53 protein-coding genes, 3 tRNA genes and 1 other RNA gene (2 of these 57 cut by a window edge) are annotated in these 56,398 nt (G+C 68.0%); 42 read left to right on the top strand and 15 right to left on the bottom strand.

Translation table 11 applies throughout. The annotated features are described in order from the left end of the window. The 11 genes in view from A9A59_RS09765 to A9A59_RS09715 are tightly spaced (at most 37 nt apart) and all read left to right on the top strand, a layout consistent with a single transcriptional unit that may run on beyond the window. Positions 1-1,118, top strand: partial view of an isochorismate synthase gene (locus A9A59_RS09765; RefSeq protein WP_165772643.1) — the 3' portion only. 79 nt of this gene lie to the left of the window's left edge; the window shows 1,118 of its 1,197 coding nt (coding positions 80-1,197); its start codon lies off the left edge, out of view; it ends in the stop codon at positions 1,116-1,118. Continuing rightward, positions 1,115-2,833, top strand: coding sequence for a 2-succinyl-5-enolpyruvyl-6-hydroxy-3-cyclohexene-1-carboxylic-acid synthase (gene menD / locus A9A59_RS09760; protein WP_165772642.1), 1,719 nt, complete (start codon positions 1,115-1,117; stop codon positions 2,831-2,833). The genes A9A59_RS09765 and menD overlap by 4 nt, the downstream gene beginning before the upstream one ends. Continuing rightward, the gene (gene menH, locus A9A59_RS09755; protein ID WP_278286863.1) at positions 2,830-3,669 is read left to right on the top strand and encodes a 2-succinyl-6-hydroxy-2,4-cyclohexadiene-1-carboxylate synthase; all 840 of its coding nucleotides are present in this window, start codon (positions 2,830-2,832) and stop codon (positions 3,667-3,669) included. The genes menD and menH overlap by 4 nt, the downstream gene beginning before the upstream one ends. Continuing rightward, a complete protein-coding gene (gene menB, locus A9A59_RS09750; protein WP_098504087.1) occupies positions 3,666-4,496 on the top strand; it encodes a 1,4-dihydroxy-2-naphthoyl-CoA synthase in 831 nt (276 codons plus the stop codon). Before menH ends, menB begins: the two co-directional genes overlap by 4 nt. Next, a complete protein-coding gene (locus A9A59_RS09745) occupies positions 4,493-5,593 on the top strand; it encodes a mandelate racemase/muconate lactonizing enzyme family protein (protein WP_098504086.1) in 1,101 nt (366 codons plus the stop codon). The genes menB and A9A59_RS09745 overlap by 4 nt, the downstream gene beginning before the upstream one ends. Continuing rightward, positions 5,590-7,059: an o-succinylbenzoate--CoA ligase gene (gene menE / locus A9A59_RS09740; RefSeq protein WP_098504085.1), complete on the top strand. Its 1,470-nt coding sequence runs from the start codon at positions 5,590-5,592 to the stop codon at positions 7,057-7,059. Before A9A59_RS09745 ends, menE begins: the two co-directional genes overlap by 4 nt. Positions 7,060-7,093: 34 nt before the next feature. Beyond that, a complete protein-coding gene (locus A9A59_RS09735) occupies positions 7,094-8,029 on the top strand; it encodes a TIGR03560 family F420-dependent LLM class oxidoreductase (RefSeq protein WP_098504084.1) in 936 nt (311 codons plus the stop codon). Between the two features lie 37 nt (positions 8,030-8,066). After that, positions 8,067-9,221, top strand: a complete 1,155-nt coding sequence (locus A9A59_RS09730; RefSeq protein ID WP_098504083.1) for a 1-deoxy-D-xylulose-5-phosphate reductoisomerase — start codon at positions 8,067-8,069, stop codon at positions 9,219-9,221. After that, positions 9,218-10,405: a M50 family metallopeptidase gene (locus A9A59_RS09725; protein WP_098504082.1), complete on the top strand. Its 1,188-nt coding sequence runs from the start codon at positions 9,218-9,220 to the stop codon at positions 10,403-10,405. Before A9A59_RS09730 ends, A9A59_RS09725 begins: the two co-directional genes overlap by 4 nt. Then, positions 10,405-10,713 (top strand): hypothetical protein, encoded by a 309-nt coding sequence (locus A9A59_RS09720; protein WP_098504081.1) that lies wholly within the window; start codon positions 10,405-10,407, stop codon positions 10,711-10,713. Before A9A59_RS09725 ends, A9A59_RS09720 begins: the two co-directional genes overlap by 1 nt. Further along, positions 10,710-11,630, top strand: coding sequence for a sugar phosphate isomerase/epimerase family protein (locus tag A9A59_RS09715; RefSeq protein WP_098504080.1), 921 nt, complete (start codon positions 10,710-10,712; stop codon positions 11,628-11,630). The genes A9A59_RS09720 and A9A59_RS09715 overlap by 4 nt, the downstream gene beginning before the upstream one ends. On the opposite strand, the gene nadC is transcribed toward A9A59_RS09715, so the two are convergent. Next, positions 11,627-12,481, bottom strand: coding sequence for a carboxylating nicotinate-nucleotide diphosphorylase (nadC, locus tag A9A59_RS09710; RefSeq protein WP_278286862.1), 855 nt, complete (start codon positions 12,479-12,481; stop codon positions 11,627-11,629). The two genes, A9A59_RS09715 and nadC, sit on opposite strands and share 4 nt — an antisense overlap. After that, entirely contained in the window at positions 12,474-14,018 is a 1,545-nt protein-coding gene (locus tag A9A59_RS09705) for an L-aspartate oxidase (protein WP_098504078.1), read from the bottom strand. Before A9A59_RS09705 ends, nadC begins: the two co-directional genes overlap by 8 nt. Positions 14,019-14,138: 120 nt before the next feature. Between A9A59_RS09705 and A9A59_RS09700 the strand changes: the two genes are divergently transcribed. The 9 genes from A9A59_RS09700 (at position 14,139) to A9A59_RS09660 (ending at position 22,241) form a co-directional block, all read left to right on the top strand. Beyond that, positions 14,139-15,689 carry an acetyl-CoA carboxylase biotin carboxylase subunit gene (locus A9A59_RS09700; RefSeq protein ID WP_098504077.1) on the top strand — a complete coding sequence of 517 codons (1,551 nt, stop codon included), beginning with the start codon at positions 14,139-14,141 and terminating at the stop codon, positions 15,687-15,689. Next, a complete protein-coding gene (locus tag A9A59_RS09695) occupies positions 15,671-16,189 on the top strand; it encodes an acyl-CoA carboxylase biotin carboxyl carrier protein subunit (protein ID WP_098504076.1) in 519 nt (172 codons plus the stop codon). Before A9A59_RS09700 ends, A9A59_RS09695 begins: the two co-directional genes overlap by 19 nt. A 53-nt stretch (positions 16,190-16,242) precedes the next feature. After that, an RNA gene (gene ffs / locus A9A59_RS09690) (signal recognition particle sRNA large type) lies at positions 16,243-16,505 on the top strand. A 66-nt stretch (positions 16,506-16,571) separates the two neighbouring features. After that, positions 16,572-18,038, top strand: a complete 1,467-nt coding sequence (locus A9A59_RS09685) for a ubiquitin-like domain-containing protein (RefSeq protein WP_165772641.1) — start codon at positions 16,572-16,574, stop codon at positions 18,036-18,038. A 28-nt stretch (positions 18,039-18,066) separates the two neighbouring features. Continuing rightward, the gene (gene rsmA, locus A9A59_RS09680) at positions 18,067-18,900 is read left to right on the top strand and encodes a 16S rRNA (adenine(1518)-N(6)/adenine(1519)-N(6))-dimethyltransferase RsmA (protein WP_165772640.1); all 834 of its coding nucleotides are present in this window, start codon (positions 18,067-18,069) and stop codon (positions 18,898-18,900) included. Beyond that, on the top strand, positions 18,893-19,762 hold the full coding sequence (locus A9A59_RS09675; RefSeq protein WP_165772639.1) for a 4-(cytidine 5'-diphospho)-2-C-methyl-D-erythritol kinase: 870 nt from the start codon (positions 18,893-18,895) through the stop codon (positions 19,760-19,762). The genes rsmA and A9A59_RS09675 overlap by 8 nt, the downstream gene beginning before the upstream one ends. Next, positions 19,759-20,178 carry a hypothetical protein gene (locus A9A59_RS09670; protein WP_098504072.1) on the top strand — a complete coding sequence of 140 codons (420 nt, stop codon included), beginning with the start codon at positions 19,759-19,761 and terminating at the stop codon, positions 20,176-20,178. The genes A9A59_RS09675 and A9A59_RS09670 overlap by 4 nt, the downstream gene beginning before the upstream one ends. Positions 20,179-20,249: 71 nt before the next feature. Continuing rightward, entirely contained in the window at positions 20,250-20,942 is a 693-nt protein-coding gene (locus A9A59_RS09665; protein WP_098504071.1) for a CehA/McbA family metallohydrolase, read from the top strand. Positions 20,943-21,020: 78 nt separating this feature from the next. Next, a complete protein-coding gene (locus tag A9A59_RS09660; RefSeq protein WP_098504070.1) occupies positions 21,021-22,241 on the top strand; it encodes a sodium:proton exchanger in 1,221 nt (406 codons plus the stop codon). A 60-nt stretch (positions 22,242-22,301) separates the two neighbouring features. On the opposite strand, the gene A9A59_RS09655 is transcribed toward A9A59_RS09660, so the two are convergent. The 3 genes from A9A59_RS09655 to A9A59_RS09645 all read right to left on the bottom strand — a co-directional run bounded on the left by A9A59_RS09655 (position 22,302) and on the right by A9A59_RS09645 (position 22,601). Further along, positions 22,302-22,377, bottom strand: a tRNA-Arg gene (locus tag A9A59_RS09655). Positions 22,378-22,387: 10 nt separating this feature from the next. After that, positions 22,388-22,474: transfer RNA gene (locus A9A59_RS09650), tRNA-Leu, on the bottom strand. Between the two features lie 50 nt (positions 22,475-22,524). After that, a tRNA-Val gene (locus A9A59_RS09645) sits at positions 22,525-22,601 on the bottom strand. 93 nt (positions 22,602-22,694) lie between these two features. Between A9A59_RS09645 and A9A59_RS09640 the strand changes: the two genes are divergently transcribed. Then, positions 22,695-24,086 (top strand): class II fumarate hydratase, encoded by a 1,392-nt coding sequence (locus tag A9A59_RS09640; protein ID WP_098504069.1) that lies wholly within the window; start codon positions 22,695-22,697, stop codon positions 24,084-24,086. A gap of 58 nt (positions 24,087-24,144) precedes the next feature. Here A9A59_RS09640 and A9A59_RS09635 read toward each other — a convergent pair whose 3' ends face one another. Continuing rightward, positions 24,145-25,431, bottom strand: a complete 1,287-nt coding sequence (locus tag A9A59_RS09635) for a DUF1015 domain-containing protein (RefSeq protein WP_165772638.1) — start codon at positions 25,429-25,431, stop codon at positions 24,145-24,147. 70 nt (positions 25,432-25,501) lie between these two features. Here A9A59_RS09635 and A9A59_RS09630 point away from each other — a divergent pair, with 70 nt between their 5' ends. After that, the gene (locus A9A59_RS09630) at positions 25,502-25,831 is read left to right on the top strand and encodes an HIT domain-containing protein (protein WP_165772637.1); all 330 of its coding nucleotides are present in this window, start codon (positions 25,502-25,504) and stop codon (positions 25,829-25,831) included. On the opposite strand, the gene rph is transcribed toward A9A59_RS09630, so the two are convergent. Together rph and A9A59_RS09620 are read right to left on the bottom strand one after the other, a co-directional pair. Then, on the bottom strand, positions 25,819-26,553 hold the full coding sequence (rph, locus tag A9A59_RS09625) for a ribonuclease PH (protein ID WP_098504067.1): 735 nt from the start codon (positions 26,551-26,553) through the stop codon (positions 25,819-25,821). The genes A9A59_RS09630 and rph overlap by 13 nt on opposite strands. Before the next feature lie 65 nt (positions 26,554-26,618). Next, positions 26,619-28,943, bottom strand: coding sequence for a DNA internalization-related competence protein ComEC/Rec2 (locus A9A59_RS09620; RefSeq protein WP_098504066.1), 2,325 nt, complete (start codon positions 28,941-28,943; stop codon positions 26,619-26,621). Positions 28,944-29,064: 121 nt separating this feature from the next. Between A9A59_RS09620 and A9A59_RS09615 the strand changes: the two genes are divergently transcribed. Beyond that, positions 29,065-30,258: a thiolase C-terminal domain-containing protein gene (locus tag A9A59_RS09615; protein WP_098504065.1), complete on the top strand. Its 1,194-nt coding sequence runs from the start codon at positions 29,065-29,067 to the stop codon at positions 30,256-30,258. Positions 30,259-30,260: 2 nt separating this feature from the next. Next, on the top strand, positions 30,261-30,671 hold the full coding sequence (locus A9A59_RS09610) for a Zn-ribbon domain-containing OB-fold protein (RefSeq protein ID WP_098504064.1): 411 nt from the start codon (positions 30,261-30,263) through the stop codon (positions 30,669-30,671). A 12-nt stretch (positions 30,672-30,683) separates the two neighbouring features. Here A9A59_RS09610 and A9A59_RS09605 read toward each other — a convergent pair whose 3' ends face one another. Then, positions 30,684-31,418 (bottom strand): LabA-like NYN domain-containing protein, encoded by a 735-nt coding sequence (locus A9A59_RS09605; RefSeq protein ID WP_278286861.1) that lies wholly within the window; start codon positions 31,416-31,418, stop codon positions 30,684-30,686. A gap of 400 nt (positions 31,419-31,818) precedes the next feature. Continuing rightward, positions 31,819-32,886, bottom strand: a complete 1,068-nt coding sequence (locus tag A9A59_RS09600; protein ID WP_098504063.1) for an Mrp/NBP35 family ATP-binding protein — start codon at positions 32,884-32,886, stop codon at positions 31,819-31,821. A 219-nt stretch (positions 32,887-33,105) separates the two neighbouring features. On the opposite strand from A9A59_RS09600, the gene A9A59_RS09595 reads away from it, so the two are divergent. From A9A59_RS09595 to A9A59_RS09520, 16 genes are all read left to right on the top strand, one after another. Beyond that, on the top strand, positions 33,106-33,324 hold the full coding sequence (locus A9A59_RS09595; protein WP_098504062.1) for a hypothetical protein: 219 nt from the start codon (positions 33,106-33,108) through the stop codon (positions 33,322-33,324). Between the two features lie 78 nt (positions 33,325-33,402). Further along, positions 33,403-34,353, top strand: a complete 951-nt coding sequence (locus tag A9A59_RS09590; RefSeq protein ID WP_098504061.1) for a dihydroorotate dehydrogenase — start codon at positions 33,403-33,405, stop codon at positions 34,351-34,353. 11 nt (positions 34,354-34,364) lie between these two features. Continuing rightward, on the top strand, positions 34,365-35,375 hold the full coding sequence (locus A9A59_RS09585) for a zinc-dependent alcohol dehydrogenase family protein (RefSeq protein ID WP_278286860.1): 1,011 nt from the start codon (positions 34,365-34,367) through the stop codon (positions 35,373-35,375). Between the two features lie 10 nt (positions 35,376-35,385). Then, positions 35,386-36,417: an N-acetyl-gamma-glutamyl-phosphate reductase gene (argC, locus tag A9A59_RS09580; protein WP_098504059.1), complete on the top strand. Its 1,032-nt coding sequence runs from the start codon at positions 35,386-35,388 to the stop codon at positions 36,415-36,417. Then, on the top strand, positions 36,417-37,613 hold the full coding sequence (gene argJ / locus A9A59_RS09575) for a bifunctional glutamate N-acetyltransferase/amino-acid acetyltransferase ArgJ (protein ID WP_098504058.1): 1,197 nt from the start codon (positions 36,417-36,419) through the stop codon (positions 37,611-37,613). The genes argC and argJ overlap by 1 nt, the downstream gene beginning before the upstream one ends. Continuing rightward, positions 37,610-38,377 carry an acetylglutamate kinase gene (gene argB, locus A9A59_RS09570; RefSeq protein ID WP_098504057.1) on the top strand — a complete coding sequence of 256 codons (768 nt, stop codon included), beginning with the start codon at positions 37,610-37,612 and terminating at the stop codon, positions 38,375-38,377. The genes argJ and argB overlap by 4 nt, the downstream gene beginning before the upstream one ends. Positions 38,378-38,435: 58 nt before the next feature. Then, positions 38,436-40,541, top strand: coding sequence for a polyphosphate kinase 1 (gene ppk1, locus A9A59_RS09565; RefSeq protein WP_098504056.1), 2,106 nt, complete (start codon positions 38,436-38,438; stop codon positions 40,539-40,541). Between the two features lie 54 nt (positions 40,542-40,595). Further along, the gene (locus tag A9A59_RS09560; protein ID WP_098504055.1) at positions 40,596-41,798 is read left to right on the top strand and encodes an acetylornithine transaminase; all 1,203 of its coding nucleotides are present in this window, start codon (positions 40,596-40,598) and stop codon (positions 41,796-41,798) included. A gap of 20 nt (positions 41,799-41,818) precedes the next feature. Next, positions 41,819-42,175 (top strand): SdpI family protein, encoded by a 357-nt coding sequence (locus tag A9A59_RS09555; protein ID WP_165772636.1) that lies wholly within the window; start codon positions 41,819-41,821, stop codon positions 42,173-42,175. 69 nt (positions 42,176-42,244) lie between these two features. Further along, the gene (locus A9A59_RS09550; protein WP_098504053.1) at positions 42,245-43,483 is read left to right on the top strand and encodes an argininosuccinate synthase; all 1,239 of its coding nucleotides are present in this window, start codon (positions 42,245-42,247) and stop codon (positions 43,481-43,483) included. 19 nt (positions 43,484-43,502) lie between these two features. Continuing rightward, entirely contained in the window at positions 43,503-43,853 is a 351-nt protein-coding gene (locus A9A59_RS09545) for a hypothetical protein (protein WP_098504052.1), read from the top strand. A 1-nt stretch (position 43,854) separates the two neighbouring features. Beyond that, the gene (locus A9A59_RS09540) at positions 43,855-45,486 is read left to right on the top strand and encodes an alpha-amylase family glycosyl hydrolase (protein ID WP_098504051.1); all 1,632 of its coding nucleotides are present in this window, start codon (positions 43,855-43,857) and stop codon (positions 45,484-45,486) included. A 36-nt stretch (positions 45,487-45,522) separates the two neighbouring features. After that, entirely contained in the window at positions 45,523-46,092 is a 570-nt protein-coding gene (locus A9A59_RS09535; protein WP_133117584.1) for a hydrolase, read from the top strand. Next, on the top strand, positions 46,089-46,580 hold the full coding sequence (locus A9A59_RS09530; RefSeq protein ID WP_098504049.1) for an MgtC/SapB family protein: 492 nt from the start codon (positions 46,089-46,091) through the stop codon (positions 46,578-46,580). The genes A9A59_RS09535 and A9A59_RS09530 overlap by 4 nt, the downstream gene beginning before the upstream one ends. 122 nt (positions 46,581-46,702) lie before the next feature. Then, positions 46,703-49,147: a leucine--tRNA ligase gene (gene leuS / locus A9A59_RS09525; RefSeq protein ID WP_098504048.1), complete on the top strand. Its 2,445-nt coding sequence runs from the start codon at positions 46,703-46,705 to the stop codon at positions 49,145-49,147. A gap of 138 nt (positions 49,148-49,285) precedes the next feature. Next, a complete protein-coding gene (locus tag A9A59_RS09520; protein ID WP_098504047.1) occupies positions 49,286-49,939 on the top strand; it encodes a bactofilin family protein in 654 nt (217 codons plus the stop codon). A gap of 465 nt (positions 49,940-50,404) precedes the next feature. Here A9A59_RS09520 and A9A59_RS09515 read toward each other — a convergent pair whose 3' ends face one another. The 5 genes from A9A59_RS09515 to A9A59_RS09495 are packed head-to-tail and all read right to left on the bottom strand — an operon-like array spanning position 50,405 to position 54,931. Continuing rightward, positions 50,405-50,941, bottom strand: a complete 537-nt coding sequence (locus A9A59_RS09515; protein WP_098504046.1) for a hypothetical protein — start codon at positions 50,939-50,941, stop codon at positions 50,405-50,407. Between the two features lie 2 nt (positions 50,942-50,943). Next, positions 50,944-51,426, bottom strand: a complete 483-nt coding sequence (coaD, locus tag A9A59_RS09510; protein ID WP_098504045.1) for a pantetheine-phosphate adenylyltransferase — start codon at positions 51,424-51,426, stop codon at positions 50,944-50,946. After that, complete coding sequence (gene rsmD, locus A9A59_RS09505) at positions 51,423-51,983, bottom strand: 16S rRNA (guanine(966)-N(2))-methyltransferase RsmD (protein ID WP_098504044.1); 561 nt, start codon at positions 51,981-51,983, stop codon at positions 51,423-51,425. Before rsmD ends, coaD begins: the two co-directional genes overlap by 4 nt. Then, positions 51,983-53,686 (bottom strand): glycosyl hydrolase family 18 protein, encoded by a 1,704-nt coding sequence (locus A9A59_RS09500; protein WP_098504043.1) that lies wholly within the window; start codon positions 53,684-53,686, stop codon positions 51,983-51,985. The genes rsmD and A9A59_RS09500 overlap by 1 nt, the downstream gene beginning before the upstream one ends. 33 nt (positions 53,687-53,719) lie before the next feature. After that, entirely contained in the window at positions 53,720-54,931 is a 1,212-nt protein-coding gene (locus A9A59_RS09495) for a S1C family serine protease (protein ID WP_165772635.1), read from the bottom strand. Positions 54,932-55,050: 119 nt separating this feature from the next. On the opposite strand from A9A59_RS09495, the gene greA reads away from it, so the two are divergent. Continuing rightward, the gene (gene greA / locus A9A59_RS09490) at positions 55,051-55,518 is read left to right on the top strand and encodes a transcription elongation factor GreA (RefSeq protein ID WP_098504041.1); all 468 of its coding nucleotides are present in this window, start codon (positions 55,051-55,053) and stop codon (positions 55,516-55,518) included. Positions 55,519-55,604: 86 nt separating this feature from the next. Next, positions 55,605-56,398, top strand: the 5' portion of a protein-coding gene (gene lysS, locus A9A59_RS09485; protein WP_098504858.1) for a lysine--tRNA ligase. 664 nt of this gene lie beyond the right edge of the window; the window shows 794 of its 1,458 coding nt (coding positions 1-794); it begins with the start codon at positions 55,605-55,607; the stop codon falls past the right edge of the window.

Here is a 56,398-nt window from a genome sequence, read left to right as displayed (position 1 = left end):
TGCAGGTCTTCGGACTCGGAACTGCGACGCGCAGGGTTGGCGCCCGTGGCGAAGGGCTCCGCGAGGCGCGGGCCGCCATCGAAGAGCTCCTCGTCGGCCTCCGGGAGAGTCCCGCCGGGGCGCTTGCCCCCATGGCCTTCCTCGCCGCCAGCTTCGACCCCGGCAACCCCCTCCGCGACCCGGCCTGGGATGCCTTCGGTGGATGGCAGATCCTCCTTCCCGCGATCACCATCGTCCGCCGGGGCCACCAGTGGTCCGGCGTTGCCTGCGCGGGAGACTTTCCCGCCGGGCTCATCGATGAGGCAGCTCCGCTCGAGGAGCAGACCTGGGCGCATCTCGGTTCCGCTATTGCTGAGGCGGTCGCGGAGATCCGCGCCGGGCGTTACCAGAAGGTCGTCCTCGCGGGCTCTCGCGTCATCCCGGTCGGCCACACCGCCCCGGCCGACATCATCGCGCGGCTGGTCGCTGCCTTTCCCACGACCTGCATCTTCAGCATCCGGGTGGGCGGGTGGACCTGGCTTGGCGCGAGTCCGGAGCCGCTGGCTGAGGTGCAGCATGGGCGCCTCTCGGTCGTGTCGCTCGCCGGTTCCCGTCGCCGCGGCCGCGACTCGGCCGAGGACGCGGCGCTCGAAGCTGAACTCCTCGCGAGCGAAAAGGAGCGCTGGGAGCACCGGCTCGTCGTCGAGGCGATCCGCCAGGAGGTCGGCGAGCTAGCCGGGGGTCTCGAAATTCCCGGTGAGCCGACGGTCATGAAGCTCGCCAATATCCAGCACCTGTACACCCCGATCGCGGCCAGCCTTGCCCCCGGGGCATCGCTGCTCGACGTGGTCGGACGACTTCACCCTACGCCTGCCGTCGGCGGCTGGCCGCGCGATGCCGCGCTCGACGCCATCCGCCGGCTCGAGCGGATGGACCGGGGCTGGTATGCGGGGCCGGTCGGCTGGGTTGACCCATCGGGCAACGGCGAGTTCGTTGTCGGGCTCCGCACGGCGCTGGTCGGGGGCGGGCGCGCCCGCCTCTACGCGGGCGCCGGCATCGTGGCCGACTCGGCGCCCGCGGCAGAGCTTGAGGAGATTGAGACAAAATTCGACGCACTGCGAGGAGTCATCCACCGGTGAGTGTCGCCCGGGAGAACACCGCCGCGGCCCGGGCACTTATCGGCGGCCTGGCTGCCTCGGGAGTGCGTCACGCTGTCGTGACGCCGGGCAGCCGGTCCACCCCGCTCGTGTTTGCCCTCGCTGACCAGTGCGTGATTACCCCATACCTGGTGATTGACGAGCGTTCTGCCGGATTCTTTGCGCTTGGCTTAGCCCGGAAATCGGGGCGGCCGGTTGCCATCGCCTGCACCTCAGGCACAGCCGTCGCCAATCTCTTCCCGGCTGTCGCCGAGGCCAACCTCTCGCGTGTTCCGATCATCGCGCTCACCGCAGACCGGCCGCCGCGGCTCCGCGAGGTCGGCGCCGCCCAGACGATCGACCAGGTTCACCTGTTCGGCCGCCATGTGCGCTGGTCCGTCGATCTTCCGGTGCCCGGGCCGGGAGCCGCGGCAGCCTTCCAGGCGGCAGGCACCCGCGCCGTGCAGGCGTCGGTTGCCGGGCTGCCCGGGCCGGTCCAGGTGAACGTCCCGTTCGACGAGCCGCTGGTCGAACCGCCGGCGGACCACCCGGCGCCGTATGAGCCGACCCCAGGCGACCTCCCCGCTCCGCAACTCGGCGTTCCCGAGCGGCTGGTCGAATACGTCGCTGAGCGAGTCCGCGCGGCGCGCCGGCCGCTCATCATCGCCGGCCCGGAAACCGGCGGACTGCCCGCCGAGCCTCTCCTCCGCCTCGCCGAGACACTCGGCGCTCCGATCCTCGCCGACCCCCTCAGCGGCCTGCGGGCGGGGGTGCCGGACGGGGCACCGGTGCTCGACGCCTTCGACGCATGGCTCCGCTCGGTACCGTCCCCAACACCTGATTTCGTGCTTCGGTTTGGCGCGGCGCCGACCTCGAAGGCGCTCAATCAGCTGCTGGGCGGCTGGTCCGACGCCGTGCACGTTCTGGTGGACCTTCCCGGGGGCTACCGCGAGCCGAACGGAACTGGGTCCATCGTGCTGACGGCGTCGCCGGCGGCCGCGGCGGAGGCGCTTGCTGCGGTACCGGCGCAGGCAGAGGCCGGGTGGCGGGAACGATGGCTGGAGGCTGACCGCGCGGCGCGGGCCGCACTCGATGCCGCCAGCCGCGAGCCGTGCGAGCTCTTCGAGGGCCGAGTATTCACCGAACTCCGTGACCTTCTCCCGCCAGGCGCGACGCTGGTTGCAGGCAACAGCATGCCCGTGCGCGACCTGGATAACTTCTTCGGACTCCGGCGGGAGCCACTCGACATCGCCGCGAACCGCGGGGCGAACGGCATCGACGGCGTCATATCGAGTGCGGCTGGCGCCGCGGCCGCTGCTGTGCCCACCGCGGTCGTGGTCGGTGATGTCTCGTTCCTGCATGACCTGAACGCACTCTGGGCGGCCCGGGAACACCGTCTTCCGCTGCTCATCATCGTCGTCAACAACGATGGCGGCGGCATTTTCCACTACCTCCCCCAGGCGGCACACACTGACGCCTTCGAACGCTGGTTTGCAACTCCGCCCGGCATCGAGCCTGGCAGGGCAGCGGCACTGTTCGACCTGCCGTTCTGTCGCGCCGAATCGTGGCCGGCGTTCCGCGAAGCCGTCGAGGGCTGGGTTCGGAACCCGGGTCCCTTCGTCGTCGAAGTGCGAACCGACCGCCGCGCCAACGTCGCGATGCACCAGCGGGCCTGGACTGCTGCCGCCCGTGCTGCTGCGGAGGTCGTGAACCGGTGACGAGGTACGAAGTCGTGCCCGGTTTCTCGCTGAACGTGGAGGCCTGGGGCGACGGACCGCCCGTTGTGCTGCTGCACGGGTTCACCGGCTCCGCGCGGGCATGGGGCCGGTTCGGTGAGCTCCTCGGGGCGCGGTACTGCTGCGTGGCCGTCGACATCGTTGGGCATGGCCTGTCCGATGCCCCGGCAGACCTCGAGCACTACAGGATGGAGCAGGCAGCCCGGGACCTCGTTGCAGCTGTCCGCGCTGCGACCGGACGCGAGCGCTGCGCATGGCTGGGCTATTCGATGGGCGGGCGCACGGCGATCGCGGTCGCCTGCCTCCACCCGCAGACCGTCGCAGCCCTGGCGACCATCGGGGCCTCGCCGGGTCTCTCTACCGAACCCGAGCGAGCCGAACGGCGCCGCGCCGACGAAGCCCTCGCCGACCGAATTGAGCGGGAAGGTGTGGAGGCGTTTGTCGACTACTGGGAGTCGCTCCCGCTGTGGGCCTCACAGGCGCACCTCCCGGCAGAGGTCCTGCGCGCGCAGCGGCAGGTGCGGCTGGCCAATCGCCCGGCCGGGCTCGCCGGCAGCCTGCGCGGGATGGGGACCGGCGCACAGCCGCCCTTCCACGACGCCCTGAGGTCGCTTGCTGCTCCGTTCCTCGCGCTCGCGGGTGAACTGGACGCGAAGTACGCTGACATCGCCCGCGCCATGGCCGCGCTGGCCCCGGCTGGCAGCGCAGGGCTTATCCCGGGCGCCGGGCACGCGGCTCAGCTCGAGGCGCCCGATGCGGTGTTCACCGCGGTCGATACCTTCCTTCGCCAGCATTACCTCCCGGAGGCTCTTCCATGACCGCTATCCAGTGGCAGACGGTCCAGACCTACGACGACATCATCTTCCAGCGCGCCGAAGGCATCGCGCGCATCAGCATCAACCGGCCCGAGGTCCACAACGCGTTCCGGCCGAAAACTACCTTCGAGCTGATCGATGCCTTCTCACGCGCCCGGGAGGACCCCGAGGTCGGCGTTATCCTCTTTACCGGCGAGGGCGGCCGGGCATTCTGCTCCGGCGGCGACCAGCGCGTCCGCGGTCACGGCGGGTACGTTGGCGAAGACAATGTCCCGCGGCTGAACGTTACGGACCTCCACAAGCTGATCCGCTCCATTCCGAAGCCGGTCATCGCCCTCGTCGCCGGCTGGGCGATCGGTGGCGGGCATGTGCTCCACGTTATCTGCGACCTGACCATCGCCGCCGAGAACGCCCGCTTCGGTCAAACCGGCCCGAAGGTCGGCAGCTTCGACGGGGGCTTTGGCGCCATCCAGCTCGCCCGGAACGTGGGCCAGAAGAAGGCGCGCGAAATCTGGTACCTCTGCCGCCAGTACGACGCCCGCGAGGCGCTCGAGATGGGCCTCGTCAACGCGGTGGTCCCACTCGAAGACCTCGAGGCCGAAGGTGTCCGCTGGGCGAAGCAAATCCTGAAGATGAGCCCGATCGCCATCCGCATGCTGAAGTCGGCCTTTAACGCCGAACTCGATGGCATGGTCGGCATCACCGAGCTCGCCCACAATGCCAACATGCTGTTCTACATGACTGATGAGGCGAAGGAGGGACGCAACGCCTTCCTCGAAAAGCGCGAGCCGGCCTACTCCGACTTCAGCAAGTTCCCCCGCCGGCCGTGAGCCGGGTCGCCTCTGCGCGGCTGGTGCCCTACCGGCTCAGGCTCCGCGCTGCCCACGGCGACGCGCGGGGCGGCTTCGCCCTGCGGGAAGGGGTGCTCCTGCACCTGACCGACACCGTCGGCCGGGTTGGGCTCGGTGATTGCGCCCCGCTGCCGCCGTTTACCCCGCCGCTCGACGTGTGCTGCCGGGCCCTCGCCGCTGAAGCGGAGCGCCTGCCGGGGACGGACCCCATAGCCGGCTTCTACGAGCTGATGGCCGCCCCCGATACCAGCCTGCCTGCCCCTGCCCGGGCTGCCGTTGAAATGGCGCTCGGGTGGCTCGCCGCGCAGGAGCTCGGCATCCCGCTCGGTCGGCTGCTCGCTCCGGACTCTCAGGTGCGCCCGGTACGCCTGGCGGTCAATGCCCTGGTCGATGCTGCCGATGTCGCTGAGGCCCTCGCCCAGGCCGGGCGGTTCGCTGCCGAGGGCTACACGGTCTTTAAAGTGAAGGTCGGCCTCGGCGCTGACCGGGATGCCGCCGTGCTGCGGGAGCTTCGCGACCGTCTAGGGCCGCGGGCCCTGGTCCGCGTCGACGCGAACGGAGCCTGGTCGCCCGCCGAGTTTGCGACGATCGCCCCCCTGCTGCGCGCAGCCGACATCGACCTCATCGAGCAACCCCTTGCCCCCGGTGTGCCGTCGGCCGAGTGGGCCCGGCTCCGGGCGGAGACCGGCCTGCGCATCGCCGCCGACGAGTCGCTGGCTAACGGGGCCCGGGGGCTGGAGCTCATCCGGGCGACGGCCTGCGATGCGGTCGTGCTGAAACCGTCTCTGCTGGGGCTCGCTGCATCAGCCTGGCTCGCCCGTGCGGCCCGGGAGGCCGGCCTCGAGGTGATTGTAAGCGGCGCGTTCGAGAGCGGGGCAGGGCTCGCAGCCGCGCTGGAGTTTGCCGCAGTGTTCGGTTCGGCGGGTACCGCCCACGGCTTCGCGACCGCCCTCGCTGTGCTCGATGACCCGGTCGCCGGCGTGCCCCTGCCCGCCGCTGGCGGTGTCGAGCTCCCGGCCGCCGGGGCACTTCCTGCCCTCGCCCCTGCGGCAAACGCCAGGGAGGCGCTCGCGTGATCTCCCCGGCCCTCCCGCCGTTCGACTGGGTTGCGCACCGGGCCTCTGCTCTCCCGCGCCACCCTGCCGTCGAGTTTGGCGCTGAGGTTTTGTCATTTGCGGAACTTGACCATCGGGTGTCCGCGTTCGCGCAGGAGCTGCTCGGTGCCGGCGTGCGCCCAGGCGACAGGGTCGGGCTGCTGGCCGGCAACTCGGCCCACTACGTCGCAGCAGTATTCGGGACGGCCCGGGCCGGGGCAATTGTTGCTCCGCTGAACTGGCGGCTCGCTGCCGGCGAACTCGCCTGGCAGCTGAACCGCATCGGCACCCGTCTCTTGCTGCACGACCAGGCCTTCGCCTCGGCTGCGTCTGAAATCGCCCGGGCGGCCGGTATCCCGGCCATGAGCATTGCCGGCGGGGCCGACGGCGCCGTATCCGGTCCCTGTGAGTGGCCGGGTACCTGGTCGGGCGACTTCGTGCTCATGTTTACCTCTGGTACAACCGGCAGGCCGAAGGCGGCTCGGCTCACCTTCGAAAACTTCTTTGCCAGCGCGGCTGCTTCTGCCTTCAACATCGGCGTTGATCCAGCGGACCGCTGGCTGGCGTGCATGCCGCTCTGCCACGTCGGCGGGCTCTCCATCGCGACCCGGTCGCTCATCCAGGGCACAACGGCCGTCATCCACGCCGGGTTCGATGCCGGTGCGGTGAACCGCGCCCTCCGCGAGGAGCGCATCACTCTGCTTTCTGTCGTTCCAACGATGCTCGCGCGGATGCTCGAGGCCGACGAGCGCCCGTACCCCCCGTCCGTACGGGCGGTCCTGGTCGGGGGCGGTCCGGTCTCGCGGGACCTGCTGGAGCGCGCCGCCGCACGGGGGCTGCCTGTTCTCCAGACCTACGGCCTCACCGAAGCGACAAGCCAGGTCACGACCCTGGCCCCGGGCGATGCGCTTGCCCATCTGGGTTCGGCCGGAAAGCCGCTCTTCAGCGTACGCCTGCGGGTTGCGGCGCCGGCCGGCCAGCCCGGCGAAATTCTTGTTGCCGGGCCCACCGTCTTCCCGGGCTATTTCGATGACCCTGAGGCGACAGCCCGGGCCCTGCGCGACGGCTGGCTCCACACCGGCGACATTGGCCTCATTGATGCCGAGGGGTTTTTGACTATCCTGGACCGCCGCCACGACCTGGTGGTCACCGGCGGTGAAAACGTCTACCCGGCCGAGGTGGAGGCCGCGCTCGAAGCCCATCCGGCGGTTCGCGAGGCTGCTGTTGTCGGCCTGCCCGACCCCCACTGGGGCCAGGTCGTAGCCGCTGCGGTTGTGCTGAGGGATGCACGGGCGCCCGGCTGGGGCGAGCTCGAGGCGTGGCTGCGGGCGCGGCTTGCCGGGTACAAGGTGCCGCGGCGCTGGCTCGCCCTCGATGAACTCCCCCGTACGACCAGCGGGAAGCTCCAGCGGCACCTCGTCCGCACCCGGTTCGGCGGCGGGCCGTAGAATCCCCGGGACGCACGACCGGGGGAGCCCGCCCATGAACTTCGGCCTGCACATCGGCCAGCAGAACATCACGATCGACGAACTCCGCCGCCTCTGGCGGTGGGCCGACACCGCCGGATTTGACTGGGTTGATGTCTGGGACCACTTCTACGAGGCTCCCCCGGTCGACGGCAATGGAAGCTGTTTCGAGGCAACGACCTGCATGGCCGCCATGGCCTGCGACACGTCGAACGTCCGCATCGGGGTGCTCGTCCTCGGCATGGGCTACCGGCACCCCGCAGTCCTCGCCAACGCCCTGTGCACCATCGACCACCTGAGCGGCGGACGGCTCGAAATCGGCCTCGGCGCCGGCTGGCACGAGCCCGAGTACCGGGCCTACGGTATCCCGTTCCCTCCCATTAAAGAGCGCCTCGACATGCTCGAAGAGGGCGTCCAGGTGATCCGGCTCCTGACCACCCAGGAACGGTCTGACTTCGACGGCCGCTTTTTCCGGCTTGCGAACGCCGCCTGCAATCCGAAGCCCATGCAGGCCCGGCCGCGCATCTGGGTCGGAGGCAACGGCGAGAAGCGGACCCTCCGCATCGCCGCCCGCCACGCCGATGGCTGGAACACCCCGTACACCTCGCCCGAGGAGTTCGCGCGCCTCTCAAGCGTGCTCGACCGCTGGTGTGAGACTGAGGGGCGGGACCCGGCGACCATTGAGCGCACGGTGAATCTCTCCTTCCACATGGCTGCCGCCCCGTCCGACCTTCCCAGGGTCGAAGCGCAATACCGCCAGGCGTGGGGACCGGCCGCCGAGTCGATGCGCGCGCGGGGCGTGGTAACCGGGCTCCCCGGGCAGGCCATCGACCTCGTCGGCCGGTACCGCGACGCCGGCGCAGCCCGCGTCAATATCGCCATCCGTCCCTCGGTCGACTGGGACGCGCTCGCAGCGTGGACCACAGAAGTTATCCGCGCATTCGCCGGCTGACTGGCCGCCGCCCGCCATCCGGCCGTACGATCAGGGAGTGAAGCCCCCGTTGCGCGTCGCCGTCCTCGGCTCGACCGGGTCGATTGGCCGGCAGGCGCTCGATGTCATCGCCCGTTTCCCGGACCGGTTCGCCGTGGCCGCGCTGGCCGCCGGCGCGAACGCCGATCTCCTCGCCGAGCAGGTCGCCGCGTTGCGGCCCCGCTATGTCTTCGCCGAACGGGTCTCGCCGCGGCTCCAGGAGGCCGCGGCCGCCGTCGGCGCACTGGCCGAACGTCCCGAAGCCGTCGCCGTCGCGCCGGATGTGGACATTGTCCTCGTCGCGACGGCGGGTGCGGCGGGCCTGCTGCCGACGCTCGCAGCCCTGCGGATCGGCCGCCCGGTGGCAATCGCCAACAAGGAGGTGTTGGTGATGGCCGGCCACCTTGTCAGGGAGGCGATGCAGGCCGGCGGCGGCGAGCTGCGCCCGGTCGACAGTGAGCATTCAGCCATCTGGCAGTGCCTCTGGGGCGAATCCCCGCACGCAATCCGGCGGATCATCCTCACGGCCAGCGGCGGCGCCTTCCGCGACTTCTCTCGCGGACAGCTTGCCGCAGTCACCCCTGAACAGGCCCTTGACCACCCCACGTGGAAGATGGGCCGCAAAATCACCGTCGATTCCGCCACACTGATGAACAAGGGCATGGAGACCATCGAGGCGATGTGGCTGTTTGATGTCCCGATGGATGCCGTCGACGTCGTGCTCCACCGGGAGTCCATCGTGCACAGCCTCGTGGAGTTCACGGACGGCAGTGTCAAGGCCCAGCTTGGCGTGCCCGACATGCGCCTTCCCATTCAGCTCGCCCTGAGCTACCCCGAGCGGATGCCGGAACCCCCGATGCCGCTGCTCGATCTTGCCGCCGTCGGCGTCCTGCACTTCGGCCGTCCCGACCTCGACCGGTTTCCGTGCCTGCGCCTCGCGATGGAGGCCGGCCGCATCGGCGGGACTGCCCCCGCGGCGATGGCTGCCGCCGACGAGGTCGCCGTGGAACGTTTCCTCCGTCGCGAAATCGGCTTCCTCGATATTCCGCGGGTCATTGAGCATGTACTCGAACAGCACGAGCCGCTCCCGTCGCCGTCGCTGGATGAGGTCCTCGCGGCCGACGCGGAGGCCCGCCGTCTCGCCGCAGCAGTGGCCCCGGAGGTACCCGCGTGATCTTCCTCGCCGTTGACCCGGTTGCCATCCTGCAGGCTGCGGTGCCGTTCCTCGGCATGCTCGTCGTCCTCGTCGTGATCCACGAGTTCGGGCACTTCCTCGCAGCCAAGGCCTTCGGCATCAAGGTGCTCGAGTTCGGCATCGGATTCCCGCCCCGAGCCTGGACGTTCCTGCGCAAAGGCGAGACCGAGTACACGCTGAACTGGCTGCCCATTGGCGGTTTTGTCCGCCTCCTCGGCGAGGAAGACCCGACCGACCCACGCAGCCTCGCAGCGCAGGCAGCCTGGAAGCGGCTCGTCGTCATGTCGGCCGGGGTGCTGATGAACTTCGCGCTGGCTGTCATCCTGCTTGCGGTCGGGTTCATGGTCCCGCGCGAGCGGGCGCTGACGATGGCGCAGATCATCGAGGTTGCACCGGGTTCCCCGGCCGCTGAGGCCCGGATCGAAGGAGTCATGCGGGACGGCTCGGTGCCGAAGCAGGGCCTCCAGCCGGGCGATTTCGTGCTCGAGGTCGAGGGCAAAGAGGTCCGCAACACGTCCGAGCTCGTCTACGCGAACCGCCTGAACCTCGGCAAGACGCAGAAATGGGTCATCAATCGCGGAGGCGCGACCCTCACCGCCTACGTCTACGCCCGCTGGGACCCGCCCCCGGGACAGGGTCCGACCGGCATCCGGATTGGCGCGCCGTCGACCTGCTCGGCCGATGCCGACGGAAACCCGACGAACTGCCAGCTCCTCTACCCCTACACTGAGAAGGTCTGGGACTGGCCGTGGGTGGCATTCCCGAAGGCGCTGGTGTCACTCCGCGAAACCTTCCAGCTCACGGTCAACGAAGTGCGGGTGATGATTTCCGGGACCTCGGGAGCCTCGATGTCCAGCGGTCAGCCCGCGTTCACCGGCCCGGTCGGCATCGCCGAGACGACCGGCGCGATCATCGACGAGCAGGGCTGGCGGCCGCTCATTGAGCTCGCTGCCCTGCTTAGCCTTAACCTCGCGATTTTCAACGCCCTTCCCATCCCGATGCTCGACGGCGGGCGCATGCTGTTCGTGTTCATCGAGCTCCTCCGCGGGGGCCGGCGGATCTCGCCGGAAAAGGAGGCACTGGTCCACTTCATGGGCTTTGCACTCCTGCTCTTTGGCGTCCTGGTCGTTACCTACTTCGATATCGCCCGGATCGTGAGCTGATGTACACCGCCGTCTTTGTTTCCCTCTATCTGCTGGGCTGGGGCATGCTCGCCTTTCTTCCCTGGCTCGGGTGGAGCGTTGCCACTAGGGGGCGCGCTGGCCTCTGGAATCTGCCGCTCTGTCTCGCCGCAGGGATCACCGCCGGGTTCGCGGTCCCCCTCCTGGGCGCAACGGGTTGGGCCGGGCTCTGGCTCAGCTTCGCGCTTGCCTTCTTCGTCCCCCTTTGCCTGCTCGCGGCGCGGCACTGGGCGCGCATCCCGCAGCCGGCCGCAAGCCCGGCACCCGGGAGGCCGCCGCAGCGCTCATGAGCCAGTTCGCCCTCTCCACGATGTTCGCCCAGCAGCCGCGCTTCGAGGACGGGTCTGTCTTTGCCCGCTTCGCCGCTGAGTCCGGGTATGACGCCATCGAAATCAGTCACTCGACTCCGGCCGCGAAGGTCGCCGCCATCCGCGCGGCGAACGTGCTGCCCATCGTCGCCATCCACCAGCCAGCCCCGTACGAACGGCTCCCAAACGGTCGTGGAAACGCGAGCCTGAACCTGGCCGCGCTCGACGAGGATGAGCGCCGCCAGGCCGTCGCCGCCGCAGCCCGGTCCATCGACCTGGCGGCGGAGGTCGGCGCACGGCGGGTGGTCGTCCACCTGGGCCACGTGGGCACGGTGGCCGAACAGTTTGAGGAGGAGCTCGCCCTCCGGCGCGCCTTCGACGCCGGCGAACGGGATGGCGCCAGGGTCGAGGAGCTGCGCACCTTGCTGGTCGCGCGGCGGGCTGCTGCCGCAGAGCCGCATCTTGGGGCGGCCCGGCGTTCGCTGGAGGAGCTGGTTGCCCTCGCCCGGCCCCGCGGCATCGCCATCGGCATCGAAAACCGGTACCACTACCACGAAATCCCGCACCCCGGCGAGTACGCGCAGCTTCTCGATGGGTTCGCGCCCGAGGAGGCAGGCTACTGGCACGACGTCGGCCACGCTGAGGTGCTCCACCGGCTCGGACTCATCAACCGGCATGCCTGGCTCGACCGCTGGTCCGGCCGGTGCATTGGCGCCCACCTCCACGATGTCGAAGGCATCGGCGACCACCGCGCGCCGGGCGACGGCGACGTTCCCTGGGAGTACGTCGTCCGGGGGGTCCGGCACCTGTCGTCGTTCACGCTCGAAATCAACCAGCACCAGCCGGGTGAGCGGGTCCGCGCGGCGCTCGGCTTCCTGGCCGGCGTCGGCCTCGGCTAAAACTCGAGCTCGAGGCTGATGTCCTGGGCACGGGCGCTGTGCGTTAGCGCCCCGACCGAGATTGCATCGACGCCCGTCTCTGCGATTGCGCGCACGGTGTCGAGACGGACGCCGCCCGACGCCTCGAGCCTGGCCCGCCCGGCCACCCGCCGGACAGCCTCCGCCATATCCTCGAGGGTCATGTTGTCGAGAAGAATCCATTCCGGCTGTGCGGCGAGCGCTTCGTCCAGCTGCTCGAGCCGGTCGATTTCAATCTCGACGGCGATCCCGGGCCGCAGCGCCCGGATCGCCGCTGCGGCGTCGGCCAGCGTTCGGCCCTCCCGCCGAATCGCTTCGCGGTGGTTGTCCTTGACCATCGCCATCGACGCAAGGTCCCGGCGGTGATTCGTACCGCCGCCGCACCGGACTGCATATTTTTCGAAATCGCGCAGGCCGGGGGTCGTCTTGCGGGTGTCAAGGATGCGGACGCCGGTGCCGGCAACCGCATCGACGAAGGCCCTCGTGAGGGTTGCGGTGCCGCACATCCGCTGGAGGAAGTTGAGCGCCACACGCTCGGCCTGGAGGAGCGCCCGCACCGGTCCCTCGACGGTCGCGAGACGCTGCCCCCGGGTGAACCGGTCGCCGTCGCGCACACGCGGGCTGAACTGGCACCGACCGTCAACGATGCGGAAGCACGCGGCTGCCACGTCGAGCCCCGCCGCCACCCCGGCCTCCTTTGCAAGAAACGTCGCCGTGCCGATGAGCGAGGCGTCGACGGTTGCCAGCGTGGTCACGTCGTCGAAGGCGCGATCCTCCTCCAGCGCCCGCCGCGCCAGCGCTTCAATCGCCGCCGGGTCGAGCGGGTCAAGCACGGATGAACACCTGCCGTCGGCGCCAGTGTGCATCGTCGCGCTCGGGGTAGTCGCTCCGGTAGTGGCCGCCCCGGCTCTCGGTCCGGCGCAACGCGGCCGTAAGCATGAGGGCCGCCACGGTGGTCATCTGCTGCCGCTCGAACGCCCCTCGCGTACAGGCGCCAGGTTGCCGGGCCGGCCACCCGGAGATTGTCTGCAGTCCGCGCTCGAGCCCGGGCCCGTCCCGTTCGATCCCGGCACATTCCCACATCATCGCCTGGAGCTCGCGGTGCGACGGCGCCGCAGTCGAAGGGGCGGGGAAGGGGATGCGGTCTGGCGTTGCCGTCGCTGCTCCGCCCCCTCCCGCTGCAAGGTGCTCCACCACCCGTTTGCCGAAGACGACGGTCTCCATGAGCGAGTTGCTCGCCAGGCGATTGGCGCCGTGGACGCCGGTGCAGGCGCACTCGCCGCAGGCGTAGAGCCGCGGAATCGTGGTCCGTCCCCAGGTGTCGGTCCGCACACCCCCCATCAGGTAGTGGGCAGCCGGGGCCACCGGAATGGGGTCGACCCGCATGTCGATTCCTGCCTCCATGCAGTGGGCAAAGATGGCCGGAAACCGCGCCGCGAGGTCGACTGACTTCAGCCCCGTGCAGTCAAGAAAAACGTGGTCGCTTCCCTCCCGGCGCATCTCCCGGACGATTGCCCGTGAGACAACGTCGCGCGGCGCAAGGTCAGCGAGCGGGTGGTACCGCTGCATGAACGCCTCGCCTGCAAGGTTTCTGAGCACAGCACCCTCGCCCCTGACTGCCTCTGAGATGAGAAACGTCGGAAGGCCGGGCACCCGCAGGGCTGTCGGGTGGAACTGGTAGAACTCGATGTCGGCAATCTCCGCGCCCGCGTCGAACGCCAGCGCCACGCCATCGCCCGTGGCGACTTCGGGATTGGTCGTGTGCGAAAAGAGCTGGCCGGCCCCGCCGGTGCCGAGGACGATGGCATCGCCTTCGTACCATTCCCGCTCTCCGGTCTGGAGGTGGACCGCCTCAACGCCGCGAGCCTCGCCTTCCTCCACCGCCAGCCGCGTGACGAGGGTGTGGTCCAGGATGGTGATTGCAGGGTCCATCGCCGCTGCTGAGAGGGCTGTCTCGATTGCCGCGCCCGTTTGGTCCCCACCTGCGTGGAGGACACGTGCCCGGCTGTGAGCGGCTTCCCGGCCGAGCGCAACCTCTCCGCCCAGCGAGTCGAACGACACGCCGTACCGCACGAGGTCGCGAATCCGCGCCGGCGCTTCGAAACAGAGGATGCGGGCCGCTTCTTCGTCGACGAGCCCGGCCCCGGCCGCAATCGTGTCGGCGAGGTGCTGTTCCGGCGAATCGAGCGGGCCGACCGCGGCCGCGATACCGCCCTGCGCCCAGCGGGTGTTGCAGTCGTCGATGCTGCCCTTGGTGAGCACGAGAACCGGGCCGAGCCGCCGGGCCTCGAGCGCCACGAACAGGCCTGAGATGCCGCTCCCGACCACGATGACCGCGTACCGCTGCCGGGTCCCGGGAGCGCCTGTCATACAGTTAGTGTACGGGCTACACGAAGTGCCGACCAACACGACATGCGGTTCGCCTGTCGTCGCAGGCCCCGGTATGCTGTGGAGCTATCGAATTTCCTGAGAGAACTAAAGGCCCCTACGATGTTTTCCAAGGTCCTTGTAGCGAATCGCGGCGAAATCGCGCTCCGCATCGTCCGCGGCCTTCGTGACCTCGATATTCGATCGGTGGCGGTGTACTCCGATGTGGACCGCCTGTCGCAGCACGTCCGCTATGCGGACGAGGCGCACTACATCGGGCCGGCCGACGCCCGCCAGAGCTACCTCAATGTCGAGCGCATCATCGAAGTCGCGAAGCGGTGCGGCGCCGACGCCGTCCACCCCGGCTACGGATTCCTCGCCGAAAACGCCGAGTTCGCCGAAGCGTGCGAGCGAGCGGGGCTCGTGTTTATCGGTCCGTCTCCGGAATCGATCCGCCGCCTGGGAGACAAAATCGAGGCGCGCCGGATCGCCGAACAGGCTGGCGTACCCGTGCTTCCGGGGAGCGGCGAGCTGACCTCGGTGGAGGAGGCCCTCGCCTGTGCCGAACGCATCGGCTACCCCGTCATGATCAAAGCGGCTGCCGGAGGGGGCGGTCGCGGTATTCGGCTGATCGAATCCCCCGAGCAGTTGCCCGGCGCGGCCGCTCGCGCCATGCAGGAGGCAGCGGCTGCCTTCGGCAACCCGGCGATCTACGTCGAGAAGAACCTGAAGAAGGTCCGCCACATCGAGGTACAGGTCATCGGCGACCGCTACGGCAACATCGTGCCCCTCGGCGAGCGTGAGTGCTCCATCCAGCGCCGCCATCAGAAGATTATCGAAGAATGCCCCTCGGTTGCCGTCAGCCCGCAACTGCGGCGCACCCTCTCCCGGGCAGCGGTCCGGATTGCCCGCGCTGCGAATTACCATAACGTCGGAACAGTGGAATTCCTCCTCGACCAGGATGGCAACCACTACTTCCTCGAAATGAACACCCGGCTCCAGGTTGAGCACCCGGTCACGGAAATGGTGACCGGCACCGACCTGGTGAAGGACCAAATCCTTGTCGCAGCCGGCGAGGAACTGCCGTACGAGGAGGCCGACCTGCTTACGCGGGGCTGGGCAATCGAGTGCCGGATTGTGGCCGAGGATCCCTTCAACAACTTCCTCCCATCCGTCGGCCGGGTCGTGTTCGCCCGCGAGCCCGCAGGCCCCGGTATCCGCGTCGAAAGCGCGCTCTATGACGGCATCGAGGTCACGCCCTATTACGATTCACTGCTCGCCAAGGTCACGGCCTGGGGCCGGAACCGGGAAGGGGCGCGCCAGCGGATGAAGCGTGCCCTGGCCGAATTCCGGGTTGTCGGTGTCGCGACCAATATCCCCTACCTCCAGCAAATTCTCGACCTGCCTGACTTTATCGCCGGCGACATCGATACCGGCTTCCTCGACCGGAACCAGGTGCTGGCGGAGGAACACTACGAGGAGCAGCGTCGCGCCGCCGAAATCGCCGCCCTTTTGCTGGTCACCGGCGGTGAACGGGACACCGGCGAGCAACCGCTCAACGGCCAGGCGGCACCAACCAATGGCTATCGCAGCCAGATTGGAGCGTGGCGACGGCAACAGGGCGGCTCGACCTTTGCAGGAGGTGCCATGGGCCGATGGCCGAGAAGTTTCTAGTCCGCACGGACGAGACGATCGAGGCGTACGAAATAGAACGGACCAGCGAATCAGTCCGCGTTCGCCGCGAAGGCGAAGAGCACTGGACGGAGGTCGAGCTCCATCGTGTCGGTGATTCGCAGCTCTACCTGCTGATGCTGGAGCACCAGCCCGTGGAGATTTACCTCGAACGGCGCCGCGGGGGCGCCCGTGCAACCATCGGCCGGCACGGGTTCGACTTCAAGGTCGAGCGCTGGCGCCCGCAGGCCGCGAAACTGGCCGCGCAGCAGGTCCAGACCGGTCTCCGGCGCATTACCGCGCCAATGACCGGCTCGATTATCGAGGTGCGCTGCAAACCCGGCGACCAGGTGGCTCCCGGCGACGTGCTCCTGGTCATCGAGTCAATGAAGATGAATAATGAGCTGCGGTCGCCAGCCGCCGGTGTCATTGAGCAGGTCGCCGTGTCTGCCGGCCAGCGCGTGAACGCCGGTGAACTGCTCGTTGCCCTCCATGTCAGCTGAACCGCATTCGGGCTATTGACCCCCTCCCGGCGCCGGCGCTAGGGTAAGGATGGCTGTGCTAGACGGGGAGCTAGCGGTGCCCTGAACCCGCAATCCGCTATAGCGGGGTCGAATTCCTGCTCGAGGGCTGCGCTTTCGGGGACTGTCCTCTTCAGTCGGCGCCGAGGGTCTGGTCCTGCGCGGCGAGGCGCTCCGAACCTGGTCAGGTCCGGAAGGAAGCAGCCATAAGGGGTTTGCCTCGGGTGCCGCAGTCAACCGGGCCTGAGCCGGCTGTTGCAGAGCAAGCCCGGGGGCCAGTTCGACAGCAGGTGCACGGCCACCTTTCCAACGCTTCGACCGGCCCGGACCCGCACGGGCTCGCGTCAATCCACCAGGAGTGCGTGTGACGCAGGCCCTGTTGCGGCCGGTGAGCCGTTCTCAGCTTCGTCGCGAGCGCCGCGTATTTGTCCGCCGCGCCCGCGCGCGGGTCTTCCGCGGCCGCAACCACGCCTCGGCGGTGCTGGCCGTAACCCTGTTCATCCTCGCCGGCTTCCGGGCCTTTCCAGGGCGGGATGTTCTCGTCGTTTCCGATACCGGAGCGCAGGTCTACCATGCGGTCTTTCAAGGCGAAATCGCCGCCCTGCCAGGGCTCGACCAGCCTGAGGCTGGCCGCCCGCGGACGTTCAACTCGGCAGGGCTGGCCGGCATCGGTATCCCGCGGACCCGGGATGTCACCGTGTCGGTCGATGGCCGGGAACTCGTGGTCCGGACCTCGGCAGGGACGATCGGTGGCGTGCTCGCATCAGCCGGTGTGGAACTGGGCCCGCGCGACCGGGTCCGCCTGAATGGCACCGTGGCCACGCCGCAGACACCGCTCGCGGGGGTCCGCCTGTCGGCCGCCGGGCTCAGTTCTGGTTCAATCGCCCTGCCCCGCCTTGAGGTCGAACGCGCCCGTCGCTTCGTGGTCTTCATCGATGACCTTCGTGTCGATGTACAGACTTCCGCAGCCACCGTCGGCGAACTCGTCGCGGATCTCGGTCTCGTGGTCCGCGAGGCCGACCTCGTCGAGCCCGCGATGGAGACGCCGCTTTCGGCCGGCATGGCCGTCCGCCTCGCTCCTGCCCGCACCATCACCGTGGTGCTCGACGGCCAGGCCCAGGCGCTCTACACCCGGGCAGCAACGGTTGCCGAAGTGCTGGCCCTCCTGGACTTGCAGGGAGCCGAGGTTGTTGAACTCTCGCACACGCAGGACGCGTACCTCCCGGCCGGCAGCACCCTTGTGGTTGGGACCCTCCGGACGGTCCGGGAAGAGGTCGTCGAGCCGCTGCCGCCGGCCACCGTTGTCGAAGAGGACCCGGCATTGCCCCGCGGCCACGTCCGGCTCATCCCGGGCCGCCCTGGCGAATTGCGGACAGTCGTCGAGGCGGTCTACCGGAACGGCCTGCTTGAGTCGCGTGAGGTGGTCAGCCGGTCCGTTACCAAAGCACCCGTGGCTCACCGGCAGGTTATCGGGACACGCGATGTCGAAGCACCCGGCCTTTTCCTCGCCAGCCCGGAGTACACCGGACCGTACCGGAAGAAGCTGACGGTCTGGGCGACCTGGTACAACGCCAGTCACGGGCCCTGGGCGCCCGACCATCCCGCCTACGGGCGCACGGCAACCGGTGTACTCGTCGACCGCGGGATCTGTGCCGTTGACCCCCAGGTCATTCCCCTCGGAACCCGATTTGTCGTCCCCGGTTACGGGCTTTGTATCGCCGCCGACGTTGGCGGCGGGATCAAAGGGGCTAAGGTCGACCTTGGGTTTCCCGAGGATGCCGGCCCCAATCCGTGGCGCACCGGGACCGTGGACATCTACATTCTCGACTGACCCCGGTGGTGGCACCTACGATGGAAACGTGGTGCGCACACATACTGACCGGCTGCCCGGTCCCCGGCCCCGCAAAGCACTTGGCCAGCACTTTCTCCGTGACTCGGGGGTGTTGGCCGATATCGTCCACGCGCTCCGCGTGCCCGAGGGCGGCCTGGTCGTCGAAATCGGCGCCGGAACTGGCCAGCTGACCGCCGCCCTGCTCGAGGCTGGCCACGACGTGCTTGCCATCGAAATCGAACCCCGGCTGGTTGGGCACCTGCGCAACCGGTTCCGCAAGCATGAGCGGCTGCGGATCGTCGAAGGCGATGCCAGGGTCGTCGACTTTGGGGCGCTGGTACCGCCGGGGAGGCCGTTCGTCGTCGTCGGCAACCTGCCGTACTTCGCGGCAAACCCGATAGTCCGGAACGTGCTTGAGAATGCGCGGCGTCCGGCCGAGGCCGTCGTGATGGTGCAGCGGGAAGTCGCGCGTGAGATGACCGCGGCCCCTGGCGAGTGGTCGCTCCACACCGTCTCGATCCGCGTCTACGCTGACTCCGAGCTGCTCTTCGATGTTCCCCCAGAGGCATTCGAGCCGCCGCCCGCTGTCTGGTCCTCGGTGGTCCGGCTCAGCGTCCTGCCCGAGCCGCGTGTTCCAGAGGCCGAGATCCCGGAGTTCTTCGATTTCGTCAGCCGCGTGTTCCGCAACCCGCGCAAACAGGTCCACAACAGCCTGGCGCGGGGTGTCTGGCTGCCCCCAGGCGGTGCCCGGCAGGCGCTTGAGCGGGCCGAAATCGACCCGATGCGCCGGCCTGAGACGCTCAACCTCGAGGAGTGGCAGGCACTGCGGCGGGCATGTCGCGAGGTGGTCGCCGTTGGTTGAACGGCTGGCAGGCCCTGCGCCGGCGAAAGTCAATCTCGCGCTGGATGTGCTCGGCCGGCGCAGCGATGGCTACCACGAACTCGATACGCTGTTCCTCGAACTCGAACTCGCCGACCACGTTGAGATCGTCCCCTCCGAAGCGCCGGGTCTCGAGGTCTCCGGGCCGCGCGCGGCGGGGGTCCCCGCCGGCCGGGCCAACCTGGCCTGGCGCGCCCTCGAATGCGCTGCTTTCGGCGCAGGGGCGGACCCGACGTTCCGTGTGCGCATCGACAAGCAGATTCCCGCTGCCGGGGGGCTGGCCGGCGGTTCCTCCGACGCTGCAGCGGTCCTTTTGCTGGCGGCGAAGCTTTGGCCGCAGCTCGTTCCCCGGCTGCCCGCGCTCGCCCTCGAGCTCGGCAGCGACGTCCCGTTCTTCCTCACGGGCGGGTTCGCCAGGGGCCGCGGCCGTGGCGAGCTCCTCGAGCCGCTGCCTCCCCTGCCGATGCACGACGTTGTGCTCTTCCCGCCCCCGGCCGGCACGCAGGCCGTCGAGCGGAAAACGGCGGCCGTCTTCGCGAAACTGGCGGAACTCGACTCCCGCCCGCCTGCGGTCTCTTCGGTGCTCGAACTCGCCCGCGGCGGCTCCCTGTCGACCGAAGACCTGGTCGGCGCCAACGCGCTCGAACACGCCGCACTCGCCGTCTTCCCCTGGCTGCAGGAGCACCGTACTCGGATCGAGGCGGTGATCAGGAGCCCTGTTGTACTGACGGGGGCTGGCCCGACCTGGTTCTGGATCGGACCGTCCGGGTCCGGGGATGCCGTCGCGCACTGCGCCCGGGAGGCGGGGCTCGAGGTCATCGTGACCCGGACGGCTGCGCGGTGACGGTCAACACGATCATCGCCGGCTGGGCGATGGGGTACGCCATGTCCATCATTTCGACATTCGCCCTCACCTACATCGCCCTCCAGCCCGGCCCGCAACGCTTTGTCCAGCGCATCATTGACCCCGAAGTGCCGGGCGCCCTCCTGGCTGTGCCAATCTCCATCGGGACCGGCATCCTCTGGACGATGGGCGGGCTCGTTCTCGCGTCGCTCTACCTGCTGGGGGATTTCTCCGAAATGCCGCCCGCTCTCGGAGCCCCGAGCGGCCCCTGGTTGCTGCTGGTGGCGGCGCTCGGCTGGCTGCCGGTCCCGGTGCTCTGGCTGATTTCGCGACGGCTCTGGTGGCTGTGGCTGGGCACATCCGGAAGCTTCATCTTCCTCTTTGGCTGGGCGATGCCCCTGCTCGGGGAGCGGTGATATACTCCCCCCACTCGTGAAATTCCGAACGAATCTCCGGAGGACGCCGATTGCCGGGCACCATCGTTGACATGCACCTGCATACCACCCGGGGCGCCTCGGATTCCATGCTCGACCCCGATGACCTCATTGCCGAGGCGCGCCGCATCGGGCTCACCGGCGTCAACATCACCGAGCACGACCGGATGTGGGAGCCGTGGGACCTCAATCCCTTTCGCAAAAAGCACGAAGGCATCTTCGTCTCGAACGGGATGGAAGTCTCGACCGATATGGGACACATCCTCGCTATCGGTCTGAAGGGGTATGCCCCGGGCATCCGCCGTCTCGAAAAGCTCCGGGAGATTGCCGACGAGCAGGGGGCCTTCCTCATCGTGGCGCACCCGTTCCGACACTTCTTTGACCCGGTGCACTTTAAGCGGGAAGGCAAAGAACCCTTCCGCATGACCCCCGAAGAGGCCGCAAAACTGCCGGTATTCCAGCTCGTCGACGCCATCGAGGTCCTGAACGGCTGCAACACCCCGCGCGAGAACTACTTCGCCCTCCAGGTCGCGAAGGTGCTTGGCAAACCGGGCACCGGGGGCTCCGACGCACACAGCACCCAGGGTATCGGCTACTTCACGGCGGTTTTCGAAGAGGAGCTGCTGAGCCAGGAGCATATGGTCGACCAGCTCCACAAGGGCCGGTTCTACCCGGCGCGCGGCCTCCCCGAGGGGAAGCTCGAAAACTACTGGGAGACCGCCGAGCCCATCCCGTTCTACGAATGAACGCCGCTTCCGGAGCCATGGCCGGCTGCGTGGTCAACTGTGGGCACTGACCGGCGCGCGTGGTTCGCCATTGGTGCCATGGCTGCGGCCTCCTTGCCTGGCATCGCCTTCCGATTCTCCGGCTACCACCCGCCTGCCGTCGCCGGCGCGGCGATCTTCGGCGTGGCGATCCTGGCCGCCGCCTTCCTCCTGAGCTGGGGCGCCGAGACCGCCGAAATGGATATCTCGCAGGGCCTCGCCCTCGCGATTATCGCCATCATCGCGGTTCTGCCCGAGTACGCCGTTGACTTCGTCCTCGCCTGGAAGGCCGGCGCCGACCCTGCCGAGGCCGAGCGCGGGCTCGCCGTCGCAAACATGACCGGCGGCAACCGGCTGCTCATCGGGGTAGGCTGGCCCCTCGTTTTCTTCCTGTTCGTCTATCGCACGCGCATCAAAGAGCTCGTTGTGGACCGCCAGCGCAGCCTCGAACTCACTTTCCTGGCAGTGGCCACGGCCTACGTCATCTTCATCCCGCTCCGCAGCCACGTCAGCGTCATCGACACTATCGTGCTCGTATCGCTGTTCGCCATGTACATGTTCTTCACTTCCCGGGTCGAAACCGAGGAGGTCGAGCTCGTCGGGCCTGCGCGCGCCATCGGCGCCCTCCAGAACGGGCCCCGGCGGGCGGTCGTGGTCGTGCTGCTCATCTACAGCGCGGTGGCCATCTTCGCCTCTGCCGAGCCGTTTGCAGAGTCGCTCGTCCACGTCGGCGAGCAGTTCGGTGTGAGCGAGTTTTTCCTGGTCCAGTGGCTGGCCCCGCTCGCCTCTGAATCGCCCGAGGTGCTGGTTGCCTGCCTGCTCGCCTGGCGCGGACGTGCCGCCGCGGGCATGGGCGTTCTCATCTCCTCAAAGGTCAACCAGTGGACGCTGCTCATCGGGACGCTCCCGATCGCATTCCTCGTCTCGGCGGGCGAATTCGGCTGGACCATCGGTCTGCCGCTGGACACGCGCCAGCGCGACGAAATCTTCCTGACAGCCGCGCAGAGCGCCTTTGCCATCGCGGTGTTCGCGAACCTGAAAATGTCGCGGGTCGAGGCCGCCGCGCTCTTCCTGCTGTTCGCGACCCAGCTGTTCATCACGAACGAGCACGCGCGGGTTCTCTACGGAATGGCGTATGCGGCCCTCTGTCTCGTCCTGCTGGCCTGGAACTGGCGCGACCTGCCGCGAACCGCGCGCGATGCCTTCGCCATTATGCGCGGCCGTGAACTGCCCGGAGCGGAGCACGAACACCCGGCGCGCGACCCGGACCCCGTCCCGTAGGTGCTTTGGATCGCGAAGGCCGCCTCCCTGGGCGGCCATTCGACATTGAGGATTAAGGGGTGGTACGCCCGGGAGGATTCGAACCTCCGACCTTTGGGTCCGCAACCCAACACTCTATCCCCTGAGCTACGGGCGCAACCGGGAGATGGTGCCGAAGGTGAGATTTGAACTCACACGCCCACAGGGGGCACTACGCCCTGAACGTAGCGCGTCTGCCATTCCGCCACTTCGGCACAAGTCCGATTATCGGCCCCCCGGGCACCCGGTTCAACCGAAAATCGGCTGGTGGGCGGTACTGGACTCGAACCAGTGGCCTCGTCGGTGTGAACGACGCGCTCTAACCATCTGAGCTAACCACCCGCCAGATTCCCAGTCTATGCGCGGCGGCCAGCCTGTTCAACCGATTGCCCGCTGGGCTCCACTTCGGACACACCCGCCTGCTACAGTGACCGCATGGACGAACCGACCCGCATCGAGCGAGACGCCCTGGGAGAGTTTGCTGTGCCGCGAGATGCCCTGTACGGCATCGACACGGCACGCGCAGTCGCCAACTTTCCAATCTCAGGGCAGCGGTTCCCGCTGCAGGTCATCCACGCCCTGGCCCTGCTCAAAGCCGGTGCGGCACGGGCCAACCGCCAGGTCGGCCTGCTCGAACCAGAGTTGGCCGATGCCATCATGGCCGCCGCAACGGAAGTTGCGGAGGGCCGCTGGGACGACCAGTTCCCGGTCGACGTCTACCAGACCGGGTCCGGCACGTCGAGCAACATGAACGTCAACGAGGTCATCGCCAACCGGGCGAACGAGCTGCTCGGCGGCGGGCCCCGCGGCGTCTACCGGCCCGTCCACCCGAATGACCACGTCAATCGTGGGCAGTCATCGAACGACGTTATCCCGACGGCGATTCACCTCGCTGCCGTCCGCCGCATCCGGGAGCACCTGCTGCCCGGGCTGTACCGGCTGGAGGCCGCCCTGCAGGCGAAAGCGAACGAGTTTGACGGCGTCGTCAAGACGGGGCGGACCCATCTGATGGACGCCGTGCCCATCCGGCTCGGCCAGGAGTTCCGGGGATACGCCGGCCAGGTCGAGCGTACCCGGCGCCGCGTCACGGCCGCCGGGGAAGCGCTCCGCGAGGTCGCTTTGGGGGGGACAGCGGTCGGCACCGGGCTAAACACGCACCCCGAATTCGCCGGCCGCGTCCTCGCCTATGTCTCCGAAGTGGCCCGGGTGCAGCTCGTCGAGACAACCAACCACTTCCAGGCGCAGTCATCGATCGACGGCATCGTCGAGGCAAGCGGGCACCTGCGCACCGCTGCTGTCGCGCTGGTCAAGATTGCGAACGACCTCCGGCTCATGGCCAGCGGGCCGCGTGCCGGGCTCGGCGAAATCGAACTCCCCGCTCTTCAGCCGGGGAGCAGCATCATGCCCGGGAAAGTCAATCCCGTCATCCCCGAGGCGGTTGTCCAGGTTGCGGCGCGCGTGGTCGGCAACGATGCCGCGATCGGCATGGCAGGCCAGTGGGGATTTTTCGAACTCAATACGATGCTCCCGGTCGCCGGTGCGGCGCTGCTGGAGTCCATCGAGCTCCTGGGCAACGCGGCCGCTGTTTTCGCCGAGAAGTGCGTCGCCGGCATCCGCGCCACTGACCGCGGTCCGCAGCTTGTCGAGCAGGGGCTGGCGATCGCCACCCCGCTTGCCCTCGAAATCGGGTACGACCGCGCCGCCGAACTGGTGAAGCTGGCGCTCAGGGAGGGGCTGACCATCCGCGAGGCGGCACGGCGCGAGCTCGGGCTGCCTGATCGGGAGCTGGACCGGCTCTTCGATGTTCGGCGCATGACCGGCAACTGAGCCCTTCGCCAGCCGGGGCGCGCCTCCCGCCGGGCCGTTCTCGGCGGAGTTGTCCGCGCTACGGCTCGAGCGGGTAGAACACCAGCCCGGTGCCCAGCTTCGGGTGGAAGAACGTCGACTTCTGGGGCATCCGCTCGCCCTGGTCCGCGAGCCGCATCACATCGTCAATGCTGACAGGATTCAGGAGGAAGGCAGCGGAGCTCCCGGGGCGCGCGTCGAGGAAGGCGAAGACCTCCTCGAGGTCGTGGGTGTACGCGATGGCACCGGCAGCAAGGTCCCCATCGGAGATGCCCCAGAGCGGTTCGAGCACGCCGTAGCGCAGGACGTTCGGGCCGATTCCCAGCCATGCCTCCGACCGTCCGGCGGGGACGCTGCCGGCGAGCCTTGCCCCGGACCGCCGGCGGAGGGCGTAGACCTGGCGGGGCTCGAGTTCAAGAGCGACGGTATCACACGTTTCGAGGAGTGCCATCAGCGCTTCGGTCCGCTCCGGTTCGCCATCGGGGAGCTTGACGTGTTCAATGTCAAAGGCGTCACCGAGCCGCCGGCGCCAGTCTGCCGGTGCCGGGCGCGGGACGAGCCGGTGAATGGGCCGAATCACGAGGCCCGGGTCGTCGGCGGCGACGATGGCGGACATCGTGAAGCGCGCCGGGTGCGTCGGGGGAAGCTGGCCCTGTGCGAGACGCCAGTTGCGGTAGTTCACCGCTGTTTCATACCGGTGGTGCCCGTCGGCGATGTAGAACGACTCGGCGAGGAGCGGCGCCAGCTGGCGCATCTCGTAACTCCCGGCCTCGACCGCCCAGAAGCGGTGGTGGTCCCCCTCGAAGCTGGTGGCGACGGCAGTCGGCGGCAGCTCGGCGATTACCCGCTCGATGAACTGGCGCAGCTGTCCCGCGCGGTCCCGGGCGATGCAGAAGACCGGGCTGAACTGGACGCCGGTTGCCTGGAGCAGTTTGAGGCGGTCCTCCTTCGGGCCCGACATCGTGAACTCGTGCGGCTTCACCGAGCCAGCCTCCCACGGCTGGACCTCAACCGCCGCAATGACCCCGCGCCGGATGTAGACGTGTCCGCCCTCGATGAACTCCTGCTCGTACACGTAAAGCATCGGGACCGGGTCGCGTGCCAGCAGCTGCCGCTCCTCCCATTCGCGCAAGAGTCCCGCCACCCGCGCATACCGCTCTTCGCCGCCCTCGGCGAGTTCGAGATGCACGGCGTTGCATGGGTTCCGCTCGGCGAGCGCCCGCTGCATCGCAGGGGTGATCACGTCGTACGGCGGTGCGAGGAGGTCATCGAGACGGCCGGCGGCCGGTGTGTACCGCAGCCCGCGGAACGGCATGAACTGGGGCATCGTCTCTCCCGGTCGGGTCCTGGTGTTCGTTTGTTCGCCGGGGCGCCGGACCGGTAAGATCCGATTCCCCATGCCAACATACTGCGTCTTTTGCAATATTGTCGCGGGCAAGGAGCCCGCGAATATCATTTACGAGGATGACGAAATTATCGTCATTCAGAATATCCTGCGCTGGGTTCCTGTCATGCTGCTGGCGATGACGAAACAGCACACCACGCAGGCCGAACTTTGGGCGTACCACATGCACAAGGTCGGACCGATAGCCGTGGAGATCGGCCGCCAGCTCTGCCCGGGCGGCTTCCGCCTGCTCTCGAACTTCGGGTATGACGCGATGCAGAGCCAGGAGCACGGCCACCTCCACATCCTCGGCGGCACGTTCCTCGGGCACTACGTGGGCTGAGCGGCCGCCAGCGCCTCCTGCTGCTTCGCGAAGAGCTGCCCAATGCCATGCCGCGCAAGATCGAGCAGGGCATCCATGGCAGCGCGGGAGAACGGCTTCCCCTCGGCGGTCCCCTGTACTTCCACGAAGGCGTCTTCGCCAGTCATCACCACATTGAAGTCGACCTCTGCGGTCGAGTCCTCCTCGTAACAGAGGTCGAGCATGGGCACACCGCCCACGATTCCGACCGAGACAGCCGCCACCGGCGAGAGGATGCACGCCTCGCTGACCAGGCCCGCTGCTGCCAGCTTGCGAATCGCCAGCCGGAGCGCGACGTACGCACCGGTGATGGAGGCCGTCCGCGTACCGCCGTCGGCCTGGATGACGTCGCAATCCAGCGTGATGGTCCGCGGCCCGAGGAGTTCCAGGTCGACCACCCCCCGCAGCGAGCGTCCGATGAGCCGCTGGATCTCCTGCGTGCGGCCGCCGGGACGCCCGCGCTCCACTTCGCGCTGACTGCGGGTGTGGGTCGCCCTCGGCAGCATGGCGTATTCAGCGGTGACCCAGCCGCTTTGTGTGTTCCGCAGGAACGGCGGCTGCCGGTCTTCGACGCTTGCAGCACACAGGACGCGCGTTCGGCCAAACTCGACCAGGCAGCTTCCCTCGGCGAAATCGAGCACATTGGTGGCAAGATGCACGGGGCGCAGCTCGTCTGGAGCGCGCCCATCGATGCGCGTGGTCATGATGGGCTCCGGGAGCAGGTTGGCGTTTCCGAGGGTAGCCGCGGGGCCGCTCCCGGGCAAAGCCGCTACCGCTCCGTCCGGACCCGGATGCGCCCGCTCTCCACGTCGACCCGGATGCGGCCGTCGGTGTCGGTCCTGGCGACGGTAGCTCCTTCGAGCGCAGCCAGCGTGCCCGGGTGGGGGTGTCCGAACGGATTGCCGGCGCCCACGCTGATGAGCGCCAGCCCGCCATTCGCCAGTGCGAGGAAGTTGGGGTCGCTTGTTCGCGAGCCGTGGTGGGGGACCTTCAGGATCTCGACCCCGGGCAGCCCCGACGCAAGAAGCTCCCGGTGAGCCGACCGCTCGCTGTCGCCCGTGAGCAGCAGCCGGACGCCGTCGTACTCGACCAGCACGATGAGCGATCGGTCGTTGAGCGACCCGCCCGTGCCTTCCTTCGGCCAGAGCACCGTGAAATGGACGCCGTCGACTGTGAAGTGGTCGCCGGCCCGGGCGACGCTCTCGCGGCCCTCCACCGCAGCTGCTGCCAGGGCTGCCGCGCGGGTGTCGTTGCGGTCGCCGGTGGTGACGACGGTCCGCACCCGGTAGCGCGACGTTAGCGCCGGCAGCCCGCCAATGTGGTCCTCCTGCGGATGACTCAGAAGGACCAGTTCGATCGTCCGATCCCAGTGCGGCATCACGGCGCCGAGCTGCCGCGCGAGCCGGAGGCCGCTCGGCCCGGTGTCGACGAGAATCTGCGTACCGCGGGGTGTTGTAAGCAGGATGGCGTCGCCCTGTCCCACGTCCAGCATATCGATGCGCAGGTGCCCGGGGCGCCCATCGAGGCCCGGTGCTATTGCCAGCACGAGCGCGCCTGTTGCCCCGCCGACCAGCAGCCGATTGCCCAGCACTGCGCGGCTTCGCACCGCTTCCGGGAGTTCGCGCATGTCGGGGAGGTAGCGGTAGGCGATGAGTGCGGCGGCCGCCAGCAGTGACATTGCGAGGGCGGCTATCCCCGGACTCAGCCGCCCGGCTTCCAGGGTGGCCCAGCCGGGGCTTGCGGCGAGCTGCGCGGTGTCGAGGATGAAGGCGAGCGGGTAGTAGGCGACTGCGCCCGCCGCTGCCGCGGGTCCCGGCGCGGCCGCTCCTGCCAGGGCAGTTGCCAGCGAAGCCCAGAACGCGACTGCAACGACCGGCTGTACCAGCACGTTCGCGAGCGGCCCGATGAGCGAGACGGACCCGAAATGCGCCCACGTCACTGGCGTGGTGGCCAGGGTGGCGGCCAGCGAAAGTGCCGCCACGTCAGTGAGCCAGCCCGGCAGCCAGCTGACCGGCCACCAGCGTCGCGCCGACTCGGCGCCGTGGCGGAGCCACGGTCCGAAGGCAATCAGGCCGGCAGTCGCTGCTGCGCTGAGCTGGAACCCGGGGTCTAGGGCAAGCTCCGGCCATCCGGCGGTGATGACGATGACGGCGGCGGCAAGGCCGGGCAGTCCGCTCTGTGGCCGACCCACGAGCTCCCCGGCGAACAGCACGGCAGTCATGACGGCCGCCCGAACCACGCTCGGCTCGAAACCAGCGACGGCGACATACAGGGCGACTGCAGCGACCGCCAGGGGCCAGCCGCGACGCCTTCCCACCACCCGAACGGCAACCGCCATGGTAAGCGCGGCGACGAGCACAAGGTTCGCGCCTGACACCGCCACCAGGTGCCTGAGACCGCTTCGGTTGAAGGCCTCGACAACGTCCCGTGGGAGCCCGCCATCCCGTCCGAAGGCGATGCCGGCCCCAAGCGATGCCTCCGGCTCAGGGAGCGCCCGCTGGAGCGACCGGTCGAGAGCAAGCCTTGCACGGGCGAGTTCGCGGGAAAGGCTCCCCTGCCCGGCGGCCTCGAGCGTGTCCTTTGGACGATACATAACGGCGCCGACGCCCCGCCTGGCGAGGTAGGCGCGGTAATCGAAATCCTCGAACACCGGCGCTGCCTCCAGCTCGCCTTCGAGCCGGACCCGGTCCCCGGGCAGATAGCCGGCGTACTGGTGGAGCCAGGCGCGGACCAATCCGGCGTTTTCAATGAACGTACCGTCGCCCAGCTCGAGCCGGTCAGCGCGGATGTCGTATGCGGTCGTGAGCTCGCCCGGGTCGGGCTCGCTGACGACGGTGCCGAGTACAACCGCATCACGACCCACGAAGTCTGCGACGGGGATCTGCTCCGAACCCACGGCAGCCGCCAGGCGGATGCCTGCAATCGCAGCAAGAAGGACCCCGGCTGCGGCAGCCCGCCACCCGAGTCGCCGCTGCGCCGCCAGGGCGACGGCAGGCCACGCGAGCCACGCGGCCCCCATCCACCAGGGCGCTCCCCACAAACCTACCGGGAGCAGCCCCGCCACCCAGGCGGACGCAAGGAGGATGAGCAGCATCGGCAGGCGAGGCTAGCAGAACCGCGGCACCGCGGGCAGCCCGGTTTGACGGGCGCCCCCTGCGTCCGTAGAGTCCGGCGGCGAAACCGCCCCACTTTCGAACGCAGACAGGAGCAGCTGCATGGTCACACAGCGGCGAGACGCCGCAATCGTCGGGATTTACGAGTACCCGAAGCGCAAAGCTCCGGGCGTCACGCCTCTCCAGATCAAGGCCGAGTGCGCCGCCCGGGCGCTCGAAGATGCCGGACTCTCCTGGAAGGACGTTGATGGGCTGTACGACGCCCAGGACGGCGCCGGGATGGCCGGCCTCAGCCTTGCTGAGTACTTCGGCTTCAAGCCGAACGTGATCGATACCACCGCCGTCGGTGGGAGCTCCTACGAATTCCACGCCGCCCACGCGAAGCGGGATATCGCCGCCGGCCGCTGCAGGGTCGCGCTCCTCACCTACGGTTCCACGGCGCACAGCGACGCGCGCCGCATCGGCACGATGCCCGGCATGGGCGGGGGTGCGCCGAGCCCGCTCGCAAACATGACCGACCCGTACGGCATGACGCTCATCGCCAACTACGCCATGGTCGCCCGCCGGCACATGCACCAGTACGGCACGACGAGCGAGCAGCTTGCCCGTATCGCCGTCGCCACCCGCGCCCACGCGATGCGGAATCCGCAGGCCGTGCAGGCGATGACCGACCTCGAATTCCAGGACATTCGTGAAATCACCGTCGACGATGTGCTGAATTCGCGGATGATCGCCGACCCGCTGCACCTGCTCGACTGCTGCATGGTTTCCGATGGGGGCGGCGCGGTCGTTATCGCAGCGCCCGAGGTTGCCCGCGACTGCCGGAAGAAGCCCGTCTGGATTATCGGCGCCGGGGAGGCGACCAGCTATTCCGAAAACGGAAGCGACATCACGATCAGCGCCGCTGCGCAATCTGGTCCCCGCGCCTGGGCCGAGGCCGACGTCCGCCCCGACGAAATCGATGTCGCGATGATTTACGACTCGTTCACCATCACCGTGCTGGTGATGCTCGAAGACCTCGGCTTCTGCAAGAAAGGGGAAGGCGGCGCCTTCGTTTCCGAGCAGCGCCTCCGCTTCGACAGCCCGCTCAAGCCGGCCCTCAACACCGACGGCGGGGGGCTCAGCTCGAACCACCCCGGCATGCGCGGCATCTTTCTCCTCATCGAAGCGACCCGCCAGCTGCGCGGCGAGTCGACCTCGCAGGTCCCGGGTGCGCGCCTCGCCGTCGCGCACGGCAACGGCGGGATGCTCGCAACCAGCCACACCGGCGGCACCATCGTCCTTGCAGGTGATTGACCATGCCTGACCGACCGCAACCGCGATTTCCGGAGCCCGACACCCAGCCGTTCTGGGAAGCAACGAAAGAGCACCGGCTGCTCTACCAGGTCGACCGCGACACCGGCGACGTCGTGTTCTTCCCGCGCCGCCACAACCCGAAAAACGGCTCGTCGAACCTGGAGTGGCGCGAATCGAAAGGCCTCGGCACGGTCTACACGTTCAGCGTCGTGCGCCTCAACCGACACCCGGTCTTTGCCGGGCTCGGCCCCTACGCCGTCGCCTACGTTGACCTCGACGAGGGGTTCCGCATGCTGACGAACATTGTCAATGTGGCCGACCCGACGAAGGACATCTTTATCGGCCAGCGCGTCAAGCTGACCTGGCTCGACCAGTCGACCGGCATCTCGATCCCGGTCTTCGAACCCGCCTGAGGCTGCGGGCCGTCAGGCCCGCACCTTCGGCAGGATCGCCTGGATGTCGATGAACCGGTCGGCGGCGTGCCGCAGGTTCGATGCCGTGCTCCCGCCGACCGACACAACCTCTACCCTGACGCCCTTGGCCTGGACGACCTCCACCAGCCGCTCGAAATCGCCGTCGCCGGAGACCAGCACAACGACATCCAGCCGGTCGAGCATCTCCATGATGTCCAGCGCGATCTCGATATCGACATTTGCCTTGATCGAACCATCCGAAAAGCGCTTGAACGGTTTCCGCACGACGCGGAAGCCCTGGTCGATGAACGGCTCGGCGAACCGCTGGGTCTCGATACTTACGCCGGGGTCTTCGTGCACCGGGGAGTACGCCACGGCGCGGACGAGCTGGCGTCCTTCAGAGAGGTAGTCCAGCATCTTTTTCCAGTTGACCCGGTGCTTGAGCCGGTCGAGCGCCAGCTCAATGTTGGCGGCATCCACAAAAACGCCGATACGTGGTGCCGGGGCAGCCGCTGCCCCCGGTGCGTGAGCGACCCGGCGCGCAAGGTCCTCCTGCACCCGTACGAGCTGCGCGAGCTGCGCGGCCTGCGCCTCCAGGGTGCGCGTCAGCGCCGAGACTTCGTGCGCCAGCTGCGCGAGCTGCTTCTCGGCCGGGAGCGGCGCCGGGGTACGGTCCTTCCGGGCCGCCGGGACGGTCGCGGGCTCGGCTGGCGGCTCCGCCTGCTCCGGCTCGGCCGCGCGCTGCACTTGGCCGGCCCGCCGCACAACGCGGGCAGGCGCCGGGAGCGTGACCGCGTCCTGCGCTGGCGGTTCCGGCGCTGCTGCGGGAACCGCCGGGGCTTCTTCGACAATCGTAGCAACGCGGGAGCGGCGCCGACGGGCCGCCGGAGCGGCCTCCTGAGCTGGCGGCTCGACTGCGGCCGGGGCAGGCGCCGTCGGCTCCGCCGCGGCGGCGTCGGTCCGCTGCTCAGCCGCGGGAGCCGCAGGCTGTTCGGCCGCGGACCGGCGCGACGAGCGGCGCCGTCGCGGCCTCGGGTCTTCGAGCACCTCGCTCGATGGTTCAGGGGGAGGAGGCGGTGTCGGTTCTGCCGCCGGTGCGGCGGGTTTTTCCCGCCTTGGGAAGATGTTCAATGCCATGTAGCTGGGGTTACCCACCCATCCTTTGCAGAACGCTGATCCGGGCCGCCACATTCCGGGCGATCCGGTCGAAGGCGCGCGCCGATTCGCTCTCGGGCGCGCCGTAGACCACCGGGACACCGCGGTCCGCGCCGTCGCGGACTCCGGGCTCGATGGGAATTTCTCCGAGGAAGTCGATGCCGAGCTCCTCGGCGGCTTCGCGAGCGCCACCGTGGCCGAAGATGTCGTACCGCTTGCCTGTGTCGGGGGCCACGAAGTAGCTGAGGTTCTCCACCATGCCGAAGACCGGCACCCCGAGCTTCTCGAACATTGCGACAGCCTTCATCGCATCCTCGACCGACACGGCCTGCGGGCTCGACACGATGATAACGCCGGTGATCGGAGCATCCTGGGCCATGCTCATCGAGGCGTCGCTTGTGCCCGGCGGCAGGTCGATGATGAGGTAGTCGGTGTCGCCCCATGGGACGTCGTGCAGGAGCTGCCGGACGGCGCTTCCGATCATCGGCCCCCGCCAGACGACCGGTGTTCCCCGGGGAAGCAGGAACCCGATCGACACGACCCGCACTCCGTACCGCTCGACCGGCTTCAGCCCCTCGTTCGACCCGGCCTGCAGGCCCGCCGGGAGGCCGAACATGGTCGGCAGGTTCGGCCCGGTGATGTCGGCATCAATCAGCCCGACGCTCGCACCGGCCTTGGCGAGGGCCACCGCGATATTCGACGCGACGGTCGATTTCCCGACGCCCCCTTTGTTCGAGGCGACCGCGATGATGTTGCGCACACCCGGGATCGGCTTTTGCCCCTCCCGCGGGTTCGAGGCCCGCACCTGTGCACCCCATGAGATGACGACGTCTTCGACGCCGGGGACTGAAGCCAGGGCGCTCCGCACGTCCTGTTCAATCGTCTCGCGCAGCGGACAGGCCGGGGTCGTCAGTTCGACCGTGAGGGATACCCGCCCGCCCTCAATCGCGAGGTCTTTCACCATCCCGAGGCGAACAATGGAGGCGTGCAGCTCCGGGTCGTTGACCGATTCAAGCGCCGCGACGACCGCATCGCGGTCGATAGTTGCTGCAGAGGACATCGGCGACGTGCCTTTCTGCTGAGCTGGCGATGCGGGTCTCTTGCCCGGCCATCCCGCGAACCGGGCCGGTGCCAGCAGCATTTTGATCGTATCGGGTTTCGCCAGCCCGGCCAAACCAATTTACCGCCTGTTTCGCGATGACACCGTAGCGTGGTGGTGCGCCTCCATCCAATGATATACTGGCGATTACCGACCGGTAAGCACATCCCTGGAGAACGTATGACGGAAGCACCTATCACGACGGCAGAAACCGGGCAGGCGCTCTGCCGCCACCATTGGGTCATCGAAACTCCCAACGGCGCGGTCAGCACCGGCCGCTGCAAGCGGTGCGGTCTCGTTCGCGATTTCCGCAACTCGTCGGAGGACCCGCTGTGGGATAGCGACAGCTTCAGCCTGAACGGGTCCCGTTACCGCGGGCGACGCGCCGCCGATTCCTGAAACCTGCTGGCGTGGGTTCCGTGGAATGAGCCGGGCTGAAGCCCGGCTCAACGCGTTGGCGCGGGGTACACTGAGCGCGTGGAAATCGACCTGTCCGTCGACCTGGCGCCCGGCCACAAGCGCGGCCTGCTGCTGCGAAACCCGGTCATGCCGGCCAGTGGCACCTTCAGCTGGGGGTTCGAATTCGAGCAGCACTTCGGCCGCGAGGGCATTGAGCGGCTCGGCGCCGTCGTGTCGAAGGGCGTCACCATGGAGCCAAGGGCCGGCAACCGCCAGCCGCGGGTCGCGGAGACCCCGGCCGGCATGCTCAACTCGATCGGCCTCCAGAACGTGGGCATCCGCGCCTGCATCGAGGAGCTGGCGCCGCAGTGGGCCCGCTGGGATACCCCAGTGATCGTCAACATCGCCGGCGACACGGTTGACGAATTCGGCGAAATGGCCCGCATGCTCGACGGCGTGCCTGGGATAGCAGGCATCGAACTGAATATCAGCTGTCCCAATGTCGATACCGGTGGGATGGAGATCGGCCAGAGCGTCGAGGCGTCCGCCCGCGCCACGCGCGCGGCGGTGCGCAACACTGACCTCCCCGTCATCGTAAAGCTGACGCCAAACGTGACCGACCCGGTGCAGCTGGCGCTTGCCTGCGAGGCCGAGGGCGCCGCGGCGATCTGCGCGGTGAACACCGTACTCGGCATGGCTATCGATATCGAGCGCCGCCGACCAGTCCTGCCCCGCGCCCGCGGCGGGCTCAGCGGCCCGGCGATCAAGCCGATTGCCCTCCGCATTGTCTATGACGTCGCGGGCGCCGTGCGCATCCCGGTGATCGGGTGCGGGGGCATCACCACGGCGCGGGATGCGCTTGAATTCCTCATGGCCGGGGCGAGTGCTGTGCAGGTCGGGACTGCCACGTTCGCCAATCCCCGGGCGCTGCTCGACATTATCGACGGGCTGGAGGCGTGGTGTGCCGCGAATGGGGTCACGCGCCTCGGCGACATCGTCGGCTGCGCCCGGCCGGCAACGGTCGCCTGACCATGCGCGCAATGCAGCTTCTTCGGCCGGCACCCATCGCCGCCCGGCCGCTGGCCGAAGCCGACCTCCCGCAGCCCGAGCCGGGCCCGGGTGAGCTTCTGCTCCGGCTCACGGCGTGCGGCGTCTGCCGGACCGACCTGCAGCTCGTCGAGGGCGACCTTAAGGCACGCCGCCTGCCGATCATCCCGGGCCACCAGGCGGTCGGTGTGGTGGCAGCCGTTGGCCCCGGCGTTGACGGCTGGAGCCCCGGCGACCGCGCCGGGGTGGCGTGGCTGGCCGGTGCCTGCGGGGCCTGCCGCTACTGCCGTTCGGGGCGAGAGAACCTCTGTGAATCCGCAACCTTCACCGGCTGGGACCGCGACGGCGGATACGCCGAGTTCATGACGGCGCGGGCCGACTTCGCCCTGCACCTGCCCGAAAGTTTCGGCGACCTCGATGCTGCTCCCTTGCTGTGCGGCGGTGTGATCGGCTACCGGTCGCTCCGGGTCAGCGGTATCCAGCCGGGCGGCCGGCTCGGCCTCTTCGGCTTCGGCGCGTCAGCGACACTCGCCATCCAGGTGGCCCGCCACTGGGGCTGTGAGGTGTACGTGGTTACCCGTTCGAAGGCTGAGCAGGAGCGGGCCCTGCGCCTCGGCGCCCGCTGGGCCGGCGGCTGCGACGATGCTGTGCCGGTTCCGCTTGATGCAGCCGTGACCTTCGCACCCGCCGGCGAGGTCGTCGTGCGCGCGCTCGCCGCGGTGGACCGTGGCGGAACGGTCGCGATCAACGCCATTCATCTCGATCGCGTGCCGGAGTTCCCGTACGAGCTGCTCTGGTGGGAGCGGACCATCCGGAGCGTCGCGAACTTCACCCGGCAGGACGCGCGCGAGTTCCTCGAAATCGCGGCGGCCATTCCCATTCGGACGGAGTACGACCTCTACCCGCTCTCCGCCGCCAACGAGGCCCTCGAAGCGCTGTCCGCAGGCAACGTCCACGGGGCCGCCGTGCTCGATATCGCTGGTTCGCTGGGCCGCGACGCGTAACAATCTGCCCGTGACGTACCGTGTCGGCATTATCAACGTAACCGGCTACGCCGGCATGGAGGCGGCCCGCCTCCTCTGGAATCACCCCGCCGCCCGCCTGGTGGCAGCTACCGGCCGGTCGCTGGCGGGCCAGCGGCTCGGCGAGGCCTTTCCGTCGCTCGGCCTCTACGAAGACCTGCCCATTACGGAGACCATCGAGGCCGATGTCGACGTTGTTTTCTCCTCGCTGCCGACTGCGGAGAGTGCAAAGGCCTGTGCTCCCTTCGTCCGCGCCGGCGTGAAGGTCATCGACATCGCAGCCGACTTCCGGTTGAAGGCGCCGGGGGCGTTCGAACAGTGGATGGGCGGCGGCCAGCCACACCCCGCGCCCGACCTTCTGCCCGAGGCCGTCTACGGCCTCCCCGAGCTGAACCGCGACCGGATCGCCGCAGCCAGGCTGGTCGCAAATCCAGGCTGCTACCCCGCGGCGGCGATCCTCGCCCTTGCCCCGGCGGTGCGCGCCGGCATCATCGAGCCCACGATCGTTGTGGATGCCAAGTCCGGTATATCGGGCGCGGGGCGCGGGAGCGGTGGCGGATTTGGCTACAGCGAAGTGAACGAGGACGTGTCGGCCTACAAAATCGCCAACCACAACCACCAGCCGGAGATCGCCCAGGAGCTTGGAGCGCTCCGCGGTGGCGAGGAGCCGCGGGTCACGTTCGTCCCGCACCTCGTCCCGATGACCCGGGGAATCCACGCCACCTGCTATGCGCCGCTCGCTCGCGAGATCACCCAGGCCGAGGTCCTCGACCTCTATCGCGATTTCTACCATGCCGCGCCGTTCACTTCGGTGTCGACCGTTCCCCCGCACACCAAGCACACGCTGGGGACCAACCGCTGCATCGTGCACCCGGTGGTCGACGCCCGAAACGGCATGCTCGTGGTGGCCAGTGTCCTCGACAACCTCGGCAAGGGCGCTGCCGGCCAGGCCATCGAGAACATGAACCTGATGCTTGGCATCGACCAGGCTGCCGGGCTGCAGCTGCCGGCGGTGTACCCCTGATGGCGGCAGTCGACCCGGCCGGCCACGTCACGTCGCCCGCGGGCTTCCGCGCGGGTGCGGCCTTCGCCGGCGTCAAGACCTACGGCGACGGCAAGCTCGACCTCGCCATCCTCGTCAGCGATTACCCCTGCATGACGGCTGCGGTGTACACGAGGAGCCGCCTCCACGCGGCCTCGATCGACATCAATCGAGCGAAGCTCGCCGTTCGGCCTGCACGCGGCGTCGTCGTGAATGCGGGGGTTGCGAACGCGAGCACCGGCGAACGCGGGCTGCGCGACGGCTACGAGCTCGCCCGTCTCGCCGCCGGCCACGCCGGCATCCCGGCCGAGGAGATGCTGGTCTGCAGCACCGGGGTCATTGGGCATTTCCTCCCAATGGAGAAGCTCGGCGGGGCGATGCCGTCAATCGTGCTCCATCGTGACGGGGGGCCGGAATTCGCCCGGGCCATCATGACAACCGACACGCGCCCCAAGAGCGGCGCGGTACGGTTCGGCCCGTACACCATCGGCGGATCATGCAAGGGCTCGGGCATGATCCACCCGAATATGGCGACGATGCTCGCCTTCCTCACCACCGATGCGCCGGTCGAGGGCGTCTTCCTCCAGCAGGTTTTCGCGAAGGCGGTTGACGACTCGTTCAACCTGGTGTCGGTCGACGGTGATACCAGCCCCAGCGACACGGCTCTCCTGTTCGCCAACGGCGCGGCCGGCGGCGACCCCATCCGGCTTGGCCATCCGCTCGCGTGGGAGTTCGAGGCGGCCCTCCGCGACCTGTGTGTGTATCTCGCAAAGGAGATCGCTCGCGATGGCGAAGGAGCCACCAGGCTGATCGAGTTCACGGTGACTGGCGCCGCCACCGTGGAAGACGCCCGCAAGCTGGTGCGCCTCCTCAGTACCTCGTACCTGCTCAAGTCGGCGGTTCACGGCGCTGACCCCAACTGGGGGCGCATCGCGGCCGTCGTCGGACGGTCAGGAGTTGACCTCAACGAGGAGGCTGTGACCATCGACCTTTGCGGCACGAGGGTCTTCGAGCGCGCCCGTCCGACCGCCTTCGATGCAGACGCCCTCTCTGCCGCGATGCGGGCGAGCGAGGTCGAGATCCGGGTCGACCTCGGCGTCGGCTCCGCCGCTGCGACCGGATGGGGATGCGACCTCTCGGCCGACTACGTGGCCATCAACGCGGACTACCACACATGACTCCCGGGCCATTTGTCATCAAAGTCGGCGGCAGCACGCTGGGCTCGACTGACACGACCTACGCGGATATCGCTGCGCTCGCCCGCTCCGGCGACGTACCAGTCGTGGTTCACGGCGGTGGTGCAGAGGCGAGCCGGTGGCTCGAGGCCATGGGCATCCCGTCCCGCTTCGAACGGGGGTTACGGGTGACCGACGAGCGGGTGCTGCCGGTTGTCGTCGCCGTATTTGCGGGGCTGGTCAACAAGCGGATTGTCGCCGCAGTCAATGCCGCCGGGGCAACGGCCGTGGGTTTCAGCGGGGCCGATGGCCGGGTGCTCGAGTGCCGCATCGCTGACCCGTCCCTCGGTTTCGTCGGAGAGCCCGTCCGGGTCAATCCTGGCCCCATTCTGGCGCTCCAGCAGGCCGGTATCGTGCCGGTCATCGGCCCGATCGGTGCTGTCCCCGGGGAACCCGCCGACCAGCTGGTCAACGTGAATGCCGACACCGTGGCCGGGAACATCGCGGCGGCCCTCGGCGCCCGGCGGCTCGTCTTCCTCACTGATGTCGAGGGAGTCCGCGATGCGGCCGGCGAGCGCATTCCCCGGCTCGATGCCGCCCGCGCCCGGTCCCTCATCGCCGACGGCACCATCTCGGGTGGGATGATCCCCAAGATCGAAGCGTGCCTCCACGCGCTGGCGCTCGGCGTCGAGGTGCAGATTGTGGACGGCAGGCGCCCGGGGGCGTTGCAATCGCTCGAAGGCGCCGGGACGCTGCTCGTCCCCTGACGAGGCTTAACACTTCCGGGTATGCTTGCGTGGTACGGTTGGTGCACCGCAGATCACCATGGAAGGCGCCCACTCTCCATCTCCGACTGAGTCGCTCGCGCCGCAGCCTGTTGGCGTTCCAGCGAAATGGGACCTCGGCGACCCTTCCCTGTATCTCAATCGCGAACTGAGCTGGCTGGAGTTCAACCAGCGTGTCCTCGCGGAGGCGAGCGACCGGCGCAATCTCCTGCTCGAACGGGTGAAATTTCTCGCGATCACTGCGAACAACCTCGATGAGTTCTTCTCCAAGCGTGTGGGCTGGCTCAAGCGGATGCTGGCGACCGATGCCCGCGTCCGGACGGTCGACGGTCTCACCATCGCTGACCAGTACGAGCTGGTGGTGAACCGCTGCCACGAAATGCGGCGGGATGCCGAAGCTGTCTGGCACTCCGAACTCCTGCCAGAACTGGCGGACCATGGCATCCGCATCGTCCGCTTCCAGGACCTTGAAGAGCCCGTCCGGGAGGCTCTGCGCGAGTACTTTGAGCGGTCCATCTTCCCGGTCCTCACGCCGCTCGTGGTCGACCCGGCCCATCCGTTCCCGTTCATCTCCGGCGGGTCCCTCTCGCTGGCACTCAATATTCGCCACCCCGGCACCGGCCAGGACCGGTTCGCCCGCGTCAAGGTTCCGCCCAACCGGCCCCGCTTCATCGACGCCGGTGACTTCCGCTTCGTGCTGCTGGAAGACCTGATCGCCGCGCACCTCGACATGCTCTTCCCCGGGATGGAAGTGACGGAGTGGCAGGAGCTCCGGGTACTCCGTAGCGCCGAAACCGGTGCCCCCGGGGAAGAGGCTGACGACCTCCTTGAGCTGATTGAAAGCGCGCTCCGCCGCCGGCGGCTGGCGGAAGCCGTTTCCGTGGAGGTCACTGGCGAACTCCCGGCTGCCCGGATGGAGCTGCTGCTCGAGGAGCTCCAGATCGCCGAGCGTGACGTCTACCGCTCCGAGGGGCCGCTTGGTTTGCAGGACCTCTTCCAGCTCGCGAGCCTCGACCTGGAGCCGCTCCGCGATCCCCCGTTCACGCCGGCCGTACCCTCGGCCTTCGTCGGCGCAGGCGATGCAGCCGGCTTCTTCGCGACAATCCGGGAGCGCGACCTGCTCGTCCACCATCCCTACGAGTCGTTCGACGAGACCGTCGTGCGCTTTGTGGAGGAAGCTTCCGAGGACCCGGCCGTCCTCGCCATCAAGGCGACGATGTACCGTACCTCGCCGGACTCCCCCATCCTCGAAGCGCTCATCGATGCGGCCGGGCGCGGCAAACAGGTCGCCGTCCTTGTCGAATTAACCGCCCGTTTCGACGAGGCGAATAACATCCTCTGGGCGCGGAAGCTCGAAGCAGCCGGTGTTCACGTCGCGTATGGCCAGCCTGACCTGAAGATTCATTCAAAGATTTGCCTTGTCGTCCGCGAAGAGGCTACCGGTGTCACGATGTATGCCCACATCGGGACGGGCAACTACAATTCGCGTACCGCACGCGTGTATACCGACCTTGGTCTCTTTACTGCCGACCCGAAAATTTGCGGCGATATCCTCCGAATTTTCAACCTCCTGACAGGGTTCGGCGAACAGTTCCGGACCGACGTCGTGCTGGCTGCGCCCTCCAACCTCCGCCAGTCCATCACCGACCGCATCCGCCGCGAAATCGAGCATGCGCGCGCCGGACGTCCCGCCCGGCTCATCTTCAAGATGAACGCGCTCGAGGATTTTGAGTGCACCCGTCTCCTTTATGAGGCTGCCATGGCCGGGGTGCAGGTCGACCTGATTATCCGTGGCATTTGCCGGCTCCGACCCGGGCTCCCGGGGCTCTCGGAGAACGTCCGGGTCGTCAGCATCATCGGGCGGTTCCTCGAGCACGCCCGGATTTACTACTTCGAGAACAACGGTGACCCGGAGTATTTCATCGGCAGCGCGGACCTCATGAAGCGCAACCTGGACGAGCGCATTGAGGTGCTCGCGCCGGTACGGTCTCCCGAGCACCGGGCGCAGCTTCGCGAGCTCCTCGAGCTGCAGCTGAACGACCGGCGGCAGGGATGGCGGCTGCGCGACGCAACCTGGGAGCGCGACCCCTCCGTCACCGAGCCCGGCTGCCAGGCGATCCTCCTCGAACGCGCCCCCTTCTCCTGACTGGCGGGATGCGCCCGGGCGCCGCGAGGCCGTACCATGCCCGCGGAGGCCTGCATGACTGACTGGATCGCCGAAGAGCACCGCTACCTCTTTCAGAACTATGGCCGGCAGCCGGTCGTCATTGAGCGCGGGCAGGGGACGCGCGCCTGGGACATCGAAGGGAACGAGTACCTCGATTTCGTCGGCGGAGTTGCCGTTAACGTCCTGGGTCACAGCCACCCGGCCGTTGTGGCGGCCATTGCCGACCAGGCGGCCCGGGTCATCCACACGTCGAACCTTTTCTACACCACGCCCATGATTGAGCTCGCGCGGCTGCTCGTCGAACGGTCGGGGCTCGACCGAGCGTTCTTCTGCAATTCCGGCACCGAAGCGGTCGAAGCCGCCATGAAGCTTGCCAGGCGCTGGGGATACGATACCCGCGGTGGGGCGTTCGAAATCATCACCACCACCGACAGCTTCCACGGGCGAACCATGGGCTCGCTGTCGGCGACCGGGAACCAGCGCTACCGCGAGCCGTTCGAGCCGCTCGTTCCCGGGTTCCGGATCGTTCCCTGGAACGACCTCGAAGCCGTCCGGCAGGCGACCAACGACCGAACGGTCGCGGTCATGGTCGAACCGATCCAGGGCGAGGGCGGCGTCAACATGCCCGCGCCGGGCTACCTTGCCGGGCTCCGCGCCTGGTGCGACGAACGCGGCCTCCTGCTGATCTTTGACGAGGTCCAAACCGGCATCGGTCGCACGGGGACGTTCTTCGCCTTCGAACACGACGGCGTGCGGCCCGACATCATGGCCCTGGCGAAGGGGCTTGCCGGCGGCGTGCCGATCGGCGCAATCCTCGCCCGGGACGAGGTCGCGGCCCACTTCGTGAAAGGCGACCACGGCAGCACCTTCGGCGGGAACCCGCTCGCCGCTGCTGCCGCCCTGGCGACCGTCCGTGAAGTGCTCGCTCCCGGGTTCCTCGAGCGCGCCCGTGCGGCCTCGGCCCGGCTGGCAGAGCGGCTCCGCTCGCTTGAAGACCGGTACGGGCTGGTCACCGAGGTGCGCGGCCGCGGCATGCTGCTGGCCATCGGCCTTGCTCGCGATTGTTCGGCCGAGCTGGTCGATGAGGCGCGCCGGCGCGGCCTGCTGGTCAACAACGTCCGACCCAATGCTGTTCGCCTGATGCCACCGCTTACCGTCTCCGACGACGAAATCGACCGGGCATGCGACATCCTCGAAGCGTCGATTCGCGCGCTCGAGGGCGCAGGCAGCAAGTAGCACGGAGGCGAACACCGCAGATGTGGGCAGTGCTGGTTCTGGAGCTTGCGGGCGGGCTGGTCCTCGGATGGGTCGGCTGGCTCGCGCTGACCGGGAAGCTTCCCCGGCAGGGTTTTGCGGGGATTCGCACCCGCTACACGCTGTCCAGCGACCAGCGATGGGAAGCGGTCCACCGTCACGGGGGTGCTTACCTCGTATTCGGGGCTGTGGCCGTAGCCGCTGCCGCCCTGGCTCTCCTCCCGTTCGCGATTGCCGGCGCGCTGCCGCAGGGATTCACCGTGGCTGCCGTCCTTGCAATCGCCGTTGTGGCGGTGGGTTCCGCACTGGCCGCCTGGCGCATTGGCGAATCCCGCGCCCGCGCTGAACTGGGCGATTGATGGCGGGTTTCCTGCTGCCGGGCGCCCGGCGATACTGAGGCAACACCGCAATTCGCCCGGGGAGCCAGCGTGCCGAAGCTCGTCCTTGCCTACTCCGGTGGCCTCGATACCACCACCGCCATCAAGTGGCTGACCGTCGAACAGGGCTACGAGGTCATCGCCCTGAATATCAATGTCGGCAAGAGCCGCGAACAGCCGGTCGTCGAATCGCGAGGGCTCGCCGCCGGCGCCGTCAAAGTGCGCGTCATTGACGCCCGCGAGGATTTCCTCCGCTACTTCGCCTTCCCGGCGCTTGCCGCCGGGGCCGTCTACCAGGACCAGTATCCGCTGGCGACGGCGCTCGCCCGGCCGCTCATGGCCAAGCTGCTGGTTGATGTCGCCCACGAAGAGGGCGCCGTGGCCGTGGCCCACGGCTGCACCGGCAAGGGGAACGACCAGGTTCGCTTCGATGTCGGCATCCAGACGCTCGACCCGAATCTGAAGATCGTCGCCCCCACCCGCGAGAACGCCATGCCGCGCGAGTACCAGATTGAGTACCTCAAGCGGCACGGCGTGGACATCCCGTGGGGCGACAAGGGCCCGTTCAGCATCGACGAGAACCTGTGGGGCCGCAGCGCCGAAGCGGGAGTCCTCGAAGACCCCTGGGCCGAGCCCCCGCGCGAGGCGTACGAGTGGACGCGCGACCCGGAAGAAGCGCCTGCCACACCTGCGTACGTCGAGATTGAGTTCGAATCCGGAGTTCCCGTCCGGCTCGATGGGCAGGAGCTCGGCCCGGTCGAGCTCGTCGAGCGGCTGAACGACCTCGGCGGCCTGCACGGCGTGGGGCGCATCGACCACATCGAAGACCGCCTCGTCGGCATCAAGAGCCGGGAGATCTACGAGGCGCCGGCTGCGGTCATTCTCCACACCGCCCACGCCGCCCTCGAGGCGATGACACTCTCGAAACAGCAGCTCAGGCTGAAGAAGTACATTGCCACCGAGTACGCAGAGCTCATCTACAACGGCCTCTGGTTCAGCGCCCACCACCAGGACCTCGCTGCCTACGTCGCCAGCACGCAGCGTCACGTGACCGGCACAATCCGGGTCAAGCTTCAGCGTGGACGGGCCGTCGTAGTCGGCCGCAAGGCGCCCCGTTCGCTGTACGACCGGGGGCTCGCTACCTATGATCGGGGCGACACCTACGACCAGTCGGCGGCAGTCGGCTTCATCACCATCTGGGGCCTCCAAACCCGCACGCAGGTCCGGACGCAGCTGCTGGCCGACCTGCCCGAGGCGCTCCGTATCGCGACGCCGCACCAGCACGACTGACCAGAGGGGAACGATCACCATGGCCGTTGCGACCGAACCAGCGGGCTCCGTCAGCTATGAAGGCCCGAGCCCGGATACCGAATTCCTGGGGTATGCACAGGCGAACTTCCTCGTGACCGTCCCCGGGTGGAAGGCCCGCGAAGTGGCGGTCCTGCTCAATGCCCCCGCTGCCCGCCGGCTCATCCGGGAGCTGGGGCGCGAGGACACACCGGAGCTTCGGGACGAGCTGGCCCGCATTGTCGGGGAGGCCTGGCTCCGGCGGGTGGTCGAAGGACGCGCCCCGTTCGAGTCGATCGTCACCGTCTCCAACGGCTTCCTCGACGAGCACCCCGACCTCCTCGCCGAGGTCCGCGCGACCGCAGCATCCTGACATGGACGCGCCCGGGCGCGAGTGGTGGCGGGATGCCGTCTGCTACCAAATCTATCCGCGGAGCTTCCAGGACTCGAACGGCGACGGTATTGGTGACCTCGAGGGCATCATCCAGCGGCTGGACTACCTGAACGACGGCACGCCGCACTCGCTGGGCATCGATGCGGTCTGGCTTTCGCCGACATACCCCTCGCCCATGGCCGATTTCGGCTACGACGTGGCGGACTACTGCGACGTCCACCCGGATTTTGGCACCCTCGAAACTATGGACCGCCTTATCGCCGAGTGCCATCGGCGCGGCATCCGTGTCCTGCTTGACTGGGTCCCAAACCACACGAGCGACCAGCACCCCTGGTTCATCGAATCCCGCTCGTCCCGCGAGAGCCCGAAGCGCGACTGGTACATCTGGCGGGACCCGCGCCCGGATGGCTCGCCGCCGAACAACTGGCGCTCGGTCTTCGGCGGCCCCGCATGGACGTTCGACGAGCGGACCGGCCAGTACTACCTGCACTCATTTCTGAAGGAGCAGCCCGACCTGAACTGGCGCAACCCGGAGGTCGAGGCGGCCATGCTCCAGACGCTCCGCTTCTGGTTCGAACGCGGCGTCGACGGATTCCGTATCGACGTCATCGGGCGCATCCTGAAGCATCCAGACCTCCCGGATAACCCGCCCAACCCCGAGTGGCAGCCGGGAGACCGGGAGCGGTTCAGCCAGCTCTGGATCTACAACCACAACTACCCCGACGTGTTCGAGGCGGTGAAGCGCATCCGGAAGGTCTTCGACGAGTACCCGGGGCGGGTCGCTGTCGGGGAAGTGTTTGGTACGCCGGAGGAGATAGCGCGCTACTACGGGGACGCCGATTCGCCCGGCCTCCATCTCGCCTTCAACTTTCACTTCATCCACGAACGCGGGCATGCCATCACCCCGTGGGAAGCACCGGTCCTGCGCCGCATCATCGCGAACGCCGAGGCGACCGTTCCTCCGTTCAGCCAGCCTTGCTTCGCCCTGAACAACCACGACCGCTCCCGCTTCGTCACCCGGCAGAACCACGACGGTCACGGACTCGAACGGGCGCGGGCTGCGCCGCTCCTCCTGCTTGGCCTGCGCAACACGCCCTTTCTCTACTACGGCGAAGAGATCGGCATGGCCGATGTCGATATCCCGCCCGAGCGCCAGCAGGACCCTGCCCGGTTCAGGTCGGTCGGGCGCGACCCGGAACGTACGCCGATGCAGTGGGATGCCTCGCCGGGGCGCGGCTTCACGACGGGCGAGCCCTGGCTCCCATTCGGTCCGCCTTCCCCGAACGTGGCCGAGCAGGATGGCGACCCCGACTCCCTCCTCTCGCTCTACCGGCGCGCCGTCTGGCTGCGGAAAGAGCTCCCGGCGCTGCGGGTGGGGTCGCTTACGGACCTGGGCGGCGACGACTCCGTCGTCTCGTGGTGGCGGCAGGCCCCGGGAGCGCCCGGGGTTGCCGTGGCGATCAATACGGCGACCGTCCCTGCGCGGGCGCAGCTCCCGTTCCCGCGCGGCCGCATCGTGCTCTGCACCGTGCGGGCGCGCGAAGGAGAACGCGCCGGCGGCGAAATTGAGCTGCCGCCGCTCGGCGCGGCATGGATTGCTGAAGAGGCGTAGGTCACCCCCGGGCCCGGCTTTGGTATCCTCAGCGGCGTGGCCGGTCAGCGTCGCCGCGTCCTCATTCCCGGGCCAAAGGACGGTGCGGGGCAGCGCCCAGCTGAAGGGAGCGGTCCCGCTTCGCCTGGGGCGCCGGAGACATGCGATTGTCCGGGGCTCGACCCTGCCGACTGGGACGGCGTCGAGAGTGACTGGAACGACATAACGTTTGTTGCCACCACCGTGAACGCGGTCGCTGGGGTGCCGGTGGGATTCGAGAACGCCCGGCGGGCGCTGTTTGACCGCGCCGCAGCGCTTGGTGCAACACTCCCCGAGGGTGCCATGCTCCTCATCGGCGAGGGCCGGTTCCGGCGCCCGCTCCTGCTCGAGGTGGAGGATGTGCCGGACGGGGCGCGCGACGTCGTCCGGCCAGGAGGGGTCGCGTTCACCCGCCTCGTCCATGCGCCCTGGGGCGAGCTTGCGCGCGCCGCCAAACAGCTCCGCACTGAGGCCGAGCAGCGGTACCGGCGTCAGCCCGCAAACCTGTATGCCTGGTATCTCACCTGCCGCATCTGTTCACGTGAGCGGAATTTTGAAACACTCCTCGTTGCGCACTACCCGGCGTGAGCACCGATGACCAGCTGACGCTCTTCGGCCGCGTCGCCCTTGCGCTCGTTCTCGGCGCGCTGGTCGGCCTCGAGCGCGAATTCCGCGGCCACGAAGCCGGCATTCGCACCAACTCGCTCGTCTGCGGCGCTTCGGCGCTCTTCGGCTCCATCTCGCTTGAGCTTGGAGACGACCGGGTTGCCGCCGCGGTCGTCCAGGGGATCGGGTTTATCGGCGCCGGCATCGTCTTCCAGCGCGGGCGGACCGTGCACGGGGTCACGACCGCAGCGACGATTTGGATGATGGCAGCGCTGGGGCTTGCCGTGGCGAGCCGGCTCTATCTGCTCGCCGGCATGGTCGCAGCAACAGTGGTCGTCCTCCTCGAGCTCGCGCCGGTCAGCGACTGGGTGCTCGCCCACTCCCGCAGGCGGGGGTTCATCCACGGCACAGGCCGCTCCCGCCAGGCCGACAGCAGTCATGACGCCGGCGATGGCCCGCCGGTATCATAAGCGTCACCATGCCCTCCGCCTCCTCGCGACTGCTCCTTCGACGGCCCGGCGGCGCCTAGCCGGCCGGGCGTACCGGGCTTACCCTTCGACCAACCCTGGCACCCCAACCGCTGGAGCTGATCATGCCTGATCGCTACGACCCCGCCGTGATCGAACCGAAGTGGCGCGAGCGCTGGCTCGCCGACCGGCTCTACCACGCTCCCGATGACGACCCCCGGCCGAAGTGGTACGCGCTCACGATGTTCCCGTACCCCTCGGGCGATCTTCACACGGGCCACTGGTACGCCATGGCGCCCAGCGATGCCGCCGCCCGCTATCGGCGGATGCTGGGGTACAACGTCCTCTTCCCGATGGGTTTTGATGCGTTCGGGCTGCCTGCGGAAAACGCGGCCATTAAGCGGGGCATCGACCCCAAGGCATGGACGTACGCCAACATCGACCGCATGCGCGGCCAGCTCCGGATGATGGGCGCGTCGTTTGACTGGGACCGTGAGATCATCACGAGCGACCCCGAGTATTACAAGTGGACCCAGTGGTGGTTCCTCAAGTTCTACGAAAAAGGCCTGGCATACCGCGCAGAAGCGGCAGCCAACTGGTGCCCCGGCTGCCAAACCGTTCTGGCAAACGAGCAGGTCATCGATGGGCGCTGTGAGCGCTCTGACGATATCGTCGAACGCCGCTTCCTGACCCAGTGGTTCTTCCGCATCACGGCCTACGCCGAAGAACTGCTCAGGTTCGAGGGCATCGACTGGCCTGAGCGAATCAAAGTCATGCAGACGAACTGGATCGGGCGGTCAGAAGGCGCAACACTCACTTTCCCTGTCGATGTCCCGGGCATCGATGCGCCAATCAGCGTGTTTACGACACGGCCCGACACCGTCTACGGGGCAACGTTCATGGTGCTCGCGCCCGAGCACCCGCTGGTTGAGCGCATTACCACGCCGGAACGCCGCGCCGCCGTCGAGGAGTACCGGGTTTTCACCAGCCGCCAGACGGAAATCGAACGGCTCTCCACGGAAAAGGAGAAGACCGGCGCGTTCACCGGCGCCTACGCCATCAACCCCTTCAACGGACAGCGCATCCCTATCTGGATTGCCGATTACGTGCTGGTCACCTACGGGACCGGCGCGATCATGGCAGTACCCGCCCATGACCAGCGCGACTTCGAATTTGCGCAGAAGTACGGCCTGCCCATTATCCCGGTCTTCGACCACCCGGAAATCGATGTCACGCAGCCGCTGAAGGCGGCGTTCGAGCGCGGCACGAGGATGATTAACTCGGGCCCGTTCGATGGTACGCCGGCGGAAGAAGCCATCAGCCGGGTTATTGCCTACGCCGAAGAGCGCGGCATCGGGAAAGCAACTGTCACCTACCGGCTGCGCGATTGGCTGATCTCCCGGCAGCGCTACTGGGGCGCACCGATTCCCATCATTCACTGCCCGGACCACGGCATTGTGCCGGTCCCCGAGAAGGACCTGCCAGTCCTGCTGCCGGAGAACGTGAAGTTCGACCCCACGGGTCAGTCCCCGCTCACGCAGGTTGAGGAGTGGGTGAACGTGCCGTGTCCGATTGACGGCCGGCCTGCGCGCCGCGAGACGGACACGATGGACACGTTCATGTGCTCCAGCTGGTACCAGATGCGCTACATCGACCCGCACAACGACGAGGCCCCGTTTCGGAAAGAGCTCGCCCGGAAGTGGCTTCCTGTGGACCAGTACACCGGCGGGGCCGAGCACGCGGTCATGCACCTGCTCTACACGCGCTTCTTCTGGAAGGCGGCACGCGACCTGGGCATGGTCGAAGGCGACGAGCCGATGCTCCGGCTGTTCAACCAGGGCGTCATCCTCGGGCCGGACGGCAACCGCATGTCCAAGAGCCGCGGCAATGTTGTGGCGCCCGACGAACAGGTCGCCCAGTGGGGCGCTGACTGCTTCCGCTGCCAGCTGATGTTCGTCGGACCGTGGGACCAGGGCGGGCCGTACAACCCCACGGGCATGGCGGGCATCTCCCGCTGGCTCCACCGCCTCTGGTCGCTCGTGGTTGACCCTGTCGAACTCACCGATGCGCCCGATGCTCCGGCGACCCGGGAGATCCGGCGCATCACCCACAAGACCATCCTGGCCGCCACTCAGGACATTGAGCACTTCCGCTTCAATACGATGATTTCGCGCCTCATGGAGCACTCCTCGGCGCTCCAGCGCGCGCGCGAGGCCGGCCCCGTCGACCGGGCCGCCTGGGAGGAGGGCATCCGTACGGCGCTCCTGCTCACCGCGCCGCTGGCGCCCCACATTACCGAGGAACTTTGGGAGCGGATCGGCGGGCCCTACTCCATCCACCAGCAGCGCTGGCCGGAAGCCGACCCCGAGCTGGCCCGCGATGAGGAGGTGGAGATCGCCGTCCAGGTGAATGGCAAGGTCCGCGACCGGCTTACGGTGCCGGCCGATGCCGACGAGGCGTTCGTCGTCGCCCGCGTCCGCCAGCTTCAGCGTGTCGCTGCCCTGCTCGATGGAAAGGAACCCCGCAAGGTGATCTACGTGCCGGGCAAGCTGGTGAACATCGTCCTTTGATTGCGTTTCGCGCTGAGCTTAGGGTGCGAAATCACGGGGAATTTACATTTGCCGGTGGACGTTCGGTAGCTCCCGCGGTACGTTCGCAGGAGGAGCCTGCGTGCACCCCGCAAGCACGCGGTCCCAGGAGGGCACCGTATGCAAATCAAGAAGAACCCGCCCGCACCCGTCTACCCGGACGCTGTGAGTCGCTATGAGCGGGAGCGCATGGTCCCCGAGGCAGAGCAGCACGGGGACATTTCGACGGAAGCGGTCTACGGCCGCGGAGCAGCTGGCCGGCCCGGGGCCACTGCCCCGCGCGTGGAGGAGCCGCGCAGCGAGGCACCTGCGCGCAGCGAGAGCACCATCGACCGCCACTCGTCGTTCGATGGGCGTTTTGAGACGGAGCAAGATTTGCGCATTGAAGGGGCAATTAGCGGCGAAGTGATCTGCCGCGGCATGCTGACCCTCGAGAAGGATGCCTCCGCCCGGGCCCGTATCCAGGCCCGCGAAGCCGTGGTCAAAGGACGGCTCGAAGGGGATATTGTCTGCTCAGCCCGGCTGACTATCGCCTCGTCGGCAGTGGTGACCGGAACAATCCGCGCCCCAATTCTCGTCGTCGAGGAGGGCGCCTCGATCTCGGGCAATGTCGACACTACCCAGAAATCGAGCGATATCGTTTCCCGGTCTGCGCGGGCCGGAGATGTGGCAGCAACGGCCGAGATGCCCGCTTCCCGGACGGTTCGGCGCGAAGCGCCATCATTTGCGCTGGTATCGAGCGAAGCTGAGCCAGCAACCGCCGACCGGCGCTGAGCGCTCACTCAGGTTCGTCCGGGCCTTAGCCCTGCCATCAGGAAGGGGTTCGCCAGAGCGGCGAACCCCTTCTGTATTGCTCGAATGCTGCAGTTCGCCGTAAAGGCGACGCTCAGGCGACAGTGAAGTACACGACTCCGTCGACGACCCACGTGTTGGCGCTTTTGCCCGTTCGCCTCGCGGCTCGGCTGATGCGCATAGCGATCGAGCGGGGCGTCTCACCCGGGCCCGGAACGAGTTTTCCAACCTTGCCCTGTGGAACCTGTTCCACGTACTTCTCGTACTCACGCATCCGTGCTGCGAGACGGCCCGTTTGCCGTGGCGGACGCGGGGCCTCCGAGTCCCTGATAACTGCGAATTCTGCCATCCAGTCGCCTCCTCGAAATCGTGCGTGAAAAGCCGTGTATACGGGTTGCATGCGCAGGATAGCGACACGCGGACGCAATGACAAAATCGGGAAACGAGTCAGGACTGCTCGCGGTCCAGCTGCTCCAGGTTGTCACGCACCGAGCCGAGGAGCTGGGTGAGAAGCCGTTCGAGCCGCTGGAGCACTTCCCGGGTGTATCGGTTCAGGTTTTCGAGCTCCTGGCGGGTCGCTTCGGCCGCTTCGCTCAGGTGTGCGGCAGCCGTCGCATCGGCCTCAGCGATGATCTGCCTGGCGCGGGCCTCGGCATCCATCAGGAGCTGCTGCGCCCGCTCCTGCGCTGCGCGCGTCAGCGCGTGCTCGTCTATGAGACGAGCGCGCTCCTGCTCGGCCCGTTCGAGCGTCCGTCGCGCGGTCAGATGCGCGTCATCGATAATCTGCTGCCGCGCTTCGAGCACCTGCTGCGCCTGCCGCAGGTCCGCCGGGATGGCGAGGCGGAGCTGGTCGATGAGGTCGAGCAGCCGTCTCCGGTCGATGACGAGGTTGCCCCCGACCGGAAGCCTGCGTGATTCGATGACGAGCTGCTCCAGCCCATCGATCAAATCGAGAAATTCGAGCTGAGGCCCTTCCGGGCTCACGGTTACTCCTGCCCGAGCTTCCGGCGAAGCGCCGCGCGGACGTGCGGCGGGACAAGGTCGGCAACGTCATACCCCAGCCGCGATACCTCGCGGATGCGGCTCGCGCTGATGTACAGGAACTCCTGGTTGGCCATCAGGAAGACGGACTCGAGGTGTGGGGCCATTTTCCGGTTCATCATCGCCATGTCGAACTCCACCTCGAAGTCGCTCACCGCCCGGATGCCGCGCACAATGGCAACCGCACCCTTGCGCTTGGCGAATTCGACAGTCATCTCGTCGAAGCCCTCGACCTCGACGGTCGGGAGATTGGCCACCGCCTGCTTCACCATGTCGATCCGCTCTTCCCAGGTGAACATCGTCGCCTTATCCCGCCCCTTCACGACGGCGACGATCACGCGGTCGAACAGGTGGGTCATGCGTACGATGAGGTCGAGGTGACCGTTGGTGACCGGGTCGAACCCGCCCGGGTAGACTGCAATCCTCATTCGCCCTCCAGGTGGCCGTAAAACGCGACGGCGGTGTCGCCGTAGGTGCGCCGGTCAAGGAGCTGGAGCCCACGTGGCCGCACCGGCGGATTGTACCGGCTTCCATGCTCGAAGACGATCCGCCCGCCGGGCGCCAGGAGCGGGCTGAGCCGCACCAGCACCTCCTCCCTGGCCGGGTCGTCGTAGGGCGGGTCCATGAAGACCAGGTCGAAGGTGCCTTCGAGGCGGTCGAGCGCCGCGGGGAGCCGACCGCGGAGGACGGTCCCCTGAGCCGAGAAGCCCGCACGGGCGAGACTCTGGAGGATGGCGTCGACACAGGCAGCATCGCCTTCGAGGAACGTAGCGTGCGCTGCGCCGCGACTCAGGGCTTCGATGCCCAGGGCACCGGTCCCAGCATACAGGTCGAGCACGCGGGCACCGCGGACGCTCTCGCCGAGAATATTGAAGACTGCCTCGCGGACGAGGCCGGAGGTGGGCCGCAAGCGGACACCGCGAGGCTCAACCAGCGGCACCCCGCGGGCACTGCCTCCGGCGATGCGGACACCCTTGCCGGCCATCAGTTGCCTGCCGTCGGAGAGGGGGTCGTGGTCGCGGCCTGCCGGGGCCGGACAACCACGTCGACCGAATTCTCGAAGAGTGCCGCCCCGTCGCTCAAGGTCAGGGAGATGGTGTACGTGCCCGGTTCGGACGGCGTGAACCACCGCGCCGACCCGCGGCCGGTGTCTTCGATTGTGCCGCCGCTGACCGACCATTTCGGCTTCAGGTCCTCGGCGTTCGGCTGCATAAGGGTCGGGAGGCCGCTGGTGACGAACGGGACGAGCGCCGGCCAGATGTCCCCGAGGAGAACGTTCTCCGAAGCATCCTCAATGGCGACGCCACCCAGCCGGAAGGTCGGGATGAGCTCCAGCTTGAAGCCGATACTGAAAACGTTCTCGAGGTAAATCGTGCGGCTGCCGCCGCCCTGTGCCTGTTTGTAGCTGAACGCCACCGTCGCTGTCTCCGGGTACCAGCGGATGCCGGTGAGCCCCTCGTCGCGGTCGATGTTGGTGCCCGCGACGTCCACCTGGGTACTGACGGTGATCGCCTCGGCCTGTGCGCGAATCGAGATGCGCGTCGCGATGTTCATGGCATCGATCAGGGTGAGCCGGTTAATCGTTTCGCCGCCTGTTTCAGTCGCGTAGGGGGAAACGGTCAGCACCAGCTTTGAGGGCTGCACGCGCCCGGTCAGGAAGGCAAGCACCTCAGGCATCACCAGCCGGAACGTCGCCTGGTCGCGATAGGGGGCGATTTTGATCAGGTCCACGCGTTCGGCAATTGCCTGGTAGTCGTAGGCCCCTTCGTCGATGCGGTTCTGCGTCTTGATCGGCGAAGGCAGCGTCACGGTCACTTTCTTCCCCTGCGCATGGAGCACCTCGGCAAGCTCGCCGATGAAGAGCGTGAACGACGTGCGCTGGGTGGCGGGCAGGTCCAGGTAGGCGATGTCGATGCCATTGACGCCGGCTTCGTTGACCTTCGCGACGATCTGCTGGACGTGATTCGTCCGCGAGCGGGCATCGGCCAGCAGCGACTCGACGACGGCGACCTGCCCCGGGACCGATGCATTCGCAGCGATGACGGGATACACCTCGTAGGTCGAGCTTTTCGGAATAGTCCGGCTGAGTTCGCCCGCGACGCCGCCGTCGGCCGACGGCGCGAAGTCGATGGGGTGGACAATGGTCACGTGCGGGATGGCCTGCTGGTTGAGCGTGGCGTTGTGCGGCAGGTAGGCCACCACCTCGCCGGCCGGGGTGTTCCGCCGCAGCACCGCGATGACGGCCGGCGCGTCCTTGAAGGTGCCGGTGACCACCGCACCCTGCGCATCGGGCACCGCCGGGGCGACCGGCTCCCAGCGCTTCGCTACCTCGTCATACCGGAAAAAGCTGAGCATGCGCCCGTCGGTGGCCGGTTTCAGCAGGGCAGCCTGCACCTGCAGGTCGAACCCGGGCTGCGTTGCCTGCACCTTCGGGTTCAACTCGAAGATTCGAGAGGCGAACTCGTAGCCGTCCGGGGCTGCGATGTTCCGGTCCGACGGGCAGTAGACCTCAACACAGTCGCCGCCCCCGCACAGGCGGCCGTATCCAAACCACCCGAGCAGCGCGACGCCCACGAGGATGGCGGCGAGCGCGGCGACGCGGGCTGTCGGCCGCTGCCCGGGCCGGCCCCCAAAGACCTGGTTGCCGCCGCCTGCTCCCCAGGGCAGGCGGCTGCCCCCTCGCATCATCGGCGTGGGTGCTCCGCATGGGCGTTGAGCTGGCTATGACCGTCTCGCAAGTCGGACCTCGGTCTCGATTATGCGGCCATTCCGATTGAGGACAACCTTCACCGTTTCGCCCGGCTGATGCTTCGCCAGCGCGTTCAGCAGCGGGGTTTGCGCGTCGACCGCGGTGTCGCCGACCCGCACGATGACGTCGCCGGCCCGGACCCCTGCCTGCGCGGCAGCCCCACCCTGGGCAACTGCCAGGACGACCGCGCCGGTGCTGGTCGGCAGCGCAGGCAGGCGCGCTGCCACCTCGTCGTTCAGATCGAGGTGCTCCAGCTGGAGTGATGGCCGGGCGATCGGGCCGCGAGCGGCGATGATCAGGTTGGCGATCTCCATTACCCGGCGCGACGGTATGGCGAAAGCCACGCCCTCAACCGGCTGCCCGCCGTTCGACTGGCGCAGGATCGTCGTCGGCATGCCCACCAGCTGCCCTGCCAGGTTCACCAGCGCGCCGCCGCTGTTGCCGCTGTTGATTGCCGCATCGGTCTGGATGATGTCGTCGTGGCGCATGCCGTCGAGCACGCGGGACCTGTTCAGCCCGCTGACGACCCCGACCGTCACCGACCCGTAGAGCTCGCCGAGCGGGTTGCCGATTGCCAGGACCGTTTCCCCCGGCTCGAGCTCGGCCGAATCCCCGACTTCGATGACGGAAAGGCCAACCGGGGCCACCTGGAGGACTGCAATGTCGTTGAACGGGTAGTCGTGCCCGATGAGTACCGCGGGGCGCTCGCTCCCATCCGCAAACACCACCTTCAGCTGGTCGGTCCCCATGACGACGTGAGCGTTGGTCACGATGTACCCCTCGGCGCTCACGACGACGCCGCTTCCCACGTCGAGGCTCCGCCGGGTCGCGCTTTCAACGCGGACGACTGCCGGGCTTGCCTTCCGTGCTGCGGCTGTGATTGCGGTCGTCAGGTCGAGGTCGAGGGAGCCCCCCGCCTCTCCGCGCGATACGTCGCCAGCCACGGGATCGTCGTCGAGACGCGCGGCGATCAGCCCGCCCGCGAGGCCACCGGTAATTGCCCCGACGACCAGCCCGGCGATGCCGACGATCAGCGCTGGCCGCCACCGGCGGTCGCCCTGCGGTGCGGGCGGAGCCGGTGGCGGGCTGGGCGGAGGCTCTGCCGCCGGGGACCGCAGTGCGGGCTCGGACGGTGGCCGCCAGACTGTCCCACTGGTGCCGGATTCCCCCGGTCCGGTCGTCATATGGTCACGCATCTCCCAAATTGCCGCCGGACGAGCGCCATCGGTATACTTCGGCGGGAACTGAGGCAACGCGCGGCCTCAGTTCCTTTGTTCTCGCGCGGTATTGGCTAGGGTACGACATGACTGATAAGCCCGTTCCACTGACCCGTGAAGGAAAAGCAAAGCTTGAGCAGGAGCTTGAACAGCTGAGGATTCGGCGTCGCGAAGTCGCGGAGCTCATCCATAACGCGCAGGAGCAGGGCTCAAGCCAGGCTGACGCCGAGTACGATGATGCGAAGCTCGAGCAGGGCCGCGTCGAGGGCCGGATTCTCGAGATTGAGGACATCCTCCGCCGCGCCAAGATCATCGATGAGGAGGCCGCACATGCGGCCGGGCGGGTTGTGGTCGGCTCCACCGTCGAGGTCGACCAGGACGGTACCATCCGCACCTACAAGATCGTCGGCCCTCCAGAGGCCGACCCGCTCAACGGGAAGATTTCCAATGATTCCCCGGTTGGCACGGCCCTGCTGGGGAAGGCCGTCGGCGATGTTGTCTCGGTGAATGTTCCCAAAGGGGTCATCAAGCTCAAGGTGCTGAAGATCGACTGACGCCGCGGTCGAGCGCACAATTCCAGCTGCGACGGGCCGCCAGGACGCGGCCCGTCGTCGTGAAGGAGCCGTTCGTGGATGAACTGATGGCGCAGCGGCTGGCGAAGCTCGAGGAGCTCCGCCGCCTCGGCATCGACCCGTACCCCCCGCGATGGGAGCGTTCCCATACCTCCCGCGAGGTGGTCGCGATGGTCGAGTCCCTGCCCGCCGACCAGTCTGAAGCGGCAGGCGTGACGGTCCGCGTTGCCGGCCGCGTCGTCGCGCGGCGGGACATGGGCAAGGCGACGTTTATGGACCTCCTCGATGGGTACGGCCGGCTCCAGGTCCTTCTCCGCGCCAACACCACGGATCGATACGACCTGCTGCGGCTCGTCGACCTCGGCGACTTCATCGGCGTGACCGGCACGCCCATCCGCACCCGGACGGGACAGCCGACGGTCCAGGCGTCGACCTGGACCATGCTGGCCAAAGCGCTCCATGCGCCCCCCGAGAAGTACCACGGGCTCTCCGACCCCGACCTGCGCCAGCGACGCCGCTACCTCGACCTGATGGCCAACGAGGAAACCCGGCGCGTCTTCGAAATCCGCAGCCGCACGGTCGCCGCAATCCGGCGGTTCTTGGACGACCGTGGCTTCCTCGAGGTCGAGACGCCGATCCTGCAGGTGAGCGAGGGCGGTGCGGCGGCCCGCCCGTTCGTCACGCACTTCAATGCCCTCGATGAGCCCCGCGTTCTCCGCATCAGCCTCGAGCTCCATCTGAAGCGGCTGCTCGTGGGCGGCTTCGAGCGCGTCTACGAAATCGGTCGGAACTTCCGGAACGAAGGGATGAGCTTTAAGCACAATCCCGAATTCACGATGCTCGAATCCTACGAGGCGTACGC

The organism is Tepidiforma thermophila, from assembly GCF_002563855.1.
Taxonomy (GTDB): Bacteria; Chloroflexota; Dehalococcoidia; order Tepidiformales; family Tepidiformaceae; genus Tepidiforma; species Tepidiforma thermophila.
Note: the sequence above shows the minus strand (reverse complement) of the source record. Positions and strands in the feature narration are given on the sequence as shown.

Excerpts from the sequence above, each read along its gene's own strand:
- A9A59_RS09520 (WP_098504047.1), top strand. The coding sequence starts at position 49,286 with ATGCAAATCAAGAAGAACCCGCCCGCACCCGTCTACCCGGACGCTGTG.
- A9A59_RS09635 (WP_165772638.1), bottom strand. The coding sequence starts at position 25,431 with ATGCCCCAGTTCATGCCGTTCCGCGGGCTGCGGTACACACCGGCCGCC.
- A9A59_RS09630 (WP_165772637.1), top strand. The coding sequence starts at position 25,502 with ATGCCAACATACTGCGTCTTTTGCAATATTGTCGCGGGCAAGGAGCCC.
- menB (WP_098504087.1), top strand. The coding sequence starts at position 3,666 with ATGACCGCTATCCAGTGGCAGACGGTCCAGACCTACGACGACATCATC.
- A9A59_RS09715 (WP_098504080.1), top strand. The coding sequence starts at position 10,710 with ATGAGCCAGTTCGCCCTCTCCACGATGTTCGCCCAGCAGCCGCGCTTC.
- rph (WP_098504067.1), bottom strand. The coding sequence starts at position 26,553 with ATGACCACGCGCATCGATGGGCGCGCTCCAGACGAGCTGCGCCCCGTG.
- leuS (WP_098504048.1), top strand. The coding sequence starts at position 46,703 with ATGCCTGATCGCTACGACCCCGCCGTGATCGAACCGAAGTGGCGCGAG.
- A9A59_RS09555 (WP_165772636.1), top strand. The coding sequence starts at position 41,819 with ATGTGGGCAGTGCTGGTTCTGGAGCTTGCGGGCGGGCTGGTCCTCGGA.
- A9A59_RS09705 (WP_098504078.1), bottom strand. The coding sequence starts at position 14,018 with ATGACAGGCGCTCCCGGGACCCGGCAGCGGTACGCGGTCATCGTGGTC.
- A9A59_RS09695 (WP_098504076.1), top strand. The coding sequence starts at position 15,671 with ATGGCCGAGAAGTTTCTAGTCCGCACGGACGAGACGATCGAGGCGTAC.
- A9A59_RS09500 (WP_098504043.1), bottom strand. The coding sequence starts at position 53,686 with ATGATGCGAGGGGGCAGCCGCCTGCCCTGGGGAGCAGGCGGCGGCAAC.
- A9A59_RS09545 (WP_098504052.1), top strand. The coding sequence starts at position 43,503 with ATGGCCGTTGCGACCGAACCAGCGGGCTCCGTCAGCTATGAAGGCCCG.
- A9A59_RS09585 (WP_278286860.1), top strand. The coding sequence starts at position 34,365 with ATGCAGCTTCTTCGGCCGGCACCCATCGCCGCCCGGCCGCTGGCCGAA.
- A9A59_RS09660 (WP_098504070.1), top strand. The coding sequence starts at position 21,021 with ATGGCTGCGGCCTCCTTGCCTGGCATCGCCTTCCGATTCTCCGGCTAC.
- A9A59_RS09735 (WP_098504084.1), top strand. The coding sequence starts at position 7,094 with ATGAACTTCGGCCTGCACATCGGCCAGCAGAACATCACGATCGACGAA.
- rsmD (WP_098504044.1), bottom strand. The coding sequence starts at position 51,983 with ATGGCCGGCAAGGGTGTCCGCATCGCCGGAGGCAGTGCCCGCGGGGTG.
- A9A59_RS09665 (WP_098504071.1), top strand. The coding sequence starts at position 20,250 with ATGCACCTGCATACCACCCGGGGCGCCTCGGATTCCATGCTCGACCCC.
- argB (WP_098504057.1), top strand. The coding sequence starts at position 37,610 with ATGACTCCCGGGCCATTTGTCATCAAAGTCGGCGGCAGCACGCTGGGC.
- A9A59_RS09560 (WP_098504055.1), top strand. The coding sequence starts at position 40,596 with ATGACTGACTGGATCGCCGAAGAGCACCGCTACCTCTTTCAGAACTAT.
- A9A59_RS09610 (WP_098504064.1), top strand. The coding sequence starts at position 30,261 with ATGCCTGACCGACCGCAACCGCGATTTCCGGAGCCCGACACCCAGCCG.
- A9A59_RS09700 (WP_098504077.1), top strand. The coding sequence starts at position 14,139 with ATGTTTTCCAAGGTCCTTGTAGCGAATCGCGGCGAAATCGCGCTCCGC.
- A9A59_RS09615 (WP_098504065.1), top strand. The coding sequence starts at position 29,065 with ATGGTCACACAGCGGCGAGACGCCGCAATCGTCGGGATTTACGAGTAC.
- greA (WP_098504041.1), top strand. The coding sequence starts at position 55,051 with ATGACTGATAAGCCCGTTCCACTGACCCGTGAAGGAAAAGCAAAGCTT.
- coaD (WP_098504045.1), bottom strand. The coding sequence starts at position 51,426 with ATGAGGATTGCAGTCTACCCGGGCGGGTTCGACCCGGTCACCAACGGT.
- A9A59_RS09595 (WP_098504062.1), top strand. The coding sequence starts at position 33,106 with ATGACGGAAGCACCTATCACGACGGCAGAAACCGGGCAGGCGCTCTGC.
- A9A59_RS09495 (WP_165772635.1), bottom strand. The coding sequence starts at position 54,931 with ATGACGACCGGACCGGGGGAATCCGGCACCAGTGGGACAGTCTGGCGG.
- A9A59_RS09540 (WP_098504051.1), top strand. The coding sequence starts at position 43,855 with ATGGACGCGCCCGGGCGCGAGTGGTGGCGGGATGCCGTCTGCTACCAA.
- A9A59_RS09720 (WP_098504081.1), top strand. The coding sequence starts at position 10,405 with ATGTACACCGCCGTCTTTGTTTCCCTCTATCTGCTGGGCTGGGGCATG.
- A9A59_RS09600 (WP_098504063.1), bottom strand. The coding sequence starts at position 32,886 with ATGTCCTCTGCAGCAACTATCGACCGCGATGCGGTCGTCGCGGCGCTT.
- ppk1 (WP_098504056.1), top strand. The coding sequence starts at position 38,436 with ATGGAAGGCGCCCACTCTCCATCTCCGACTGAGTCGCTCGCGCCGCAG.
- argJ (WP_098504058.1), top strand. The coding sequence starts at position 36,417 with ATGGCGGCAGTCGACCCGGCCGGCCACGTCACGTCGCCCGCGGGCTTC.
- A9A59_RS09640 (WP_098504069.1), top strand. The coding sequence starts at position 22,695 with ATGGACGAACCGACCCGCATCGAGCGAGACGCCCTGGGAGAGTTTGCT.
- A9A59_RS09620 (WP_098504066.1), bottom strand. The coding sequence starts at position 28,943 with ATGCTGCTCATCCTCCTTGCGTCCGCCTGGGTGGCGGGGCTGCTCCCG.